We start from the raw sequence: 42,303 nt of genomic DNA on the forward strand, positions 1-42,303 counted from the left end.
TTAAGGATATACAAATTCAACTGGTTACCGGAAACACAGAAGATGTAGAGCAGCGTTTGATTGCTAAGGAAATAGATTTTGGAATCATTGAAGGCATCTCCCGGAACCCACAGATTAAATACGAACAATATCTAAAAGACGAGCTGGTGCTGGTGTGTTCTGGTCACAATTATGCCATGAAAAAGGAAATGATCAAACCGAATGAGTTGAAGGATTATGATTTATTACTTCGTGAACCTGGTTCTGGTACACTAGATGTTATTGCATATGCTTTAAAAGCACACCAGATAAAGGTGGGGGACTTAAATATAGAAATGCAGTTAGGTAGTACCGAAAGCATTAAATCCTATTTGATTCACAGCAAATGCCTGGCTTTTTTATCTATCCACTCCATATTGAAAGAGCTCAAGAATAATGAATGCCGCATCATAGATATCAAGGATATGGTTATCGAAAGGCCGTTTCATTTCATTCAGCTTCATGGTCAGCAGGACGCTCTGGCGGAACTATTTATGCGCTTCGCTAAAAGCTACAACTATAATGTATAGTGTTACCGAAATTTCGAGGCAATATCAGCCAGCTAAAGTGCTGCTGCTCTTTGTTTCTGAAGCTCCTGGAGGTGACGATAAACATTTTTACCTGGGAAATACTAATCTGTTTCGAACAATTTATCTTGCATTTAGTGAGGTATTTGGCGATTTTAAATCTGTAGAAGATTTTTTGCAGTTCTTTAAAGGCACGGGATGCTTTTTGGAACATCTAACTTGTACACCTATTGATAAATCGTCAGTTAAAATCAGAAAAAACCAGAGGCAGGGGGGAATAGAGCAATTAGCTCATAAAATCAGAACATATCAACCCCGATTAATCATGATCCTAATGAAAAGCATTGAACAAGAGGTTAAAGAATCTATTGACCTATCAGGCTTATCGTTTATCGAAGAAATTGCAGTTACCTGCTATCCTGCCGGCACTGAATCAAACAGGCTTACTTGCATCCGGGATACCAGGGTTATCATCTCCAAACTGGCATCGATATTGACATAACATGCAAATATATTGCTGTAATATACCGATACAGAACAAGATGAAAATTCAAGATCAGGAAAACACCAAACAGCATGCAGGAGACCATTTGGCTAATGAAAGAACATTTTTGGCCTGGATCAGAACCAGTATTGGTATCATGGGATTTGGCTTCGTGGTGATGAAATTCTCGCTATTTATCAAGCAGATCAGTGCCGCACTGGGGAGTAAAGTGCCCCTGCACCAAACCGGAGATTCCCGCATTATCGGGATTTTTCTAGTTGCCCTGGGAGCAATTACTATCATTTGTTCTTACTTAAGATATAATTCAACGAAAGAACAATTGAATCAGGGGGTGTATTACCATTCAACACTTTTTGTTAAAGTTTTAACCGCTTTAGTTTTCATAGCTAGTATACTTTTACTGCTCTACCTTATTAAAACAACATAGGCAGTTAAATCATCTGTACTTGATGCTTTAGAAAAGAGAGGAAGGAAAGCGGTCGATATAGCGTTGTTTTTTGATATAAATTGCTGATTGCATTGGTCAAGGATCTTATAAAAATTTCACCTCTTTATGATAATCCACAGGAACAGGATAAGTCAATATTTTATGTTCCCGTAAATATTTTGGGTACCGCAATACGCTGTGAAGAATATATACCTGAATGGCCACTGAAAAAATAGGCTGTAAAACAGGCTACCGCAAAAAACATGGTGTATTCACTACCAAAAAGTTCTATACCCATAATCGTACAGGCAAGGGGTGTATTCGTTGCACCAGCAAAAACAGCAATAAATCCAAGGGCAGCAAACAAACTAACTGGAGCATTTAATAAGGTCGAAAGTGCATTGCCTAATGTTGCGCCAATATAAAACAAAGGCGTTACCTCACCACCTTTAAATCCAGTTCCTAATGTTAAAGTTGTGTAAATGGTCTTCCATAACCAGCTCCAAGTATCTGCTCCACCAGGCTGAAAAGCAGAGGGAATTGTAACGGCTCCTTGGTATTCGCTATCCACGCCCAAACTTAAGTAATCCGGTTTCCCGATGGCGTAAGTCAAGCCTATAATAATCAGACCACCGATAACAGGAATAAGCCACTGGATCTTACATACTTTAGAAAAAAAGGCCTTGATCTCATGCACCATTACAGCAAACAGGTAGCTGGCCAGACCAAACAATGTGGATGCTAGAATAACCTTACTAAGCAGGAGTAGGTTTACCGGCAGGTATTCAGATAGAAAGTAGGCACTTTTCTCTATGAGATCGATGTGATAAGCGGTATGATGGATGCCCCAGGCAGAGACAGTAAGATCACCAAGCACGCTGGCAATTAATGCGGGAAGTAAAGCCTTGTACTCTATTCTTCCAATGGCCAGAACTTCCATTGCAAATATGGCACCGGTGAGCGGTGTTCCGAACACCGCCCCAAACCCGGCTGCAATTCCCGCGGTAAGGAGCATCTTGGTGTCTACCTCATTTAGCTTAAACCAGCGGCTAAACATTCCTGCGATGCTTCCTCCGATTTGTACCGCGGTTCCCTCTCTTCCAGCCGATCCGCCAAACAAATGGGTAATCACTGTAGTTATTAAGATTACTGGCGCCATCTGCCTGGGCACTCCACCACCCGGCCTATGGATTTCATCCATGATCAGGTTATTTCCTTTTTCTGAGGACCTACCAACTGACTGATAAATCAGGTGGATCACAATACCTGCTAAAGGTAGCAGAAAAATGAGACAGGTATGCTGAAAGCGAAAGTGAATGGCCCAGCCTAGCAGCCAAAGGAACAAGGCAACCATACTTCCTATTGCAATGGCAACAGGAAGTATAAGCAGCGTCCATCGAACCGCATATTTAAAAACCGAAAGGTGTTCAAATAAAAATTTATTATGTTTCATTGTAGGTTAGCGGCTGATTTATAATTTTTTATAAAAAGTATTGATTCCTGCAAATGATGCCCTATCACCAAGTTCTTCTTCTATCCGAAGCAACTGGTTAAATTTAGATACCCTTTCAGAGCGGCAGCCACTTCCTGTTTTGATGTGCCCCGCACCGGTAGCGACAACCAGATCCGCAATTGTCGTGTCTTCAGTTTCACCACTGCGGTGAGAAATAAAGCAATTGTAACCGTTTTTTTGGGCTAGTTCTACGGCCTTTAGCGTTTCGGAAACTGTACCGATCTGGTTCAATTTAATCAGTACGCTGTTTGCAATGCCCTGGTCGATTCCCTGCTGGATAATACTCGGGTTGGTGCAGAATATATCATCTCCAACCAATTCCACTTTGTCTCCCAAAAGGCTGGTCAGCTTTTTCCATCCCTCCCAATCGTTTTCGCCCAACCCGTCTTCCAACAGGATAATTGGGTACTCTTTTAACCATCCTTCCCAAAAGCCAATCATTTCATCTGTTGTGATCCGTTCTTTAGAACTTTTATAAAATTCATATTTTCCATTATTCCACATTTCGCTGGTCGCTGGGTCAAGACAAAGGGAAATATCCTTGCCTGGAGCAAAACCGGCAATATGTATCGCTTCCATGATGATTTGGACGGCTTCCTCATTAGAACTCAGATTTGGCGCAAACCCACCTTCGTCACCAACTCCGGTATAATAGCCTTTCGCTTTTAGCAGACTTCTCAAGGAATGAAAAACAGCTTCGCCCATACGGATACTTTCCTTAAACGAGGGGGCGTTATGAGGGGCAATCATAAATTCCTGAAAATCGATGTTGTTATCAGAATGCCTTCCCCCATTAATGACATTCATGCACGGTACGGGCATTACGTAACCTTCCCTTTCCACTAGCTGCCTATACAAGGGAATCCCTTTTGCAACGGCCGAAGCCCGGGCGAAGGCGATTGAGGCCGCAAGCATCGCATTTGCGCCGAGCCTTGATTTATTCTCGGTTCCATCCAGACCAATTATATGATCATCGAAGGCCTGCTGACCCTCAAAGGATAAGCCGGTGACTGATTTGCCGACTTCGACGTTAATCCCTTTTACTGCTTTTTCCACGCCTTTACCATTATAGCGCTCTGGATCACCATCTCTAAGCTCTACGGCTTCTTTTTCACCCGTACTTGCCCCGGATGGAGAAATACCCCTTGCTGTTGTTCCGTTAAGAGTGACTTCTACTTCTACTGTCGGATTGCCCCTGGAATCCAAAATTTCACGGGCATGAATTTTAGTTAATTTCATAGTTTTTTGTTTTATATTGATTTTTAGTATTTCGGTTGCTTACAAATAATTGAGTTTCTCAAAAGATCAAAACCAGTGTTCCCCCAATGATCAGTAGGGCACCAAAGAATACTTTCAGGGTAAGAGCTTCTTTCAGGAACACCATTGCAAGTATAATAGTTAGGGCAACACTCAACTTATCAACAGGGGCGACCTGGGACACTTTCCCGATCTGCAAAGCCTTGTAGTAGAATATCCAGGACAAGCCGGTGGCAAGGCCAGATAAAAAAAGAAATAGCAGGTTATGCTTTGACAGTTCCGTAATTCCTTTAAGTTCGCCTCTGGCCATTACGATCCCCCAGGCTACAATCAGTATTACCACCGTTCGTATGGCAGTAGCCAAATCAGAATTGACATTGGTTACGCCGACTTTTGCAAAGATGGCCGTAAGGGAAGCAAAGAAAGCTGATAATAGCGCGTAGATCCACCACATAGTTTTATGTTAATTTTCCGTTATTGAATAATTCCAAAGTAAATGAGTACAAGAACCGTTGCTCCGGCAATGATCCGGTAAATGCCGAACCAGCGGAAAGAATGCTTTTGAAGATAGGTGATGAAAGAGCGGATGGCCATCCATACATCCCACCCGCACCTGCTTTACTTAAATGAATGATCGTAGTTAGATTCGGTTCATGGGAAGGGCGTAGACGCTTAACGGTGTTTTTAATCAGTCCTGAAGCAATCTGATCTGCACTAGCAACTAGTAGCGCAATGGTAATAAGAACCTGCCAAATTTTTTTGCAGAAATTCTGGAAGAGGCAATAAATAATGAAGGCATAAAAAGGAAGCCAAAAACGCTTATCACTGGCCCAGTACATGATCGTATCCCAGAATGCATTATGGTGCTGATTTATCCACAAGAACCATTCAGTTTCAACCGGCAGGACCATTGCTAACACTGATCTCACTTTGGCAGACAGACAAAGTAAGACAAGCGCAATTAAGATAGCTGCCAGCAATAAGAGTTGAGAATTTATTTTTAATTTTTTCACCTACAATACTTTGACCGGCAGATTTTATTACCTGCTGGAATTTCTATTGTAGGCGCCATCAGCTTTTGAAAAAAGCGGTTGAATCGGAAGGACACCATTTCCGTATTGCAAATATAATACTAATAAAATGATGTGCAAAATCTTAAAGTAGGTGTTGAGAATTTAATTTATCACTATTCCTCCTTATTTGAATACGAGAACCAGTTTCTTATTCTTCTACCGTTTAAACAAGCATCATATCACGGGATTAAAGCTTTTCTTAAACAAAATGAAACCGCCTGGAAATAAACATGTTATCTATATAGGAATTTTTTTTATAACCCTAAAAAATTAAAGTTATGGGATACCATGAATGGAAAAACTGTATTGATGCATGCTTAAAGTGTGCTTCAATTTGCAATCATTGTGCAAGTTCATGCACTCAGGAAGAAGACGTGAAAATGATGGCGCGGTGTATTGAGCTTGATATGCAATGTGCAGCCATCTGCTACTCTGCCGCTCAATTGATGAGTATGGGTAGCTCTTTTGCTCAAGACATTTGCCGTATTTGCGCAGATATTTGCCAGCAATGCGGAGATGAGTGTAGTAATCATCATACCCAGCATTGTCAGGAATGTGCAGATGCTTGTAAGGCTTGTGCGGAAGAATGCAGAAGAATGACAGGAGTAGCTGCTTAAGATGCCAATCACCGTGAGCATTAATTGATTAAGGGCAGCATTCTAGTTGCCCTTTCATTTTTATAAATAGGCAAATTTATTCCATTCATTTTATTTTCATTATTCCTTCCTTTTTTGATAGTCAGCAAGGTTTGAATTTGTTTTGGGGTATGTCCTTTCTATATCCTTTAAAAACAATGGGTTTTTTTTACGTTATTCTCATAAACTCATTCCATTATTCAAATCAGAATTTTAGTTTTTGATGATGAGTTTTTGATAATTCGAATTGTATGAAAATGAGGGTTAAATGCAAGCTTATTAGTATTGGATGAAATAACATTTAATTTTTATTTCATTTTCGATTGACTTTAATTGTGAGAAGTCTTTTGCCAGATCATTAATTCGTGAAGGATGTACTTGAATCGATTCCGCAACCATAATTCAATTATCTATTTATTAAGCTGTTTTCTATGGACTCAATTCTAGATATAGTATTGAAAATCTAGATTACCTAAATTTCAGTCGCTTAACTGATATAACGATTAAGGAAGTTAAGGATTACCTCTGTTCAAACATTTTTCTGACGCGGAGGTAAATGAGCTAATTAGAACATTAAAAAGGTTTTCAGAGATAATCGTTGAAGATCATTTTGAGGAAGAAAATCAAGGAAAGCGAACATAGCGATTTATTAGTTCGAACCATAAACATCTGTAAATCAGTGCCTAAAACAACTTTCGCCGGTTGGTTTAACCCGAGCAGAATCGAACGAACAATCGCTTGATTTTCAGTAAATTAAGCGTTTATAAATATTTTTTGATTTTCTTGAGAAACCATCATAAAAAGAAAAAGCCTTGAATTTGAGCTCCTTTCAAATAAAAGGTTCGAACTTCAAGGCTTTTTGCCGTCTTGGTAGCCCTTACTGGGCAAATTTCGAACTTTTTCTTGCCTGATTTGCAGGAATTGGCTAAAGTTGCGAATCATTTTAAAATTTAAAGGTAGGTTACTGGACAATTTTCGAACTCAAAATGAAGCCATTTGATATGTTCCATGAGAGACACTTAAAACGAAAAAGTTTTTCCGAGTATCATTTCGTTTTCTTTCTTTTCAGAGTGCATTTTCCAATGTGTTTCCGCAACCTCTCTTGATGAAATAGCAGGCATTCCTTGAGGGAAATGTTTTAATAATTCTTGATCGGGTTCGCTGGTATTATATACCAACCCACCAATTGATACAATCCCTGCAAAAATATTTTCTGCTGACAAATCGTTGTTCAGCACACGGATATAATTTAACAAAGCACCAGCAGCAATTCCGAAACTTGCCGTCATAGAAGTTGGTTTTTGTGCAGACGAAGCAGTTGTAAATAACAAACTTCCCTCTTTTTTAGATAGCATATCAGGCAGCACCGCTTGAACCACAGTAATTGCGCTTAACAATTGAAAATCTAAATGGAATGCTGCATTTTCAACATCAATATTTCTTGGCGTACGCATGGTTTCCATTGAAGGAGTTGGGCTAAACTCAATAACATCAATAGAACCAAAGTGTTTTTTTACAGCAGACAAAGCAGCTTTTAAAGAATTTCTATCCAAAACATCAGCATAAAACGAAGCAACCGAAATTTCTTGTGCTTCAAGCTGTTTAACCAAATTATCTAATTTTTCTTCACTTCTTGCCAAAAGAGCTACGTTATAGCCTTCTTTCCCAAAACGTTGTGCCACAGCAAATCCAACACCTGGACCAGCACCAATTATTACAATAGTTTTTCCCATTTACTTACTTTTTATTTTTAGTATCCCAAAAATATCTAAATTGCTTACAAAATGTAACTAGTTACCCGAATGTAACTAGTTACCTTTAAGTAATTAACCTTATGATTGAGATAACAAAACAACTAAAGGAATCTGTCGAGCTATTTCCTAATCTTACGGAATGCAAATCCTCATTAGGCCCAATACAAGATGCATTATATGTATTAGGTGGAAAATGGAGGATTCCAATTTTGGTTGCAATGCTTGAAGGCAACAAGCATTTTGGTGAGATTCAAAGGACAATGAGTAAAATTTCTGGAAAAGTGCTTTCACACGAATTAAGAGAATTAGAATTAAACGGTTTTATAACCCGACGCGTTTATGACACGAAACCTGTTGGCATCGAATACGAACTAACAGAATATACAAATTCGCTTGGTGCGGTAATTGTGGCATTGAGAGAGTGGGGACTATTACATCGTGAAAAAGTGAAGACGGAATGGAATTGAAAAAAAACAAATGCAAATACCTAAACCGTTATGCGCCACCAATTGACGGCCCGCAACTGGGTCTTATAAGTTTATAGCTTTACAGTTTTTGGGTAATCCCTTTGCTGCCAATGAAAGAAGATGGGATCGCAAGATTTGATTATTCCGAATAACTTAAAGAGAAATTGGGGTACAGGTTGCCTACCGGAATTTTTCCAGTGAAGAAGTAGACGTCCTCCATTCCCGTTGCGGTAAATCGGAAGCAGTAAATCTTCATTCCAGGTCTCTTTTCCACCACAAAGCGCCAAATCGATGAGTAGCTTAATACTCAGCCATATTTCCGGCCAGATAGCTGCCACGCTTTTTCCTGCCGCGGGATGTTTGCCATTCATACCCAGACTTGGCCGGTAAGCATCATTACAAAAACAAATGTGTTCAACGCCAAAGAATAAAAACATTGGAAACTTTGAATTGAGACTGATACTTAAGGTCGTCTTCAAACTCTGCGTATGAATACAATACTTAATTTGATTATATCGTGCTTCAGTATCCATCTGTCACCGCTACCATCAAGTTATTCTTTATAAGGTAGTTTCAATAATTGGGGTTCGTGCTCGATCAACAAAAAGATGGATTGTTTCCAAAACTACTTCATTGTTGCATTTTAAAATATGTTTTATCAAAATTGATTAATAACAACTTTTGGGACTAAACTATCAGTGGTCAATACACGTATATGAAACTGTAATAAAGAAATAGAAATGCTAGGAATCAAGTCATTAACAGAAAATAGAATTGTAGCCTGGAAGGCAAGAAATGGCATGAATATTCTTCGGATATGTCTGGGCATTATATTTATATGGTTTGGTATGCTTAAGTTCTTTCCAGGAGTAAGTTCTGCGGAAGAGATTGCTGGTCGTACCATATTAAAACTAACCTTTGGATTAGTTAAGCCAGAAATATCTATGCCAGTTCTGGCAATATGGGAATGTATCATTGGGCTAGGGCTGATATCCAAAGCCTGGCTGAGGCTGACCCTGATTTTACTCTATTTACAGATGGCGGGTACTTTCTTACCCCTATTGTTCTTTCCGCTTGAAACCTTTAACCATTCCTTGCTTGTACCCACTTTACTGGGTCAATACATTATTAAAAACTTTGTACTCATATCGGCAGGCATTGTAATTGGTGCTACTTTAAGGGGTGGTAAAATTATTACAAGCCCTGTAACAGAAGAAAAATCAGCAAAAGAATAAAAGGATAAGTGTCGATTTACCCGTATACTTAGTTAAAAAATTAGTCTATAAAACACATTCAGCCTGTCCTGTAGGTGGGTATAAGAAATAGTATTGCTTAACAAAAAGCTAATTCGTAAGACAAAAACCACGGCCCGCTTTATTTACGTACATGTATATATACAAAAAACAAATACAATGAAAAAAATTCTTTTAACTGCATTTGCCTTAGTAGCTATCGCATTCTCAGTAAATACAACAGTACAGGCACAAGATAAAATGTCTGGATCTAAAATGGATGGCACCAAAATGGTTGGTGGTGCTAAAATGTATCCAACAAAAGATATTATCGATAATGCTGTAAACTCAAAAGACCACACTACATTGGTAGCAGCTGTAAAGGCTGCAGGTCTTGTAGAAACCTTAAAAGGTAAAGGGCCTTTTACAGTGTTTGCACCAACCAATGCAGCTTTCAACAAACTGCCAAAAGGTACTGTAGAAAATTTAGTTAAACCGGCTAACAAAGCTACTTTAACCAAAATTTTAACTTACCACGTTGTTGCCGGTAAAATGGACAGCAAAGCAATTGCAGCTGCCATTAAAAAAGGAAATGGGAAAGCGGAACTGGTAACTGTTCAAGGAGGAAAGCTTTGGGCATGGATGGAAGGCAAAAAACTGGTTCTGAAAGATGAAAAAGGTGGAATGAGCACAGTGACCATTGCCGATGTAAATCAGAAAAATGGTGTAATACATGTAGTAGATACTGTATTAATGCCAAAATAGGTTTATAAATAGGATTTAGTAAAAGCCGCTTCAGCTATGGAGTGGCTTTTCTATTTTGCTTCCGAACAAATGATTCATAGCTCCAAGGAATAACTAAAACAAAGAGACATGGACAGTGTTACCAAATCAAAACAAGCCTATGCATGCATTTATACTTACTCATTCTTCGAATCAAAAAGGTTTACAATTAAAACGCAAAACACCTGAGCAGCTATTAGTGGGCAACATACTAGATAACAAGGAAGGATCGTTTAGTCAACTTTATGAAATGTATGCGCCGAACCTCTTGGGTGTATTGATGAAAATTCTAAACCAACAGGAAACCGCAGAGGATTTATTACAGGAAGTATTTTTAAAAATCAAAAGATATTTACCATTATATGATGATAAAAAAGCCAGACTGTTTACCTGGATGCTCAATATTACCAGAAACACGGCCTTTGATTATCTTAGATTGAAATCCAGCAAGCAGAGCAAGTCTACCGTCGAAATTGATGGCCATCATTCTGAACTGGAAAGTTTTAGCCATAGTGTAAATACGGATACCATCGGCCTAAAAAAACTTGTGCTTGGACTTAATTAGAGACATCGAACGATACTCGAACTCTGCTACTATCAGGGCTATACCCACATTGAAATTGCTGAGGAATTAAATATGCCTCTTGGCAGTGTAAAAACATCCATTAGGCAGGCTGTATTAATTCTGAGAGGTTTTTTTTCTTTACCCAATTAGTCAGCAGGGATAAATTATTCCAGGCCGCTCTATCTTTTTTTGCTCTTTTTCTACCAGGCTTCGTCTTTGATAGATTAACAATTATATTTGTAGTCTATCTTTTTATTGCGCATGGCTGTGATCGGGGTAGTTTTCTTCTGCCTGCAAAAAATGCACATCCGATAATGACCATAATTAGGGATATTATTGAACAAATCACTGTCAGCGCATCAATTTTTAACATACGGATAGGGATTCCTATAAGGATGATTGTTGCATAAAAAATTACTAAGTAATGGAAAGGTTTGACCTTACCGAGTCTGATCAGCAGACTTCTTTTTTCGTTAATACTATAAGATCGTTTCATGTTCTCTATTTGCGATCATTTTGCCAAAATCATTCCGATAACTTTATTTTTATGCAAATAACTTACAGTCAGGTGTTTATTTTTTATTCTAAATTTAGAAGTTGCGTGCAGCCATCCATAATGGGGAGGTAATTTTCAAGTTGGGTGTGTCAGATAATCAAAGGTTTATTTCAAAATTGATAATCAATTTCCGCATATGAAGTTCTTAAAAAGTCCAAGATAGATCGCATAAGAAAAGGAGTTTGGCGTCAGAATGTGTGTTAGAATTTACTTAAATCTTCTGAGATGATTTATTGTCTTTTGCAACAGCTTAATCAGCCTAAAAAAGTATTTTAGCAGTTTGTAATAGTATAAAAAGTTCCTGTGATGAATTCCCTACCGAAAAGCCCAATTGAAAAAATAATAGCCCCTGTCAGTCGTTTTGTTCACCTGGAATATACCAGCGGGATTGTTTTACTTATAAGCGTTGTTCTTGCGATCATTTGGGCGAATTCTGCTTTTGGTGAATCCTATCATCATTTATGGGATACACATTTCATGGTCGGTATGGGGAAACATCTTTTGGATAAGCCGCTACATATATGGATAAATGATGGGCTTATGGCGCTTTTCTTTTTTGTTATTGGTCTGGAGCTCAAGCGCGAATTTATGGAGGGTGAGCTTTCCACCTTTTCCAAAGCCTTGCTACCTATGACTGCAGCATTGGGAGGAATGCTCGTTCCTGCAGGCATCTACTTTTTTATCAACCGCGGTACGAGTGCTGACCATGGCTGGGGTATTCCCATGGCCACCGATATTGCTTTTGCACTGGCTCTGCTTTCCATGGCGGGTAAGCACATTCCCGGTAGTATTAAAGTTTTTCTATCGGCACTGGCTGTTGCGGACGACCTCGGCGCAGTACTGGTGATCGCATTTTTTTATACCGGGCAGGTCAACTTTGTAGCACTTGGTATTGCCGGAATATTTTTGCTTGTACTGATTATTGGCAACACAATGGGGATTAGAAGCAGTGCATTTTACCTCATCATTGGCATTGCCGTATGGATCGGGTTTTTGCTCTCAGGTGTTCACGCCACCCTCGCGGGGGTACTGGTTGCTTTTACCATTCCGGCAAGGACGAGAATTGATGAGCAGGTCTATTCCAATAACCTTCGTAAACTAACAGATGATTTTGATCGTGAGATTCCAAGCAATAGTACACTGACCACGCCTGACCAGCACCGTACGATTCAACAGGTGAAGCACCTCAGTCTTGCTGCGGAAACGCCGCTCCAGAAGATTGAGCATGCGCTACATCCCTATGTGGCCTTTCTGATTATGCCACTTTTCGCTCTGGCCAATTCCGGAATAATCATTGGTGCTGATTTTTTTTCGGCGATTCTTAACCCGGTTTCGATAGGGGTGACAGCGGGCCTTGTGCTGGGCAAGTTTACCGGCATATTGCTGTTTTGCTTTGTAATGGTTAAGCTGGGCATTGCCAAATTGCCTGAGGGCGGAACCTGGAAACACATGATTGGGGTTGCGCTGCTTGCCGGAATAGGCTTTACCATGTCGCTTTTTATTAGCGGCCTTGCCTTTTCAAATCCGCAATATGTCGAACAGGCAAAGTATGGGATACTGATTGCCTCTGTTCTGGCAGGCATACTGGGAACTTTGGTATTAAGAGGAACTGCGCCAAATCATATTGAATTAAAAAAATAATTGTATGAAAGAACACGAATCAGGCCTGGGTGCTTACATCAAATTATTTTTTCAGCGCAGGTTCAACCTGCACTTGGATAAGGCCAATGAAGAAGAGGTAGTGACGGCCATAAAGACCAATACGGTTTTTGTCGGTCCAAGTTTATGGACGCTTATTTTTGCGATATTTATCGCTTCCATCGGTCTGAATGTAAACTCGACGGCGGTAATCATAGGGGCGATGCTCATCTCGCCGCTCATGGGGCCGATCATTGGGATTGGACTGGGCATCGGTACCAATGACCTTGCACTGGTACGCCAGGGCGGGAGGAACCTGCTGATTGCGACAATAATTAGTATCGCTACCTCAACACTTTACTTTTACATCACGCCTCTGCATGATGCGCAAAGTGAACTACTCGCCAGGACAACGCCTTCTATATGGGATGTATTCATCGCTTTCGTTGGCGGTTTGGCAGGAGCAATCGCGGTGACCAGAAAAGAAAAAAGCAATGTCATCCCTGGGGTAGCCATTGCGACTGCCCTGATGCCGCCGCTTTGTACAGCGGGATTTGGGCTCGCCTCGGGCAACTTGCTTTTTTTTGCAGGAGCGATTTATCTTTTCTTTATCAACAGTCTGTTCATTTGCATTTCCACTTACCTAATTGTTCGCTTTCTTAAATTCAATAAAAAGTATTTTGAGGACAGAAATACGGAGAAAAAGGTGTCGAGATATGTTCTCATTACCGTTTTAGTAACCATCCTGCCAAGCATTTATCTAGCTTACGGAATTGTACAGAAAAGTATCTTTGAAAATAGTGCGCAGCGATTCATTCGTGAGGAGTTTAATTTCAGTAATACCCAGGTAGTCAATAAGAGTTTTAAGTATTCAAGGAATTCAAGAGAAATCGATTTACTATTGATTGGTGCGGAACTCTCCGAACCAACGGTCGACAGCATCCGTTCAAAACTAACCGTTTATAAACTTCAGGGTACTAAGCTCATTATCCGCCAGGGGCTCGATGCCAGGGCAAATGTGGATTTTTCGCAGATCAAAGCCAGTATTATGGAGGATGTGTTCAACCGGGATTCACTGGCAAAAAAGGTAGTGACGGGAAACAAAGACGAGAGCAGCATTCCAGAAATCCGTGAAGAGATCAAGAGTTTGTTTCCAGCCATAAAAAGTTATAGTGTAGCTAATACCGTCTTCATGAATACCGATACCCTTAAAAGAGATACCATTCTTCAGTTTACTGCAACACTTACAGGGAAGATGTCGGATTCAGATAAAACCAAGATGGGAAAATGGCTTAAGGCAAGGCTCAGGGCTGATAAGCTCAAAGTCGTTTTGGAATAATAGATAAACCACTTTTTAACCTTGATGATTTTTATTTTTTCTTGACTGCCTTATATCCTTAAGGAAACGTCGAACTGGAAAAAAGCCTCTCAGTTGCATTAATATTTGATTTTCAATCTGAAAGCCAAAATAATCCAAGAAAGTTTCTTAATTATCGAACTGCTTTAAGTGAGGTTGTAATGACTTGGTTAACAAATTCTTATGGTCATAAAAAAAGGAAACAACTGGTATAGGTTGTTTCCTTAAGTAGGGTCAACCCGCGGAAGTTCGACCCTTTTTGAGCATTGTGAAGCTGTGGTTAATTTTGATAAAGTTTTGAACAACAAGATGGAGGGACAGTATAGGAAAAAGAAATTATTCGATGACAATCGAAAGTAGGGTGAGAAATATCGTAACCTAATATTTGTTGATATTTTGTAACGGTTTTGTTGCGGTTTATCCTCTCATCTTTTTAGATTAATGCAGATTTTAGCGCCTATATATTTAGGTTGTTAAAATTGAAGGGTTTGAAAGTTAAGCAGGTACCAAATTGCTCTATAATTGGAGTCGTCTTGCTGTACCTGATTATCTCTTTGGGCAATATCTTTTTTTTATCCAACCTCTCCCTTTTAGAGTCCGCCCGGGGAATAAAATCAGCTGCGCAGTACAAAGGTAGCTTTTCTCCGCTTGGAAAGGATTCAAAAATTACCAGACAATTTAAGTGTATCCTTGATGAACGCAAGAAAACCGTGCTTCCTGTTTTGGAAGCTTTTCTTATCGGCGTCATCTTATTTTTGGGGCTTTCGCTTTTAGCCTCTAACCTAAACAGGTATTTTCTTGAGATCAGATACAGGATTGCCGGATCAGTCCCAATTTATATTTCCAACCAGGTCTTTCGGATCTGAGATTTATCTCAATTTTCTTTTATTGACAGGTCCTTCATATGATGAAGTGACGACGGCCGGTTAATCACCGTGTTTCCTGTCCAAGACGTCCGTCAAATCTTTTTCCTTAAATTTTAATTTAAAGACATGATCCGTATTAAACAGATTTTCTGTTTGTTCCCACTTTTATATATGGGGCTGGAAAGCCATGCCCAAACCTCCCCAAAGCCCATCGGGATCGTTGATCTGATCGATCACGTGACCGCTTTTTCACCTTCACTGGCCGCTGATTCAGCAGCAGTTGATATTCGTGCCGCCCAGTTAAGAGAGACCGCGGCGAATGCCCTTCCAAATCTGAAGCTTAATTATCAGGCAGATCTGGGCTCAAACAATAACGTGGCAGGACCTTATATGGCCTTTGGTATAGTTCCCTCCAATTCCAGAGGTGTTAGGACTGAAAGCACTACCAAGGCTACACTTACTAATCTTGGTATTGTCTCCCTTGATTGGGAGGTCTATAATTTTGGTGCCTATAAAGCTCAGAATGCAGTCGCCAAATCAGAACTTGTCGCTGAACGATCCAAGTTTGCCCAGCGCCGATACCAGACAAGGGCCATCGCTATTGATGATTACCTGAGTCTACTAAAGCTTCAGGACATGCTATCCATTCAAGCAAGCAATATCAGTCGCAATGAGCAGATCAACCGTTCGATTTTATCCCTTGCCAGAAGCGGTGTGCGTCCGGGTGTGGATACCAGTATCGCAGGGGCCGAACTCTCCAAATCAAGGTTGAACTATATTGAAATGGACAATACCTACAGACAGGTTCAGCTCGACATTGCAGCAATCAGCGGGCTAAATCCGGAAAGTATTGTCGCTGACAGTACGATCCTGGATCGGCTAAAATCGCTTGAGGTAAACCTATCGGTAAAACTGACTGACAGTTCAAGTCATCCGCTGCTTGATTTCTACAAAAGCAATTATCTAAGCAGCGTTGAGAAGGAAAACCTGGTCAAAAAAGCCTATAATCCAAAGGTAAGCCTGCAAGCTGCTGCCTGGTCAAGGGGATCAAGCATTGATGCCAATGACAATTTCAACAGTCTCTCGAATGGCTTGGAATGGCAACGGGAAAATTACCTCGTGGGCGTAGGGATCAGTTATAACTTATTTGATCTGCGCAGGCGTCAGTTGAAGTTTAGGACCCAAAAGGCCAGTAGCAATTTTTACTTAAAGGAACTACAGCAGGAAAGGTTAATGTTATCAAATGCCGCCCTTCAAGCAGGACTTGAGATCAGTACCGCGCATAAGAGACTCGATGAAATACCAAACCAGCTAAAGGCAGCGGCCGCAGGGTATCGCCAGAAGCTCTCGCTTTACAAGAACGGGCTGACCGACATCATTGAGCTCAATGCAGCCCTAACCATCCTTTATCGTGCAGAAACCGATTTTGTCAACGCAAAATATCTGTACATCCGGGCGCTTTTTCAAAAGGCTATCGCCACCAACCAAGTAGATTCACTGTTAAACACATTAAAATAATAAAGATATGTCAATGGTTACCTCGGCCCTGAAAAAGCCGATTACAACAGTGGTGATCACCGCGAGTTTACTGCTCTTTGCAGTTCTCAGTGCGCTGAAGATCCCAATAGATATTTTCCCCCAGCTTAATTCGCCGACAATATATGTTATTGAATCCTACGGAGGTATGTCTCCACAACAGATGGAGGGCTTCTTCTCCACTCGTCTACAGGATCAGTTTCTTTATGTTAATGGCGTTAAGAATATTACCGCCAAAAACATTCAGGGTTTGACGATGCTAAAGCTGAGTTTTTATGAAAGCACCAATATGGCAGAGGCTTCTGCCCAAGTTGCCTTGCAGGTTAACCGGGCCATGAAGTTCTTCCCTCCAGGCGCTTTGCCTCCGCAGGTGGTCCGCTTTGATGCCTCTTCACTGCCAGTAGGCCAGCTTGTACTCTCGGCCAAATCCCGCAGTCTGAAAGAAATCTATGATATGGCGGCAACGCGTATCAGGCCCATGTTTTCCTCTGTCGCAGGGCTTTCAGCGCCACCGCCATTCGGTGCCAATTCCCGCTCGATTACCATTAGTGTAGATCCGAGCAAATTAAGGAGTTATAATCTGACTCCGGACGAGGTGGTAGGGGCTTTATCCAAGTTCAATGTCATGTCTCCTTCGGGAAATCTAAGGTTGGACAATACCATGATGGTGACCTCTATGAACTCCCTGGTTAAAACGGTCGATGAATTCAACAACATTCCAATAGCTACAAAAAACGGCGTTTCAATATTGGTAAGGGATGTGGCAAGGGTTGCCGATGCAGCGGATGTTACCGTGGATTATGCATTGATCAACGGGAAACGGTCTGTGTATATTCCTGTGGTCAAAACAGCAGACGCCTCGACTTGGTCAGTGGTAAAGTCCTTAAAGGCCAAAATCCCCGAAATGCAGAGCCTCTTGCCGGACGATGTCCACATCTCTTATGAATTTGACCAGTCTGTTGCCGTTATCAACTCGGTAAAAAGCCTGATCACTGAAGGTGGTCTTGGTGCACTATTAACGGGCCTAATGGTATTGCTATTCCTGCGTGATCTGCGAAGCAGTCTTATCGTGGTGATCACCATTCCGGTATCGATTTTAATTGGGGTGCTTTTACTAGGCATGTTCGGTCAGACCATAAATATCATGACCTTGAGCGGTCTGGCACTTGCAATAGGGATCCTGGTCGATCAGGCAACGGTGACGATCGAAAATATCCATCAGCACCTGGAAATGGGCAAGCCCAAACGCGAAGCCATTTACGATGCCTGTGAAGAAATCGCATTCCCGCTGCTGCTCATCCTGCTGTGTATTCTGGCCGTATTTGCACCATCTTTTATGATGAACGGGATACCAAAGGCGATGTTCCTTCCATTGTCCCTTTCAATCGGTTTTACCATGATTGTATCTTTCATCGTGGCCCAGACCCTGGTTCCCATTCTATCCAACTGGATGATAAAGGAAGAACGTTACCAGCACTATGACCATGGTAAGATCCATGCTCATGCAGGAGAGGCCCTGGACGAGAGGCAAGGAGAGCAGGTAGAAAAGCATCTGCAAAATGAAAAGGATGAACCGGAAAAAAATGATTTCTTTGAAAGGGTGAAGGTGCGGTTTATGGCAATCATCCAGCGGTGGATGCCGATGAAAAAAGGTATTGTCGGGATTTATTTAGTTCTGGTCATTGCTCTCGCGGGATTGGGCTTTGTATTTATCGGCAAGGACATGATGCCCAAACTCAACAACGGACAGTTCCAGATCCGCATAAAAGCGCCGGACGGTACCAGATTAGAGCGCACCGAGGAGAAATTTAAGCAGGTACTTTCCATTATCAATCAGACAGTAGATAACCATATCGCTGTTAGTTCGGGATACGTTGGGCTTATTCCGAGTAGTTACGGAACAAGTAACTTATATATCTTCAATACCGGTACCCATGAGGCTGTGCTTCAGGTGAACCTTGATGAAGATTATAAGGTAAATATGGATGAGCTGAAAGATGCGCTGAGAAAGAACATCGCTTATAAACTTCCTGACCTACGTATCACCTTTGAGCCGATTGACATGACCGAAAAGATTATGAGCCAAGGCGCTGCAACTCCTATTGAGATCAGAGTAGCAGGAAAAGATATGGACCAGATCGAGTCTTACTCTAATAAGGTGCTCTCTAAACTTAAAAAAATAGATTACCTCCGTGATATCCAGATTGCCCAGCCCCTGCACATTCCCGTGGTTTCTATTACCCTTGATAGATTAAAGGCGGCGCAGTTTGGGCTGAACGTGGTTGATATCGCAAGGTCAGTTACTGCAAGTACCTCATCCAGCCGATTTACTGAGAAGAACCAATGGCTCGATGAAAAAACCGCCTATACCTACCAGGTACAGGTACAGGTTCCAGAGTATGTCATGAATACAATGGATGAGCTCAAAGAAATTCCTTTGGTTAAAGGGCAGAGCAGTCCGGTACTGGGCGACATCGCTACTTTCAATACCAGTTACCTTCCAGGAGAATATGACCGCTCCGGGCCAAGACGCTTTCTGACCGTGAGCGCAAACATTTATAAAAAGGATCTTGGAACGGCAACTGCTGATGTAGAAAAGGCACTAAAGTCCGTAGGCACGCCTCCTAAGGGACTAACTGCTGAAGTGAAAGGTATGTCGAGCCTGTTGACTGAAACACTATCTTCTCTTCAGGGCGGACTTGCTTTTGCGATATTGGTGATCTTCCTGCTGCTTGCGGCCAATTACCAGTCTTTCAAGCTTTCACTGACGGTTCTTTCGACCGTTCCTGCTGTAATCCTTGGGTCGCTTACCGCATTATTGCTTACAGGTTCTACGCTTAACCTGCAGAGCTACATGGGGATGATCATGTCCACCGGGGTGTCAGTGGCCAATGCGATACTTATCGTGACCAACGCCGAAAAACTCAGGCTGGATTACAAGGATTCTACCCGGGCGGCAGTGGTGAGTGCCGGGATTCGTTTAAGGCCGATCCTGATGACCAGTTTTGCGATGATAGCCGGGATGATCCCGATGGCCTCCGGTATGGGCGAATCCGGTGAACAGACCGCGCCGCTCGGCAGGGCTGTTATTGGCGGGCTATTCTTTTCAACCCTTGCCGCGCTCTTCATCCTTCCGCAGGTTTTCGCTTGGGTACAGAAAAAAAGCAGTTTAAAAGAACCAAACCTAATGCCTAGAAAAACAAGAATTTAAAAGATAAACAACATGAAAACCAGATTCATTCCCATCATAATAATTATAAGTACTCTGGCCGCCTGTGGCGGAAACCAGAAACCTGTGGACATCAGTCCGGAAAAAAACGGTAAGGAAGCCAAATATGAAACGGCTAAGGTTGAAGAAGAGGCCCTATCGAGTTTTACCCGCATTCCGGGCGTGCTCAAGCCTTTCAACCAGGTAAATATTTTTCCAAAGGCCAACGGCTTTGTAAAGGCTATACTGGTCGATTTGGGTTCTAAGGTGACCAAAGGCCAGCTGCTGATGACCCTGGAAGCACCGGAACTCGAATCACAATTGCAATCGGCAAATTCCCGTTACCTGCAGGCACGGGAGACCGCATCGGCGAGCAGTGAGAAATACAGACGTCTGAAAGAAGCAGCAAAAGAGGAAGGTTCGGTATCTCCGCTAGAACTTGATAATGCGCTTTCCAGGATGAAAGGAGATAAGGCCATAGCTGAGGCTGAGCGGTCAAATGTATCCTCCGTACGTACCATGCAGGACTACTTGAAAGTATATGCGCCTTTTGACGGGGTGATCGTTGACAGGAATGTATCACCGGGAGCACTGGTGTCGGCGGGCAAATCTTCGGACCTACCCATGCTGGTATTGCAGGACCTGACCCACATGAGGCTTGAAGTTTCTATACCTGAGGATTATGTAGACAAAGTGGACCTAAGCCAGATGGTCAAGTTCCGCTTCAATGCGCTGCCGGGGGAACAGCGCCAGGCCAAGATCAGCCGGTCTGCAAATTCACTGGGCAACATGCGCCAGGAAATCGTCGAGGTTGACATGGCCAATAAAGATAACAGGTTGAAGGCCGGCATGTATGCCGAGGTTGAAATCCCGCTTAAATCCGGTGCGACTTCGCTTCTTGTGCCTAATTCTGCTATCGTGCGTTCTACAGAACGGAAGTACGTAGTGGAAATTGCAAATGGTAAAGCCAAGCTCGTTGACATTAAGGAAGGGATGAAGGGAAAAGAGATGACCGAGATTTTTGGTTCCATCAAAGCCGGGACAGAGATTATTTCGCCCGCGAACGATGAGATCAAAAGCGGTCAGGCGCTATAAAACATTGCCGGGCGGATATTAGCCGCCCGGCAAATCTTTTTATTAGTCAGATAAGAAAAAAGGAAAATATGAAAGATTTAGAATTTAACCATGAGTTTGAAATTGCGGGAAAACACATTTGCATAGATGTCCCAAAAGAAAGATGCAACCAGGTCTACATCGAGGGAGAGCTGGTTGGGACGGTCTGGGAATGTAAAAAACAAGGGGTAATATCCTTTGTATCAAGAGATTTTAAGCTTGCCCCTTACCTGGAAAGCATTGCGGCCGAGTTAAACATTTTTTACAGGACCTCCCTATGAGTGCCTATGCCGGATGGACATTTCAATCTTTTCTGATCTGTTTCCTGTTATTGATGACTGTAAAGGTAAAGGCGCAAGATCAAACTGCCGTCCCCAGGATATCGGTAGGCTTTGTCATGGGCTTTCCGACCGGAAAGACGGCTAAAACTTATGTCAACGGATACGGGGCATCAACAAAAGTGGAATTCAAGGTTTCGGAGCACCTCAACCTAACCGGATCTGCGGGCTATATGACTTTCCGCTACAGGGATGAGGTAAAAAAACGTCTCGATTATTTAGGAGAGCCAACAAGCATGAATGGTGTTGTTCCAATTAAAGTCGGAGCAAAATATTACTTTGAAGGTATCTATTACGCTGCCCTTGAGCTTGGTGCAGCAAATACCCTTGGAGACCGACTCAATACCTCTTTTGCCTACGGACCGACTTTGGGTGCCAGCATTCCAATTTCCAAGCATTATAGTGCAGATCTCGGCCTTCGTTATGAGGGTTGGAAAAGCAGCGGAGGGCAGGTTTCCTTTTTTGGACTTCGTTTGGCTCTGGCAATTTCAGGAACTAAAAAATAATAGGCAAAATATTTAACCTAAAATTTAAATTATGACAGAGAAAAATATTTCACAACCATTTGAAACTTTTGACCATAATAAATCCTCAGCAAAGGGTGGAGATAACGCATATCACCCCGCAAACCAAGATAGAGAGGTTTTATTGCGTTACCTGCTGGAGCGGTTGAACCTGGAAACCGGCCATCTCAATGAGAAGCGAAAATTGAGGAAGTAGGGGCCTTTTTAGACCTTTAAAAAAACATTCGTAGGAATGGCAAATCAGATTTATTATAACCATGGGCAACCCACAATATGCATGACAAATGGAAAAGATGATATATCTTTTGGAAAATGATGAGGGTATAACCGAAGTATTACAGCTTCTTTTTAACAGTGAGGGGTACGGGGTTTCCGCGTTTTCTTCGGTAAGCTCGTTTATGGCAGGGCTAAGTGAGCATGTTGCAGATCTTTTTCTGCTGGATGTTATGCTCCCCGATGGAAACGGCATTGAAGTCTGCAGTTACCTGAAGTCCTTAGAGAAAACCCGGAATGTTCCGATTATCATGATGAGTGCTCATGCGGACCGTTATGACATCAGAAGGGGCTGCGCTGCAGAGAATTTTATTAAAAAGCCTTTCGATATTCACGACCTGCTGCGTTTGGTAGCGAAACATATTTGACCGGTGATAAAGTACGGGTTCTCTCAAGTTTGGTATTCGTGCTCACAATCAGTGTTTCCATGACAGAGATCCGCTAAGTCGTTCTTACAAGATATATCAACAAAAGCATGCTTGAAATGAAAATAACCACGGTAAGGACTTTGATGAGTGTAGAGGAATGGTAATAACTGCCTTGATTAATAAGTGTATGAGTTTTTTGATAGCGCATAAATGCCAGGATGATGGTCAGTGCGCCTACCCCGACAAGAAGTATTCCTATCCTCTGTGAGTTGCCGGTTTGGTGTACGACGGCTTTGGCCCCAAGAGCGAGAGTGATCTGCTTGATAAAAAGTGAAAACTTTACCACCACAAAACCAAAGCCCATAATTCCTATGCTAGTTCTTATCCAGGCAAGAAAAGTCCGTTCGTTGGCCAGATGGTCACCAGTGTTTGATTTAGGAATGGCTTGTTCTTCTTTTTCCATTATTGATAATATTGGTTGACGGATCACCGCATGCCTGATTAACAAAATTTTATCAATGCTGTTTGGGCGAGTACTGTTTTAATTGTGTAGCTTTTCGATAAATTCCCTAGCATTTTTAAATGCGTTACTCCGCACAGCACATACGATGATAGACAATTTTGTCGAACCTTTTGAATTTTAGTGTTGCCGGTATAAGCCATTGATATTTAAACATGACAATAATTTTCGGCGTTTGCGACCCCGGGTGAAATGGATCCGGCACAACTGATCCTAATCTTTGCATCGTATCGAAATACCAATTTGCACCTTTTAAAGATTCACTGCCGTTTTGGTTTTTACATTAGGGATGAACGATTACCCATCCTTCCGCCGAACGGATGATGATCTCTCCGTTGCCGCTTGGCACATAGCTGATGAAATCGAAGAGATCTGACTTATCGATTTTCCGCTCGCGAACGGTATTCTCGCACTGCGCCAGAATTACGCCCTTTGACTTTAGCAAATTAAGCTGCTCAAGGAACTTTCCATCCTTGCGATAAACCGCCACGCCATCCCCGAAGGCGATAAGCTCAACCTCCAGTTTTCCCTTCAATCTTGGATCCTCCAAAGCATTGTTGATGTTCCTGAGTGTTCCCGAAATATGTTTTTCCTCGGCACTGTTAAGTACATATAGCGCTTTATATGATTTCTTTTTTGCAACAGCACCCCTAAACGGTTTTTTTGTCTCCTGTGCAGATACATTGGTGGTGATGACCATCATGATGACAAGCTGGAGTAAGATCAGTAATTTTTTCATGTTTCTATTTTTTCTGTTTTATAGTTGCGTGCTGTTCAGCCATGTCAATAAACGGACCATATTTATGCTGCTTTTCGCTAAAGTGATCTGCATATGGCCCGAAGGGATAATCTATTGGCTTTGTGTACAGGTTTTTATAGTCGTTTTTGGAATCCAGGTGCGGTCTGGGCTGCGCATTCACAAAAGCGGCTACGTCCCAGGCTTCCGCATCCGTTAAGTTCGGATCTTTGTAGGTGGCGCCATAAGGCATGTTGTTTTTGACAAATCCTGCAAAATTTCCAAGCCTGAACATTCCTGCACCATCGTTATAGCTGTCCCTGCCCCAAAGGGGAGGGTACATATATCCTTTTCCATCAGGTGAGGCAACGCCTTTGCCCGTTTCTCCATGACAGCTGCTGCATTTGGAGGCATATACCGTTTTCCCCTTCAGGGGATCTGCAGGCACATCCAGATATGGGATTTTTTTTACCGAATTATCCGCAATGGAATGTGCGGCGTCCTGTTTTTTTCCAACCCATTTTAAATAGGCGAGCATGGCCAGCATTTCCCTGGAATTTCTTCCCGGAGCTTTGCCGTTCATGCTTCGCTCGAAGCACTCATCAATCCGTTCAAAGGCTTCTTCCTTTCTCCCGCTTCTTGCGCTCATTTTTGGAAAACCTGCATAAAAGATGGAGAAATTATTCGCAAAGGGCCTGGTTCCTGCATCCAAATGGCAGTTCTGACAATTCATACCATTAGTCAGCTTTCCTACGATGCCCTGCGGCCCGAAATAGTATGCCGTACGGACAATCAAATTCCTGCCATACCTGATCAGATCAGCATCGGCTTTGCCCTGAAGCTGCATGGTATTAGGTGCCTTCCAATATTCGGGTTTGGGAACACGGCGCTCTAAAGGTTTTATTTGACTCTTTTTAATGGAGGGATTGGGCTTATCCGCATAGAAATTTTTTGGAAGATGAAATCCGCTGAGCGCTAAAACAAGAGAAAACATTATTGCAACGAATAGGAATGACGTCCATGCGAGATATTTCCCGAACCTGGCAAATACTGCCAGTTTATCTTCGTTGTTTCTTTCTGTTTTCACCCTTTTAAAATATTAATTCTGAAAATCCTTAATGGCCTCACCAATATCAAGCACCTTTTGCTTGCCATCAATAATGGATGCAATCAGTGAGCCTGCAGCCGCACTTCTGTATCCACCGGCGCAATGTACCGCTATGGGTTGATCCAGCGGAATTTCGTTTACCCTTTCCCTTAAATTTCCCAGTGGAATATTTATGCTGTTTTCAAAAATACTGTTTTCCATCCGCTCTGTTTTGTTCCTAACATCCACAATGGTATATCCATTTTGGTTCTCTTTAAAATTTTGGATATCGATAACCTCATCCCGGACAGTTGCTACAGCGCTTACAAAACCGCCGGCAAGCTGCGTCTCATATCCAATGGATGCGGTCCTCGCGATAAGACTATGCAATGTAGCAAGATTTTCTGCCATAAGATAATAGGGTTCTTCAGGCTTCACAATGCTGCCCAGCCAGGTTTCGAATTTATTTCCATCCATGATGTTAATAGCGCCTTCAATATGACCCCCCTTAAAAACATCTTCCCTTCGCGTATCGATAATTAGGGCATTTGGTTTTAAGTTTTCACCGGATTCCATGATCTGAACCGCACTTACCGAATCTTCAAACGGTGCTGCGCCTTTCTTGTTCAAGGCCACATCAAAAGGGAAGTAAAATGGAATGAATGGCTGGTTTTCATTTAATGCGCTCACAAAATCGGCCTCAGTCATTTCCTGCAGTGACCAGTTACTTCTTTTTTCAGCACCAATGGTACTGCTATTGGCCTCGCTCAACGCTTTTCCGCAGAGCGTACCTGCACCGTGTGCCGGATACAGAATCACTTCATCTGAGAGTTTCATCAGTTTGTCCCTTAATGAATGGTACATTTGGGCGGCAAGGAAATTGCGTTCCGCCATTGAATCACCTCCGCTTTCCCTTAAATCCGGCCTTCCGCAGTCACCGATAAAAAGGGTGTCTCCGGAAAATAGCGCTTTTTGTTTCCCATCGTGTTCGAGCAAAATACTGATACTATCCGGAGAGTGCCCCGGGGTGTTGATTGCCCTTAAGGTGATCTTTCCCAGGGTTATCGTCTGGTCTTCATCAAATGGGGAAAACAGGTAGGACGGCGTATTGAGTTTGCTGCAATATATTGTTGCGCCGGTCTTATGATGGATTTCAAGATGAGCACTCACAAAATCCGCATGCGGGTGCGTCTCGATAACACCAACTATTTTGGCCTGGTGTTTTTCGGCAAAATGGTAATATGCAGACGGATCCCTGGAGGGATCGATCAATATGATTTCATTCCGGCATTCGCTCAGTACCGCATAGCTGTAATGGGAGAGGTGCTTGTCTTCAAATTGTTCTATTTTCATGTGTTTTTATTTTTGATTAATGTGTTTAACGGTATGATTCCTGCCTTTGCCAGGTTTACATCAAATTTACCCTTTAGCGGTTCTTCGCACTGTAACTTTTGTCACAGCGCCCCAAAATCTTCTCAGCAGTTTCTGCCTGCACTTTCATCATATTTGATCGGAGAGAGGATATGGAGCAAAAGGGTCCTGGCATAGCGGTAGTTGAAGGTGAACAGTAGGATGACCGGAGAAATAGTGGTTGCGATGATTGCCCACTGCTCTTCTTCGCCAAAGATCATGAATGCCAGAATGCCCGCATTGACAAGTTCTGCGACAATGAAAACATAGCTCACATACATCGCTCCGATAAAGAAGCCCGGCTCTATCTCATAGTTCAGGTTGCAGCAGGCAAATTTTTTATTCATCTGATCATATTTCCAATGGAACATGGAATGGGTATATAATTTTCCCTTTCGGCACCTGGGACATCTATGGTCTATTATAGCCCTTAGTTTGCTCATCAGATTCTATTTTATTAATGAGGGAGCTTGCTTTTCATCGCTCCGTATAGATAGGTGCCCAGGAGCGCACCAAGGATGACCACCGCCATACCGGCATATCCGCTCCCAAGGTTGACGAACATGGGGCCGGGACAGGCGCCGGTGAGTGCCCAGCCCAGGCCGAAAATGGTGCCGCCTAGTAGGTATTTTATATAGGCCTTGTCCTTATCGTGGAAGACAATCGGATTTCCGGCCAGATCCTTGGCTTTGAATTTTTTGATCAGCCATACTGCAATTACGCCAAGTACAACGGCCGTACCAATAATTCCATACATATGGAAAGACCGGAAACGGAACATTTCCTGAATCCTGTACCAGGAAACAGCCTCAGACTTGGTCATAATGATTCCGAAAAGTATTCCGGCAAGAATATATTTTATGAATTTCATGTTTTATAGATTTAAAAGATAAGGGGCATGATGAGGAAAGTCATGATCAGGCCACCAACAAAGAAACCGATTACGGCTACTAGTGATGGTACTTGCAGATTCGAAAGCCCGGATATGGCGTGACCAGAAGTACAACCGCCTGCATAACGAGATCCAAAACCGACTAATAAACCACCGATGAGTAAAATAGCCAGCGTTTTTAAATCTTTCATTGCTTCCAGTGAAAACAGGCCGGTTGGATTTAACCCACCATCGAACTTAATGCCCAATTGATTTAAATCGGAGATTGTGGCGGATGATAATTTTACGGGAGATGGACTGCTAAGGTAATTTGTAGCAACAAATCCACCTATTACCGAGCCGATAAGGAACATGAGGTTCCAGGTCTGGTCTTTCCATTTAAAATCAAAAAACTTTACTTTTCTGCCGGCTCCGGCTATGCTACACATCGTTCGCAGGTTTGATGAAAAGCCAAAAGACTTCCCGAAAAAAAGTAGGATGAGCATAATGAGTACGATCATGCTGCCCGAAAAATACCAGGGCCAGGGTTGTTTGATAAAATCAATCATGTTTTTTTAAATGAAATGTTAATATGGGTGTTTTTGTTGTTGTTAAAAGGTAATGCCTGTGGCGGTTTGAGCAAGTAAGTGCTGAATCATTTTAGCAAACTGCCATCCCGAAGAAATCCGGCCGGCAGCGTTGAATAGATCAATATTTCTTGAATATATTTCTTCATTTTGGCCAGGTACCGATACCTCCAACCAGGTTGAATGCTTCCACCCCAAGTTTTCTCATCTCCGATACCGCTGAGGAGGAACGCTTTCCACTTCTGCAATAGAGGAAATACCGCTTGGCCTTATCCAGCTTTGCAAGTTCTAAAGAAAAGGCAGAACCCAGGAAATCGATATGTATGGCTGAAGGAAGCGCGCCTGGGGCATATTCAGGCTTTGTCCTTACATCTAAGAGGACTGCGTCACTGCTTTTTGTAAAGTCGTTTTTGAAGTGGTAGCCATCGAGGTTGTACGCACCTTTTGAAAAAAAACTGCTGATCATTTGAAGTAGTTTATTCATTGTATTTATTCGTTTCTTATTGCTCTGTATTTTTTTTAAAGCTGCAGAACAGAAAATCCTGCGTGCTTTGCATTGGGGTAGTGTGCTCTTGCGGCCTGCACTCTATTTCGGTAAACCCTTCTCTAAATATCTCGCGTAGCGTTCTTTCACTGTATCTTGAAACGGGCAGGCCACTGCATTTTTCTGGTCCGGTGAGCGAAAAAGTCGCCATGACCAAGTATTCTCCGGTAAACTGACCTGCCGTGTTTGCATAACTATGGATTTCCTCTGATGAATGAAGGAAATGAAAAGTGGCCCGGTCATGCCAGACTGCATAACTTCTTTGCGGCACAAAATCCCTGATGTCTGTCTCGATCCAGTGTATCCTGCCAGACAGTTCTCCAAGCCTTGCCTTTGCCTTTTCCAATGCCCGGGAAGATATATCCACTACGGTAATATCGCTGTAGCCTTCCTGAAGCAAAAAATCCACAAGCAGACTGTCTCCCCCGCCAATATCGATTATCGGGAGCAGATTTATCCAGATTGAACCCCGTTATCATCTCCATTGAAACTGTGGGGTAGACCTGCGTCCAGCTGACCTGGTCAGGACTTTTTTCTAAATACACCTTTTCCCAGTGCGATTTTTTCTCATTTTTCATATCCCTTTTATATTAAGGTACTTGGACATACAAATGCTGTAGTCGGAATACATCCGTTTTCCTGTATGGCCTTAAAACCACCAGCCACATCGATGAGGTTGTGGTACCCGCGTGAGCGCATGATGGAATTGAAAATAACAGAACGGTAACCACCTGCGCAGTGAACAAAGTAGGTCTTGGTTTTATCGACGGTGCCGAGGTTTTCGTTGATATAATCCAGTGGAAGGTTGACAGCACCCTCGACATGCTCGCTTAAGTATTCCTTTGTTTTTCTGACGTCCAGAATATTTACCTCCGCTTTTTTGCCGATTTCGGCCAGCCGGGCTACACAAACCGATTTTATCTCGTCGGTTTCCTGACCAGCTTTTTTCCAGGCAACGACGCCGCCATCTAGGTAACCTACTGCACCATCAAATCCTACTCTTGATAAACGGGTGAGCACTTCTTCAATTCTACCCTCATCTGTAATAAGTAAAATAGGATGTTTAATGTCCGGGATTAAAGTTCCTACCCAGGGGGCGAAATTTCCATCGATGCCAATATTTACCGAGTTTGGGAGAAAGCCTTTTATAAAATCCTCTGGAGCTCTTGTGTCGAGAATTACCGCTCCTGTTTCATTTGCAACCCGCTCAAAAGCATCGGGGTTGAGGGCTTGCATGCCTCGTTCCATCACTTTTTCAAAACTTTCATATCCATGGATGTTCATCATGACGTTTTCAGGAAATATGAAGGAGGCGGTAAAAGACCATCAGTAACCTCTTTAATGAATTCGTCTTTGGACATGTCTGCCCTTAGCGCATAATTGGTCTTCTTTTGATTTCCCAAAAGATCGGTGGTCTCTTTGCTCATATTTTTTCCGCATGCGCTACCCGCACCATGTGGAGGATAAACCATAATATCATCGCTTAAAGGCATGATCTTATTTCGTAAAGAATCAAAGAGATAACCTGCTAGCATCTCACTTGTAAGCTCACTGACCAGTTTCTGTGCCAGATCCGGCCTTCCCACATCGCCAATAAAAAGCGTATCGCCGGAGAACAGTGCTATTTCCTTCCCTTGCTCATCACTAATTAGGAAACAGGTGCTTTCCATGGTGTGTCCGGGGGTGTGCAACACTTTAATCTTTGCCTCACCAAGTTGCAACACTTCTCCGTCTTTCGCCCGGTAAAAATCGAAGTCAGGTTTTGCATTCGGCCCGTAAACGATTTCTGCGCCGCTTTCTTTAGCCAGATCAATGTGTCCGGATACAAAATCGGCATGGAAATGTGTTTCGAGCACGTATTTTATTTTTGCGTTGTTCTTCCGTGCACGTTCCATATACGGACTAACCTCTCGAAGCGGATCGATAATGGCCGCCTCTCCGTTGCTTTCTATATAATAGGCACCTTGTGCCAGACATCCGGTGTAAATTTGTTCTATAATCATGATGATTAAATTAGTATGTCAAAATTAATCCTTAACGATATGGTCGTTGGTGACTTTTGTCACACAAGGAGTTTGTTTCTGAAGGTTACTTAAATATTACCTCTTTTAGAATGATGTAGCAACCCATAACCAGTACAAACCACCCGAAACCTTTCTTCAGTTTTCCTCCATCTATTTTTTTGTTTATCATTCCACCTACCACGATACCGGCGATGGCAACGGTAGTAATTTTGGCGAGAAAGATCCAGTCGATATGGAAATGTCCAAGATCGCCGGTGAAACCGATGAGCGAATTAAGCGCTATGATGAAAAGTGAAGTACCTACGGCCTCTTTCATGGGTAAGCCCACTAAAATAACAAGTGTAGGAATAAGTAGAAAGCCACCACCAGCACCCAAAAAACCAGTAGCGAGGCCGATGGCAATGCCGTATAAAAACAGTTTACCGATGTGAAGTGGGGGCTTCTCTATTCGGGTGCTGCTTTCTTCTCTTGCACCTTTAATCATCGCTGTTGCAGCCGCTACCATCAAAACTGCAAAGAGTACCATCATGAGCATGTTTTCTGTTAACTCAAAATCGCCGATTTTTATTATTATCTTGGGTATAAGGGGGATAATGAATTTGCGGGTTAAGAATACAGTTGAGATGGATGCACTACCAAACAGCAAAGCTGTTTTAATATTCACCAGCCCACGCTTAAAATTCCCGACTGTACCTGCTAAACTTGTAGAGCCAACGATGAACAATGAATAAGAAGTAGCCAATAGCGGATTAACCCCAAATAGGTAAACCAGTACCGGCATGGTGAGGATAGAACCGCCACCGCCGATCAATCCAAGCGAAATTCCAATTAAGGCAGATGCAACGTATGCAATGATTTCCATTTCTGTTATTTTTTAACAAAAATCGAGTTATAATCTACCAATGTTGGTGACTTTTGTCACACTCATTATATTTTCAAGAAGTGATGCCTTTCGCAGTAAAAATAACTTTATTCTTTTTATGGGCTTAGGCTAAATATTCGATGTAATTACGGTACATCTTAATTTCTCCTGCCTGCTCCATTTTCTTAAGCAGCCTTGAAATTACTTCCCGGGAGGTGTTCAAATCAGATGCAATTTCACTGTGGGTAAGGTGCAGTTCTTTTGTGTTTAAATCTCCAGCTCGCTTTTTCAGGTAAAAGGCCAGCCGCTTATCCATTGCCTTAAAGGCGATATTATCGATGACAAAGAGGAGTTCTTCAAAGCGCATACGGTATGTTTCAATGACAAAGTAATACCATGTTCTGTAATCCCGCATCAGCTTATCCATCAGGGCAATCGGAATCATGAGTACCTTGGTCTGTTCAATGGCCTTTGCCATTACCTGACTGGTTTCCTGTTTGGTTGCGCATATCATGGAAAGTGCACACGCATTTCCTGGCTGGAGATAATACATAAAGAATTCCTGTCCATCTTCTCCCTCCCTGTAAAGCTTTACCATGCCTTCTACGATAAGCACCGTGGAGCGCATATTCTGCCCGGTTTGCATGAGCATATCACCTCCCTGAAAATCCCTAAGCGTCGCATTCTCGATAAGGATGGTCTTAAGGGCAGGTTCAAACTGGGGAAAAAGTCTTTCGATGTATTCCGCAATGGTCATGTCTTCATTTTAGCTGTTTTGGATTTTAAAGATAACTATACTGCAGGCCTGCGCCAAAATTCTTTAAAATATTGGAATACATTTTTTGGATATAGAATAAAGGGTATAATAAATTTACAAAGAAACTCTCTATGGTTCCCTAATTAAAACATGCAGCGCGTTTCTTCCAAAGTAAACCTAACACTTCGTCCAGGGATAAAGCTGACAAAAATCACATATTGTTTTTTATTTTTTATCCCCTGTTAATCTTTATGTTTTTTGATCGACCCGGAAAGAAATAGCCCGATCAGTGCGACTTTTTAAAGGTACCACCATAACTATGAATCGTAACAATGAGGTTATAATTAGCTTCTGAGGCGTGGCTTACTAGCCTTTGGGCATTTAATTTTATATATTGAATTAAAGTGGCTCAAACGCTTGCTGGCTTAAGACTTATTGTTATCCAAATAGGATCAGTGGGGATCTGCTTTTTAAAGGGTCCCCACTTTATGGACTACTTGGGGCAATTTCCTGATGGCGGCTAATATATTTTTTTACTTTGCGGTTTTTCAGTTTCTGCCTATGTTCCCAACCCTGACCCATCTTATTGAATACCTATTTGGAATATATATTCCGCTTCCCGTTCAGACTTTCGGTTTCTTTGTGGCCCTGGCATTTATTTCTGGTTACCTGCTGTTTTCTGCTGAGCTTAAAAGAAAGGAGGCTGCAGGACATATAGCACCTGTTGAGATTATTATACAGCCTAAGAAGAAGATTTTGTTATGGGAATGGATAACCAATGGATTTTTAGGTTTTCTTATCGGGTATAAACTGGTTTATGCTGCAGGGAACTATGCTGCTTTTGCTGCTGAACCTGGACAAATCATCTTCTCGCCAAGGGGAAGCTTACCGGGAGGGTTGCTGCTTTGCGCAATTCTTCTTTTTACCGTCTACCTTAAAAAACGCAGGCTTTCTCTGTCGGACCATAGGCCGGTTCATATTTTAAGGCACCCTTACCAGATTATGCCTGAGCTGATCACCTGGGCTGCCCTGTTCGGGCTACTTGGTGCTAAGCTTTTTGATAACCTGGAACATTGGGATGTTTTTATAAAACATCCGGTTGAAAGCCTGCTCTCTTTCAGCGGACTAACCTTTTATGGTGGACTGCTCTTTGGTGGTGCTGCAGTGCTGATCATTGCCAGACGAAACGGAATCAGTCCCCTACAAATGCTGGATGTCGGCGCACCGGGGATGATGATGGCTTATGCCATTGGCCGCATCGGTTGCCAGATGGCTGGTGACGGGGATTGGGGAATCGCCAATACAGCTCCCAAGCCAAGCGCTATGTCCGTACTGCCCGACTGGATGTGGTCTTTCAGGTTTCCGCATAATGTCGTAGGGGAGGGCATTCCCATACCGGGCTGTACCGGTAGATTCTGTGCGGAGCTTCCCCTTCCTGTCTATCCTACTGCATTTTATGAGACATTGATGTGCTTGGCCCTTTTTGGACTCTTGTGGAATCTGCGGAAAAAAATGATTCACCCCGGCATGCTCTTTTGTGTTTACATAGTATTTGCAGCCCTTGAAAGATTTGCCATTGAGATCATTAGGGTGAATATCCGCTACCGTATTTTTGGTATAGATCTTAGCCAGGCGCAACTTTTATCGATTGGTATGCTCATCTGCGCAATTATCGGGATATGGGTAATACGCTCAAAACACAGAAAGCAAGTGGCCGGCATATAGTCTTTATATTATTTTTCGTTGCCGGACTTTTTCTGCAGAATCCCATCCGGCAGCTTGAGCATAAGTATGAAGGCAAAGCTGACAAGTACCATCTGAAGAATAATGGGGAAGACTTTATAGAATACTTCGGAAACACCAATATTTTCTGATTCTGTAAGCCTGAATACGCTGCGTAATATCAAAAGCAGTAAAAGGTATTTCGCCCAGCTAAACCTGCGCAGGATTGCTGTTGACGCAAAGTACCTGAACATCAGAACCAATATGGAGATGACAAGATCTGCAGTTTCCTCAATACCCTGAAAGAAGATATTTGATACGCCCAGCAGTAGGCTGAAAAGCACCATGTTTGATGCAAGCCTGAACTTATCATTTGTCGCCATTTATAAATACTTTGTTTGGGATTGTAGCAGTTCCTAGTTTTGGAATCTGGTTACTAAATTAATATTTTTTTGATTGAAATTAAAATATTTGCTAAAACGCGACAAGTTTCCAATGCGATGGCATACTGGTAGGCCTATACAGGTTAAATCCGCATCCGGATTGAAAGTACAGCCTTTATTCATTCTATGACCATCTGAGCGCTTAGTTTCTCGGTTAAATTTTCTACATTTGAATAATGGAGCTTCCAACCTACGTTTATGTCGAAATGCTCATCAGGCTCTCAGAATACGAAGTGATCATTGGGGAGTATATCTCAAGAACTATAGCTGCAGATGATTGTATTGTAAGAACGACCAGTGGAACGGTGCATATCCCTGTTTTTTTTCTCCAGCGGCAGCTTATAAATCCCGAAGGTATCAGCAGTTCGGAGATCGCCATGCTTGCAGAAAGTTTTAGACCGGAATATTAGGAAAGCGACGGGCGCTGTCTAATCATGCAGGATCAATATTGCCCTTACTGACTTGCTTATCATGCGGTTTACCATACTACCTGTAAATAAGCTGTATATCATGTTGTGGTGGTGTTTTACAAGGCAGATGATATCAGTGTGGTTTTCTTTGATAAAGTCGGTTATCCCTTTGGTTGCATCTTTACCCTTAAGATAGTTGAAGTCTATTTTGACCTGCGGCAATAGTGCCCTAAGCTGAATCTCGCCACTTACCACCTGTGCACTATCGGGCTTTACTCCAATGTAGACCACTCCGAGTTTTTGCTGACCGGAACATCTGATCAGTTCATCGAGCGCACCAAGGTCCTGAGAGGAAAGCCTGGTCTGGTAATCGGTCGCAAGGGTAATCGCCGGATGGGATGGAAAACGGCTCTCGGGTGGAATAATCAGTGTGGGAATACGCATCGAAGAGACAACGGAGCTTGCATTGCTACCCACGATGCCAATTATTCCAGTTGAGCCCGTAATGCCAAGAACCAAAAGTTCAACGTTGTATTTTGCTGCATAGCGGTTAATTACTGTCTTAAGAAAACCGACATCGCAAAGTGTACTGAGCTTGTCTTTGTCGAAGTGGTGCATTTCTGCTTTTTTTGAAGACCATTCTTCAAGCTAAGAGCGCTTTTTGCTATAATAATCCTCTATAAATATTGCATTGTAGGTACTTTTGTTTATTCCCTCGGTCGGGTAAATGGCATGGATGGCAACAACTTCCATTTCAAGGGGGCCGGCCATTGAGAAAGCATATGCCAGAGCGTTGCCTGCGCTTTGAGAAAAATCTGTTGCAACAAGTATCTGTTTCATCGTTTAATAATTTTTCTAATCAAATTTAAGTCTGTTTCTGTTTAGACAAATAGGTGAAGTAGCATAAACAGCCCAAAAGCAAGGGCAATGGATACCGGTAGGGTTAAAACCCAGGCCATGCCGATGTTTTTTAGGGTTGATTTGTTAAGGTTTCCTTTGCCGCCAGAGGCTATCATGGCGCCGGCAATGCCGCTTGAGAGTACATGCGTGGTACTGACAGGTAGTCCAAAAGCCGTGCTCAGTCCAATCGTTGAGGCTGCAACGACCTCGGAGGTAGCACCGTGGGCATAGTTCAGATGCTCATTTCCTATTTTCTCACCTATCGTTACAACGATCCGTTTCCAGCCGATCATCGTACCCAGCCCAAGGGATAGTGATATGACCATAATCACCCATAAAGGAGCAAAATCGACTATTTTTGAAAGATTTTTGCTGCTTATTTCCAGTAACTTCAGCGCACTGGTACCAGGATTGTATTTAGGATTTTTGTGGATTTGCTTCAGCGAAGAAACGATCCCTTCGACTCTTCTCCTAAATCCATAAGTCTGATTTTTTTCTAAAGGGTTCTTTTCTGCAAGACCTGACTTTCCCGCTTCAATCTCGTTGATCAGCTTTTGATAGTCCTGGCTATTGTTCCTGTCGGATGTTATCGCCCTATTTAGAATATGCTCCGTCATGTTCAGCTCCTTGAGGATTGTCATATCAGGGATATCATGGTTTACAGCATATCGTGAAGGCAAAAAGGCAATTAGTATCAGCATAAAAAGCCCCACACCTTTTTGTCCATCGTTGCTTCCATGAAAGAAACTTACCAAGGTACAGGTCACAATCAGCATGCCGCGGATCTTAAGCGGAGGACGGTCAATCTCGCCCTTTGGAATATCAAAAAGGGTGCTACGGCTAGCCAGGCGTCTCAGCAGGTACACTATTATTGCGGCCAGGGCAAGCCGATTACCGGCGAGATAACAAGCGAAATTCCGATTTCTTCTGCCTTACCCCAATTTACCCCGCTACCTCCATAGTACCAGGTAAAAGCCAGACCGGCACCGATCATAGCGCCTATCATAGTATGAGAGCTTGAGCAGGGAATTCCAATATACCAGGTTCCAAGGTTCCATGCAATGGAGGCCAGAAGCACTGTAAGTACCATGTAAGCACCTACTTCGGCGGGCAGTGACATAAGCTTATCGAGCGGGACAAGCTTCAATATGCCCATCGCAACTGCGATGCCACCGGTAAATACCCCAAGGAAGTTCCAGAGTCCTGACCAGGGAATTGCGATGACCGGTCTGAGCGCTTTTGTATAGATGACAGTTGCAACTGCGTTAGCAGTATCATGAAATCAGTTAACAAACTTAAAGCCAACTACCGCAAGCAGACAGAGTATAAAGATAAAAAAAGTAAACCGCTCAGTTCAAGGCTACCTATAAGAGGGACTACGATATTCATTAACATTAAAAGGAATTAAATTAAAATGCCTGAAAGCGCCTTTCGATATTCTACAAATAAACATTGTTTATGTTGGTTTAATGTTTATTCTGGCTGGACAAATTGTAAAAAACATCATTATTGCCTGCCTATGAAGGATAAATCGTAACAGTAAGGTAATCTTCAGCTAATATTGGTTTTCTAGATTTATCTATCTTGACCAAAGATTATTAGATTTGTTATAGTCTCGGCCCGGATGGATATTTGGGCCATTCTTTTTTCTTTTCAGAATTATATTTTTCAGGTTAGAGAACCTTTGCCAGTATAAGCTTCTTATAGGTTTTTTCAAATCTACCTTGTTTCTGCAAAAATAATAAATAACGCCAGCCATAAACCGCCATCAGCGATATAAAACTCTGGATTAAAAAAATGAATGGGGAAAAGTTGGCTCACAATATGCTATTCAGGATAAACAAATTTTACTTTCTGGCTGTTTTTCTTTGCAGCAAAAAAACCAATTGCCGCAACGCCAAATTGGCCAGGCTGCAAAAATACGGGTTCTACAAACGGATTAAATTGCGCCAATTTTTGTCGGTCTAACTGAGTAAAAAAATCATAGGCGCTTTTGTCAAAACTCTGAATGTAAATATCTCCCTTTGTTCCTTTTTTATGTGAATAAGCAGGTTCGATTACAATCTTAATTTGCTTACCTTCATTACCAACATCATCAAACACAGCTCTTCCAATCTCAGTTACCCTTATGCTGTCGTTTCCCAAACATGCACTTAATATAGGCTCCTCGGCTTTTTTGGTGGCAGTATCCGCAAAACGCTTCATCTCGTAGCGGTAAAAATTAGTTTGATTGTGCAGATCTTCAAAGTAAACAATAACACCTTCATGTTCACCATAAATATCACTATAGTTGGCCACATAAGAAACGCTATCTATTAGCGGAGCTGATAAGTTGGTAGTTGCTTTTGCAGTGTAACTTTTTCCATCAGAAATTATACTAAGCTCATAAGCCTGGTTTGTTTGAATTTTCTGCCTACCTCTGTAAAAATAACTGTATTGGCAGTCAATCTTATCAAAAACACTATCTAAAGATAGTAGATCAGAACTGCTTTGTCCAATTATTTTAATGATCGCGTTTCTTACGATCAGTTGATTTTTTTTAATTTCTTTTCCAAAGTACGGCACTGTTTTATTGAAATAAAGAATGGGCACAGAATCTGGCTCTATGAAACACTGGATACTCACTTTGTTGGTATAGGAGGGCGGTATCACTGTAATGGTTTTTTGACAGGCCAAAATTAGTGTGAGAGATATGCAGGTTAATAAAATGAGAATCTTTTTCATGATTAAAATTTAAAATTAAAGCTTACGCTGGGAACAATTGGAAGTAGGGAAATTTGTTTTGCAAGTGGCCTCTTTGAAGCAGGATCTGTTTCCAGATAAACAAAATAGGGGTTGGCTCTGCTGTAGACATTGTAAAATCCAAATACCCATTCTCTTTCGTATAGCTCTTTTCCAAATATTTTGAACTTCTTTTTGTTTGATGCGCTAATATCCAGTCTGTTATACGCACTCAATCTACTGTTGTTTCTATTTGTGTAATCATAGTAATAGTTGTCATATAGTGAACCATCTCCGTAAACAATAACTTTACCGGCAGGTATGGTGTATGGTTTCCCTGTAGAATAAACGAAATCTGCAGATAAGGTCCAGTTTCTTGTTAAAGCATAGCTTGCGGCTAAAGAGAGGTTGTGAGTACGATCAAAAGATGCTGGAAAACTAGAGCCGAAATTAATATCGGGAAATTGCTGGGTAGATTTGGATAGGGTATAGCTCGCCCAACCCGTTAGCATGCCAAAGTTTTTCTGGGCAAAAAATTCAATACCATAGGATTTGCCTTTACCGAAACTCAGTACATTATCTAAGTTCGTATTCAATAAGATTTGCGTACCTTCTTTAAACAACACCTGGTTTTTCATCGTCTTATAATAAACCTCTACACTTGTTTCTATTTCGTTCTCTTTAAAGTTTTTAAACAGACCGATTGAAACTTGGTTACTCTCTTGAGGTCTGATGTTTTTAGAACTTGTTAACCAAATATCTGCAGGTAGAGAGGCGGTACTGCTTGGCACCAAGTGTACAAACTGGTTCATTTGAGTGTAGGAAGCTTTAATTGAAGTTGAATTGTCCAAAGACAAACGAGCAGTTATCCGAGGTTCTATAAAAACATAATTTCCTCCGCCACCACTAAAAAAAGGAAGCCTTACTCCATAATTAATCGAAAAATTATTGGCAATTCTATAATCATCGTTAACGTAAAAAGCTGCTTCATTAGAATATCTTTTTGTCAAGCTATCTGGATTGATGGCTATTTTGTTGCCCTTTTTTGGGATTTTAGCCGAGATGGCTCCTGGGTAAAGTGTATGGTAAGTATACGTCAGCCCAAATTTAATGTTGTGGCTTGTATTTGGTATTACCGTAAAATCGGTTTTAGCTGTAATGTCCTTAACTCCGGTATATAGAACCTGATAATAGATGTTTTGTGAAGTACCTAGCTGTAAGTGATAATCATTATAAATAATTGAAGTATTGGAAAAGATTTTACTCCCATATAAATGGTTCCAGCGTAGGGTTCCCGTGCTATTTCCAAAGTTTATACCATAGTTTAAACTGTTTGCAGCGGTATATTCAGCATTGTCATTGCCCCTAAAAACGCTTAAAAAAAGGTGATCTTTGATACCCAGCTCATAGTTTACCTTTGCGTTGACATCATAAAACCGATAAGAAGTTGATTTTGAGATGAGCTTTAAAAAGATGCCAACGTAACTTCTTCTGACAGATATTATGAACGAAGATTTGTCTTTTTTTATTGGCCCCTGTAACGTAAGATTGCCTGAAATAAGTCCTAGGCCACCTTCTGCCTGAAAATGTTCCTTGTTCCCCTCTTTCATTTTAATATCTAAGATGGAGCTTAATCTCCCGCCATATTGTGAGGGGAATCCGCCCTTGATCAATTTTACACTATTTACTGCGTTGACGTTAAAGGTGCTAAAAAGCCCAAACAAATGGCTTGGATTGTAAACTGTTGCCTCATCCATCTGTATCAGGTTTTGATCTGAGTTACCGCCTCTCACATAAAACCCAGTAGTTCCCTCTTGTCCGCTTTGTACGCCAGGCAAAAGCTGGATTGTTTTTAGGATATCATGTTCTCCTAAAAGTACGGGTAACTCTTTTATAGATTTGATAGTTAAGTCAATTACGCCCATTTGGGTTTTTTCAACATTGTCCGGATTTCTGTTAGAGTTAACAACTACTTCATTTAAGGTATTGGTTTCGGGCTTTAAAAAAATATTTAGCTGGATATTCTTTGCGCCAAAAAACTTCTTAACAACCGGTTGATAACCATTAAAGGAGAATACAACCGTTGAGGTGTCGACATTCGGCAGCGTGACCGTAAAATATCCGTATTGGTTGGTGGGGCTACCAGTTTTGAAGTTGGAGATTGTAACTGACGCACCAATAAGTGCTTCTTTAGAATTTGCATCTTTAACCTAGCCGCTAATTGTAGTTTTTTGGCCAAAGGCAAGTAATGGCGATAAAAACGTAAAAATCAATAAGCATAATACTGTTAATTTTTCTTTAATCAGCAATAACATTTTCATGGGTTTTGTTTTCGACTTACTCTAGAGACAAAACCAAATGCAAAAGGTCCTATAACAATGAGCTTAATTTATTTGAGATTTCCAGATTAATCATAAAGGATAAGCTTCGGCTAAAGGCTCTTTGTTTTCAATTATTTATAGCGCCAGCATTCAGAGCCAATATATTCGAAGGTTTTTTTAGAAAAAAAAATATTTAAAAACCAGATGGTAGCACTGGATCACCCTTACTTTTTTAGTTACGCCGTGTCTTAATTAAGAAGTTGACGCTTTCATTTTTGTTGGCCTCAGTGGACTATCGCCTCTGTCACTAATTCCTAGTAGGAAAAGCCAGGTCCTTAATGTTGTTAAAAATTTGAATTCGCCAATTCTTTTTTTTCTAGCAAAGCGTAAATATGACCTGCGTTTAATTGAAGAATTAGATTTTCGGGAAGTACCGCTTTTTGGGAATAGTCAAAATTCAGTTTTTAATTATCAACCATTATCTATAAATACAATATCAATGCATTACATATGTAGCAAAAGGTAGATATAAATACTTCTTTTGCTTAAATAAGTTTTACTGGAAAAAATTTAAAAAAACTACTGTAATATATATGCATTTTGTTTCTCCTACGAATCCGCGCATGTGTCAATTCATCTTTTGTAACTTTCATCATAACATTTAATATCTTGTCATTATCGCTTAATAATGTAATCAAGATATTGTTTTCTTATTTTTGCCGTTTGATCCATTTAATGGAAAAGCATTGAATATGTGCTGTATTATAAAAAAGTTCATACTGAACACTCAATAATCCTCATAAAAGGCCCATCATCAATACTTAAAGAAAGAAAAACCTATCATTCTATGCATGGGATATTGACGGGATAGGTAATCTCATCCTTGAATAAGGATTTTGACTTCCTTGATTTCAGGTGCTAATTTAATTGACCGCACCATCTAAGTTTTTGGCGTTCATAATTATTAGCAGATAAAAAGCAGACCTTTAAAATTTATAACTGTAACCTAATCTAAATATCTGCGTTTCATAATAATCGGTACTTGTTAAACGAAACCCATTTCCGTTGACATCCCTTTTAATTTTAAGTGTGTTAAAAATATCGTTGCCATTTATAAATAGCTCGCCTTTTCCATTTTGGATCTGTTTTTTTATGCCTAAATCAGCTGAAAATCTTGAACCAATTTTCCCTTGTGGAATCAGGTCGGGAGCTAGGTAGGTAGCCGAAAGTTGGATATCCGTTTTCTTGGCGAGTTTCAATTGCGCATTCCACTTCAGGTTTCCAGATAAGATAGATTCTTTTCGCATGGTATAAATTGTAGGTACTGGATATTGGTTCTGAACTGTAAAAGCATTGATGGTATTTTGGTAAATGGTACTGCTAATATTCATCGAAAGCCACGGTGCCAATTCCTGCTGAATTAAGAGTTCGCCTCCAGTATTGTAGCTTCTTCCGGCATTTTGGAAAATGTTATAAATAATGGTATTACCGGGGACAATTGTCGCTATTCTGGTAATTGTTCCATTTACAATTTTATGAAATCCGGAGAGATAGAAATAACCCTTTTCCCAAATGTTTTTATAGCCCAGTTCCACCATGTGGGTAAATTGGGGTCTTAAGGTTGGGTTTCCAACCTTTAAAAGTTCAGGCTCATCATACTTAGGAAATATTCTGATGTCTACCTCATTTGGCCTATCAACCCTTTGACTGTAAAATGCAGATAACCTATTGCCCTCGTTAATTTTGTAAGCAAATCTCAGGTTGGGAAATGGCCTGAAATACTTGTATCCATCGCTCTTGTACGTATTATGGTTCGGATTTACCTTGTAATCTACCTTAACGTATTCAATTCGTA

Annotated in this window: 45 protein-coding genes, 2 pseudogenes and 1 riboswitch (1 of these 48 cut by a window edge); of the genes and pseudogenes, 20 read left to right on the forward strand and 27 right to left on the reverse strand. The window is 41.6% G+C overall.

Going from position 1 to position 42,303, the window contains the following annotated elements; translation table 11 throughout:
- The 3 genes in view from ACIQXP_RS21325 to ACIQXP_RS21335 are tightly spaced (at most 40 nt apart) and all read left to right on the forward strand, a layout consistent with a single transcriptional unit that may run on beyond the window.
- Positions 1–548, forward strand: partial view of a LysR family transcriptional regulator gene (locus ACIQXP_RS21325; RefSeq protein WP_056095397.1) — the 3' portion only. 352 nt of this gene lie to the left of the window's left edge; the window shows 548 of its 900 coding nt (coding positions 353–900); its start codon lies beyond the left edge, outside the window; it ends in the stop codon at positions 546–548.
- Positions 541–1,047, forward strand: a complete 507-nt coding sequence (locus tag ACIQXP_RS21330) for a hypothetical protein (protein WP_056095394.1) — start codon at positions 541–543, stop codon at positions 1,045–1,047. Before ACIQXP_RS21325 ends, ACIQXP_RS21330 begins: the two co-directional genes overlap by 8 nt.
- 40 nt (positions 1,048–1,087) lie before the next feature.
- Complete coding sequence (locus tag ACIQXP_RS21335) at positions 1,088–1,477, forward strand: YidH family protein (protein WP_008245456.1); 390 nt, start codon at positions 1,088–1,090, stop codon at positions 1,475–1,477.
- 160 nt (positions 1,478–1,637) lie between these two features.
- Here ACIQXP_RS21335 and ACIQXP_RS21340 read toward each other — a convergent pair whose 3' ends face one another.
- Genes ACIQXP_RS21340 through ACIQXP_RS21355 form a run of 4 tightly spaced genes read right to left on the reverse strand, consistent with a single transcriptional unit; the run spans position 1,638 to position 5,260 of the window.
- Positions 1,638–2,930: a voltage-gated chloride channel family protein gene (locus ACIQXP_RS21340; protein WP_008245455.1), complete on the reverse strand. Its 1,293-nt coding sequence runs from the start codon at positions 2,928–2,930 to the stop codon at positions 1,638–1,640.
- Positions 2,931–2,948: 18 nt separating this feature from the next.
- Positions 2,949–4,229, reverse strand: a complete 1,281-nt coding sequence (eno, locus tag ACIQXP_RS21345) for a phosphopyruvate hydratase (RefSeq protein ID WP_008245454.1) — start codon at positions 4,227–4,229, stop codon at positions 2,949–2,951.
- A 58-nt stretch (positions 4,230–4,287) separates the two neighbouring features.
- Positions 4,288–4,701 (reverse strand): EamA family transporter, encoded by a 414-nt coding sequence (locus ACIQXP_RS21350; RefSeq protein WP_008245453.1) that lies wholly within the window; start codon positions 4,699–4,701, stop codon positions 4,288–4,290.
- Positions 4,702–4,705: 4 nt separating this feature from the next.
- Positions 4,706–5,260: a phosphatase PAP2 family protein gene (locus tag ACIQXP_RS21355; RefSeq protein ID WP_124910972.1), complete on the reverse strand. Its 555-nt coding sequence runs from the start codon at positions 5,258–5,260 to the stop codon at positions 4,706–4,708.
- Positions 5,261–5,302: 42 nt separating this feature from the next.
- Positions 5,303–5,371, reverse strand: a riboswitch (Fluoride riboswitch).
- Between the two features lie 227 nt (positions 5,372–5,598).
- On the opposite strand from ACIQXP_RS21355, the gene ACIQXP_RS25190 reads away from it, so the two are divergent.
- Positions 5,599–5,937: a four-helix bundle copper-binding protein gene (locus ACIQXP_RS25190; protein ID WP_008245450.1), complete on the forward strand. Its 339-nt coding sequence runs from the start codon at positions 5,599–5,601 to the stop codon at positions 5,935–5,937.
- 1,037 nt (positions 5,938–6,974) lie between these two features.
- On the opposite strand, the gene ACIQXP_RS21365 is transcribed toward ACIQXP_RS25190, so the two are convergent.
- Complete coding sequence (locus ACIQXP_RS21365; protein ID WP_387507613.1) at positions 6,975–7,688, reverse strand: SDR family oxidoreductase; 714 nt, start codon at positions 7,686–7,688, stop codon at positions 6,975–6,977.
- Between the two features lie 101 nt (positions 7,689–7,789).
- Between ACIQXP_RS21365 and ACIQXP_RS21370 the strand changes: the two genes are divergently transcribed.
- On the forward strand, positions 7,790–8,176 hold the full coding sequence (locus ACIQXP_RS21370) for a winged helix-turn-helix transcriptional regulator (RefSeq protein ID WP_387507616.1): 387 nt from the start codon (positions 7,790–7,792) through the stop codon (positions 8,174–8,176).
- Between the two features lie 71 nt (positions 8,177–8,247).
- Here ACIQXP_RS21370 and ACIQXP_RS21375 read toward each other — a convergent pair whose 3' ends face one another.
- Entirely contained in the window at positions 8,248–8,613 is a 366-nt protein-coding gene (locus ACIQXP_RS21375; protein ID WP_387507619.1) for a hypothetical protein, read from the reverse strand.
- A gap of 303 nt (positions 8,614–8,916) precedes the next feature.
- Here ACIQXP_RS21375 and ACIQXP_RS21380 point away from each other — a divergent pair, with 303 nt between their 5' ends.
- From ACIQXP_RS21380 to ACIQXP_RS21440, 13 genes are all read left to right on the forward strand, one after another.
- On the forward strand, positions 8,917–9,411 hold the full coding sequence (locus ACIQXP_RS21380; RefSeq protein WP_387507622.1) for a DoxX family membrane protein: 495 nt from the start codon (positions 8,917–8,919) through the stop codon (positions 9,409–9,411).
- A 177-nt stretch (positions 9,412–9,588) separates the two neighbouring features.
- A complete protein-coding gene (locus ACIQXP_RS21385; RefSeq protein ID WP_387507625.1) occupies positions 9,589–10,173 on the forward strand; it encodes a fasciclin domain-containing protein in 585 nt (194 codons plus the stop codon).
- A gap of 139 nt (positions 10,174–10,312) precedes the next feature.
- Positions 10,313–10,756 (forward strand): RNA polymerase sigma factor, encoded by a 444-nt coding sequence (locus tag ACIQXP_RS21390; protein WP_387507628.1) that lies wholly within the window; start codon positions 10,313–10,315, stop codon positions 10,754–10,756.
- 12 nt (positions 10,757–10,768) lie between these two features.
- Positions 10,769–10,906, forward strand: a complete 138-nt coding sequence (locus tag ACIQXP_RS21395; RefSeq protein WP_387507687.1) for a sigma factor-like helix-turn-helix DNA-binding protein — start codon at positions 10,769–10,771, stop codon at positions 10,904–10,906.
- 712 nt (positions 10,907–11,618) lie between these two features.
- Positions 11,619–12,953 (forward strand): Na+/H+ antiporter NhaA, encoded by a 1,335-nt coding sequence (nhaA, locus tag ACIQXP_RS21400; protein ID WP_387507630.1) that lies wholly within the window; start codon positions 11,619–11,621, stop codon positions 12,951–12,953.
- A 4-nt stretch (positions 12,954–12,957) separates the two neighbouring features.
- Positions 12,958–14,289: a TIGR00341 family protein gene (locus ACIQXP_RS21405; RefSeq protein ID WP_387507633.1), complete on the forward strand. Its 1,332-nt coding sequence runs from the start codon at positions 12,958–12,960 to the stop codon at positions 14,287–14,289.
- Positions 14,290–15,299: 1,010 nt separating this feature from the next.
- Positions 15,300–16,691, forward strand: a complete 1,392-nt coding sequence (locus tag ACIQXP_RS21410) for a TolC family protein (RefSeq protein WP_269416457.1) — start codon at positions 15,300–15,302, stop codon at positions 16,689–16,691.
- Between the two features lie 7 nt (positions 16,692–16,698).
- On the forward strand, positions 16,699–19,920 hold the full coding sequence (locus tag ACIQXP_RS21415; protein WP_331283632.1) for an efflux RND transporter permease subunit: 3,222 nt from the start codon (positions 16,699–16,701) through the stop codon (positions 19,918–19,920).
- Between the two features lie 12 nt (positions 19,921–19,932).
- On the forward strand, positions 19,933–21,012 hold the full coding sequence (locus ACIQXP_RS21420; protein WP_269416456.1) for an efflux RND transporter periplasmic adaptor subunit: 1,080 nt from the start codon (positions 19,933–19,935) through the stop codon (positions 21,010–21,012).
- A 68-nt stretch (positions 21,013–21,080) separates the two neighbouring features.
- Positions 21,081–21,311, forward strand: coding sequence for a hypothetical protein (locus tag ACIQXP_RS21425; RefSeq protein ID WP_269416455.1), 231 nt, complete (start codon positions 21,081–21,083; stop codon positions 21,309–21,311).
- Positions 21,308–21,874, forward strand: coding sequence for a hypothetical protein (locus tag ACIQXP_RS21430; protein WP_269416454.1), 567 nt, complete (start codon positions 21,308–21,310; stop codon positions 21,872–21,874). The genes ACIQXP_RS21425 and ACIQXP_RS21430 overlap by 4 nt, the downstream gene beginning before the upstream one ends.
- A 31-nt stretch (positions 21,875–21,905) precedes the next feature.
- Positions 21,906–22,088 carry a hypothetical protein gene (locus ACIQXP_RS21435; RefSeq protein WP_056095295.1) on the forward strand — a complete coding sequence of 61 codons (183 nt, stop codon included), beginning with the start codon at positions 21,906–21,908 and terminating at the stop codon, positions 22,086–22,088.
- A gap of 88 nt (positions 22,089–22,176) precedes the next feature.
- Entirely contained in the window at positions 22,177–22,533 is a 357-nt protein-coding gene (locus ACIQXP_RS21440; RefSeq protein WP_269416453.1) for a response regulator, read from the forward strand.
- Between the two features lie 73 nt (positions 22,534–22,606).
- Here ACIQXP_RS21440 and ACIQXP_RS21445 read toward each other — a convergent pair whose 3' ends face one another.
- The 13 genes from ACIQXP_RS21445 to ACIQXP_RS21505 all read right to left on the reverse strand — a co-directional run bounded on the left by ACIQXP_RS21445 (position 22,607) and on the right by ACIQXP_RS21505 (position 31,931).
- Complete coding sequence (locus ACIQXP_RS21445; protein WP_056095288.1) at positions 22,607–22,996, reverse strand: YidH family protein; 390 nt, start codon at positions 22,994–22,996, stop codon at positions 22,607–22,609.
- 340 nt (positions 22,997–23,336) lie between these two features.
- Positions 23,337–23,792, reverse strand: a complete 456-nt coding sequence (locus ACIQXP_RS21450) for a DsrE family protein (RefSeq protein WP_387507638.1) — start codon at positions 23,790–23,792, stop codon at positions 23,337–23,339.
- A gap of 4 nt (positions 23,793–23,796) precedes the next feature.
- Complete coding sequence (locus ACIQXP_RS21455; RefSeq protein WP_387507640.1) at positions 23,797–24,876, reverse strand: c-type cytochrome; 1,080 nt, start codon at positions 24,874–24,876, stop codon at positions 23,797–23,799.
- Positions 24,877–24,888: 12 nt separating this feature from the next.
- Positions 24,889–26,229: an MBL fold metallo-hydrolase gene (locus ACIQXP_RS21460; RefSeq protein WP_387507643.1), complete on the reverse strand. Its 1,341-nt coding sequence runs from the start codon at positions 26,227–26,229 to the stop codon at positions 24,889–24,891.
- 122 nt (positions 26,230–26,351) lie between these two features.
- Positions 26,352–26,729 (reverse strand): DUF983 domain-containing protein, encoded by a 378-nt coding sequence (locus ACIQXP_RS21465; protein ID WP_139222308.1) that lies wholly within the window; start codon positions 26,727–26,729, stop codon positions 26,352–26,354.
- 14 nt (positions 26,730–26,743) lie between these two features.
- Positions 26,744–27,157, reverse strand: coding sequence for a DUF6691 family protein (locus ACIQXP_RS21470; RefSeq protein ID WP_387507646.1), 414 nt, complete (start codon positions 27,155–27,157; stop codon positions 26,744–26,746).
- 11 nt (positions 27,158–27,168) lie between these two features.
- Entirely contained in the window at positions 27,169–27,726 is a 558-nt protein-coding gene (locus ACIQXP_RS21475; protein ID WP_387507649.1) for a YeeE/YedE family protein, read from the reverse strand.
- 163 nt (positions 27,727–27,889) lie between these two features.
- Complete coding sequence (locus tag ACIQXP_RS21480; protein WP_387507651.1) at positions 27,890–28,228, reverse strand: rhodanese-like domain-containing protein; 339 nt, start codon at positions 28,226–28,228, stop codon at positions 27,890–27,892.
- 16 nt (positions 28,229–28,244) lie between these two features.
- The gene (locus ACIQXP_RS21485; RefSeq protein WP_387507654.1) at positions 28,245–28,697 is read right to left on the reverse strand and encodes a class I SAM-dependent methyltransferase; all 453 of its coding nucleotides are present in this window, start codon (positions 28,695–28,697) and stop codon (positions 28,245–28,247) included.
- A 176-nt stretch (positions 28,698–28,873) separates the two neighbouring features.
- On the reverse strand, positions 28,874–29,575 hold the full coding sequence (locus ACIQXP_RS21490) for a rhodanese-like domain-containing protein (RefSeq protein WP_387507657.1): 702 nt from the start codon (positions 29,573–29,575) through the stop codon (positions 28,874–28,876).
- Positions 29,572–30,291, reverse strand: a complete 720-nt coding sequence (locus tag ACIQXP_RS21495; RefSeq protein WP_387507659.1) for an MBL fold metallo-hydrolase — start codon at positions 30,289–30,291, stop codon at positions 29,572–29,574. The genes ACIQXP_RS21490 and ACIQXP_RS21495 overlap by 4 nt, the downstream gene beginning before the upstream one ends.
- A gap of 85 nt (positions 30,292–30,376) precedes the next feature.
- Positions 30,377–31,174, reverse strand: a complete 798-nt coding sequence (locus tag ACIQXP_RS21500; protein WP_387507662.1) for a sulfite exporter TauE/SafE family protein — start codon at positions 31,172–31,174, stop codon at positions 30,377–30,379.
- Between the two features lie 124 nt (positions 31,175–31,298).
- A complete protein-coding gene (locus ACIQXP_RS21505; protein ID WP_387507665.1) occupies positions 31,299–31,931 on the reverse strand; it encodes a Crp/Fnr family transcriptional regulator in 633 nt (210 codons plus the stop codon).
- 561 nt (positions 31,932–32,492) lie between these two features.
- Here ACIQXP_RS21505 and ACIQXP_RS21510 point away from each other — a divergent pair.
- The gene (locus ACIQXP_RS21510; RefSeq protein ID WP_387507667.1) at positions 32,493–33,656 is read left to right on the forward strand and encodes a prolipoprotein diacylglyceryl transferase; all 1,164 of its coding nucleotides are present in this window, start codon (positions 32,493–32,495) and stop codon (positions 33,654–33,656) included.
- 8 nt (positions 33,657–33,664) lie between these two features.
- On the opposite strand, the gene ACIQXP_RS21515 is transcribed toward ACIQXP_RS21510, so the two are convergent.
- Positions 33,665–34,036 (reverse strand): hypothetical protein, encoded by a 372-nt coding sequence (locus tag ACIQXP_RS21515; protein ID WP_387507669.1) that lies wholly within the window; start codon positions 34,034–34,036, stop codon positions 33,665–33,667.
- A 236-nt stretch (positions 34,037–34,272) separates the two neighbouring features.
- Between ACIQXP_RS21515 and ACIQXP_RS21520 the strand changes: the two genes are divergently transcribed.
- The gene (locus tag ACIQXP_RS21520) at positions 34,273–34,506 is read left to right on the forward strand and encodes a hypothetical protein (RefSeq protein WP_387507671.1); all 234 of its coding nucleotides are present in this window, start codon (positions 34,273–34,275) and stop codon (positions 34,504–34,506) included.
- 18 nt (positions 34,507–34,524) lie between these two features.
- Here ACIQXP_RS21520 and ACIQXP_RS21525 read toward each other — a convergent pair.
- From ACIQXP_RS21525 to ACIQXP_RS21555, 7 genes and pseudogenes are all read right to left on the reverse strand, one after another.
- A pseudogene (locus tag ACIQXP_RS21525) lies at positions 34,525–35,346 on the reverse strand (universal stress protein).
- 41 nt (positions 35,347–35,387) lie between these two features.
- Complete coding sequence (locus tag ACIQXP_RS21530) at positions 35,388–36,272, reverse strand: inorganic phosphate transporter (protein ID WP_387507673.1); 885 nt, start codon at positions 36,270–36,272, stop codon at positions 35,388–35,390.
- A gap of 2 nt (positions 36,273–36,274) precedes the next feature.
- Positions 36,275–36,655, reverse strand: coding sequence for an inorganic phosphate transporter (locus ACIQXP_RS21535; protein WP_387507689.1), 381 nt, complete (start codon positions 36,653–36,655; stop codon positions 36,275–36,277).
- A 578-nt stretch (positions 36,656–37,233) separates the two neighbouring features.
- Positions 37,234–38,130, reverse strand: coding sequence for a DUF4249 family protein (locus tag ACIQXP_RS21540; RefSeq protein ID WP_387507676.1), 897 nt, complete (start codon positions 38,128–38,130; stop codon positions 37,234–37,236).
- 2 nt (positions 38,131–38,132) lie between these two features.
- Complete coding sequence (locus ACIQXP_RS21545) at positions 38,133–40,052, reverse strand: TonB-dependent receptor plug domain-containing protein (protein WP_387507679.1); 1,920 nt, start codon at positions 40,050–40,052, stop codon at positions 38,133–38,135.
- 51 nt (positions 40,053–40,103) lie between these two features.
- Positions 40,104–40,325, reverse strand: a pseudogene (locus tag ACIQXP_RS21550) (carboxypeptidase-like regulatory domain-containing protein); the annotation flags it as partial.
- A 1,109-nt stretch (positions 40,326–41,434) separates the two neighbouring features.
- A partial coding sequence (locus ACIQXP_RS21555) for an outer membrane beta-barrel family protein (RefSeq protein ID WP_387507681.1) occupies positions 41,435–42,303 on the reverse strand: 869 nt, incomplete at its 5' end.

Source organism: Pedobacter suwonensis (genome assembly GCF_044762335.1).
Lineage (GTDB): Bacteria > Bacteroidota > Bacteroidia > Sphingobacteriales > Sphingobacteriaceae > Pedobacter.

Coding starts and splice junctions, on each gene's coding strand:
- ACIQXP_RS21330 (WP_056095394.1), top strand. CDS start 541: ATGTATAGTGTTACCGAAATTTCGAGGCAATATCAGCCAGCTAAAGTG.
- ACIQXP_RS21335 (WP_008245456.1), top strand. CDS start 1,088: ATGAAAATTCAAGATCAGGAAAACACCAAACAGCATGCAGGAGACCAT.
- ACIQXP_RS21340 (WP_008245455.1), bottom strand. CDS start 2,930: ATGAAACATAATAAATTTTTATTTGAACACCTTTCGGTTTTTAAATAT.
- eno (WP_008245454.1), bottom strand. CDS start 4,229: ATGAAATTAACTAAAATTCATGCCCGTGAAATTTTGGATTCCAGGGGC.
- ACIQXP_RS21350 (WP_008245453.1), bottom strand. CDS start 4,701: ATGTGGTGGATCTACGCGCTATTATCAGCTTTCTTTGCTTCCCTTACG.
- ACIQXP_RS25190 (WP_008245450.1), top strand. CDS start 5,599: ATGGGATACCATGAATGGAAAAACTGTATTGATGCATGCTTAAAGTGT.
- ACIQXP_RS21365 (WP_387507613.1), bottom strand. CDS start 7,688: ATGGGAAAAACTATTGTAATAATTGGTGCTGGTCCAGGTGTTGGATTT.
- ACIQXP_RS21370 (WP_387507616.1), top strand. CDS start 7,790: ATGATTGAGATAACAAAACAACTAAAGGAATCTGTCGAGCTATTTCCT.
- ACIQXP_RS21375 (WP_387507619.1), bottom strand. CDS start 8,613: ATGTTTTTATTCTTTGGCGTTGAACACATTTGTTTTTGTAATGATGCT.
- ACIQXP_RS21380 (WP_387507622.1), top strand. CDS start 8,917: ATGCTAGGAATCAAGTCATTAACAGAAAATAGAATTGTAGCCTGGAAG.
- ACIQXP_RS21385 (WP_387507625.1), top strand. CDS start 9,589: ATGAAAAAAATTCTTTTAACTGCATTTGCCTTAGTAGCTATCGCATTC.
- ACIQXP_RS21390 (WP_387507628.1), top strand. CDS start 10,313: ATGCATGCATTTATACTTACTCATTCTTCGAATCAAAAAGGTTTACAA.
- nhaA (WP_387507630.1), top strand. CDS start 11,619: ATGAATTCCCTACCGAAAAGCCCAATTGAAAAAATAATAGCCCCTGTC.
- ACIQXP_RS21405 (WP_387507633.1), top strand. CDS start 12,958: ATGAAAGAACACGAATCAGGCCTGGGTGCTTACATCAAATTATTTTTT.
- ACIQXP_RS21410 (WP_269416457.1), top strand. CDS start 15,300: ATGATCCGTATTAAACAGATTTTCTGTTTGTTCCCACTTTTATATATG.
- ACIQXP_RS21415 (WP_331283632.1), top strand. CDS start 16,699: ATGTCAATGGTTACCTCGGCCCTGAAAAAGCCGATTACAACAGTGGTG.
- ACIQXP_RS21420 (WP_269416456.1), top strand. CDS start 19,933: ATGAAAACCAGATTCATTCCCATCATAATAATTATAAGTACTCTGGCC.
- ACIQXP_RS21425 (WP_269416455.1), top strand. CDS start 21,081: ATGAAAGATTTAGAATTTAACCATGAGTTTGAAATTGCGGGAAAACAC.
- ACIQXP_RS21430 (WP_269416454.1), top strand. CDS start 21,308: ATGAGTGCCTATGCCGGATGGACATTTCAATCTTTTCTGATCTGTTTC.
- ACIQXP_RS21435 (WP_056095295.1), top strand. CDS start 21,906: ATGACAGAGAAAAATATTTCACAACCATTTGAAACTTTTGACCATAAT.
- ACIQXP_RS21440 (WP_269416453.1), top strand. CDS start 22,177: ATGGAAAAGATGATATATCTTTTGGAAAATGATGAGGGTATAACCGAA.
- ACIQXP_RS21445 (WP_056095288.1), bottom strand. CDS start 22,996: ATGGAAAAAGAAGAACAAGCCATTCCTAAATCAAACACTGGTGACCAT.
- ACIQXP_RS21450 (WP_387507638.1), bottom strand. CDS start 23,792: ATGAAAAAATTACTGATCTTACTCCAGCTTGTCATCATGATGGTCATC.
- ACIQXP_RS21460 (WP_387507643.1), bottom strand. CDS start 26,229: ATGAAAATAGAACAATTTGAAGACAAGCACCTCTCCCATTACAGCTAT.
- ACIQXP_RS21465 (WP_139222308.1), bottom strand. CDS start 26,729: ATGAGCAAACTAAGGGCTATAATAGACCATAGATGTCCCAGGTGCCGA.
- ACIQXP_RS21470 (WP_387507646.1), bottom strand. CDS start 27,157: ATGAAATTCATAAAATATATTCTTGCCGGAATACTTTTCGGAATCATT.
- ACIQXP_RS21475 (WP_387507649.1), bottom strand. CDS start 27,726: ATGATTGATTTTATCAAACAACCCTGGCCCTGGTATTTTTCGGGCAGC.
- ACIQXP_RS21480 (WP_387507651.1), bottom strand. CDS start 28,228: ATGAATAAACTACTTCAAATGATCAGCAGTTTTTTTTCAAAAGGTGCG.
- ACIQXP_RS21490 (WP_387507657.1), bottom strand. CDS start 29,575: ATGATGAACATCCATGGATATGAAAGTTTTGAAAAAGTGATGGAACGA.
- ACIQXP_RS21495 (WP_387507659.1), bottom strand. CDS start 30,291: ATGATTATAGAACAAATTTACACCGGATGTCTGGCACAAGGTGCCTAT.
- ACIQXP_RS21500 (WP_387507662.1), bottom strand. CDS start 31,174: ATGGAAATCATTGCATACGTTGCATCTGCCTTAATTGGAATTTCGCTT.
- ACIQXP_RS21505 (WP_387507665.1), bottom strand. CDS start 31,931: ATGACCATTGCGGAATACATCGAAAGACTTTTTCCCCAGTTTGAACCT.
- ACIQXP_RS21510 (WP_387507667.1), top strand. CDS start 32,493: ATGTTCCCAACCCTGACCCATCTTATTGAATACCTATTTGGAATATAT.
- ACIQXP_RS21515 (WP_387507669.1), bottom strand. CDS start 34,036: ATGGCGACAAATGATAAGTTCAGGCTTGCATCAAACATGGTGCTTTTC.
- ACIQXP_RS21520 (WP_387507671.1), top strand. CDS start 34,273: ATGGAGCTTCCAACCTACGTTTATGTCGAAATGCTCATCAGGCTCTCA.
- ACIQXP_RS21540 (WP_387507676.1), bottom strand. CDS start 38,130: ATGAAAAAGATTCTCATTTTATTAACCTGCATATCTCTCACACTAATT.
- ACIQXP_RS21545 (WP_387507679.1), bottom strand. CDS start 40,052: ATGGGCGTAATTGACTTAACTATCAAATCTATAAAAGAGTTACCCGTA.